Source organism: Streptomyces sp. NPDC001903 (assembly GCF_042891345.1).
In the GTDB taxonomy this organism is placed as follows: domain Bacteria; phylum Actinomycetota; class Actinomycetes; order Streptomycetales; family Streptomycetaceae; genus Streptomyces.
This window is the reverse complement of the sequence record NZ_JBIASZ010000019.1, coordinates 114,268-171,039: the sequence shown is the minus strand read 5'-3', so window position 1 is coordinate 171,039 and position 56,772 is coordinate 114,268. Positions and strand designations below refer to the sequence as shown.

47 protein-coding genes (2 of these 47 cut by a window edge) are annotated in these 56,772 nt (G+C 74.9%); 26 read left to right on the top strand and 21 right to left on the bottom strand.

The window, feature by feature from the left end; genetic code table 11:
* The 7 genes in view from ACFYZS_RS32930 to ACFYZS_RS32900 are tightly spaced (at most 39 nt apart) and all read left to right on the top strand, a layout consistent with a single transcriptional unit that may run on beyond the window.
* Window positions 1-2,191, top strand: the 3' portion of a protein-coding gene (locus ACFYZS_RS32930; protein WP_389020726.1) for a lantibiotic dehydratase. It extends 500 nt beyond the left edge of the window; 2,191 of the gene's 2,691 nt are visible here — the last part of the coding sequence; its start codon lies off the left edge, out of view; the stop codon is at window positions 2,189-2,191.
* Complete coding sequence (locus ACFYZS_RS32925) at window positions 2,188-3,363, top strand: lantibiotic dehydratase C-terminal domain-containing protein (protein ID WP_389020723.1); 1,176 nt, start codon at window positions 2,188-2,190, stop codon at window positions 3,361-3,363. Before ACFYZS_RS32930 ends, ACFYZS_RS32925 begins: the two co-directional genes overlap by 4 nt.
* Window positions 3,360-5,216 carry a hypothetical protein gene (locus ACFYZS_RS32920; protein ID WP_389020720.1) on the top strand — a complete coding sequence of 619 codons (1,857 nt, stop codon included), beginning with the start codon at window positions 3,360-3,362 and terminating at the stop codon, window positions 5,214-5,216. The genes ACFYZS_RS32925 and ACFYZS_RS32920 overlap by 4 nt, the downstream gene beginning before the upstream one ends.
* A complete protein-coding gene (locus tag ACFYZS_RS32915; protein ID WP_389020717.1) occupies window positions 5,213-7,162 on the top strand; it encodes a TOMM precursor leader peptide-binding protein in 1,950 nt (649 codons plus the stop codon). The genes ACFYZS_RS32920 and ACFYZS_RS32915 overlap by 4 nt, the downstream gene beginning before the upstream one ends.
* Window positions 7,163-7,172: 10 nt before the next feature.
* Window positions 7,173-8,951 carry a thiopeptide-type bacteriocin biosynthesis protein gene (locus ACFYZS_RS32910; RefSeq protein WP_389020714.1) on the top strand — a complete coding sequence of 593 codons (1,779 nt, stop codon included), beginning with the start codon at window positions 7,173-7,175 and terminating at the stop codon, window positions 8,949-8,951.
* A 39-nt stretch (window positions 8,952-8,990) separates the two neighbouring features.
* Complete coding sequence (locus tag ACFYZS_RS32905) at window positions 8,991-9,572, top strand: TetR/AcrR family transcriptional regulator (RefSeq protein WP_389020711.1); 582 nt, start codon at window positions 8,991-8,993, stop codon at window positions 9,570-9,572.
* Between the two features lie 32 nt (window positions 9,573-9,604).
* Window positions 9,605-10,405 (top strand): M15 family metallopeptidase, encoded by an 801-nt coding sequence (locus tag ACFYZS_RS32900; protein ID WP_389020708.1) that lies wholly within the window; start codon window positions 9,605-9,607, stop codon window positions 10,403-10,405.
* Between the two features lie 39 nt (window positions 10,406-10,444).
* Here ACFYZS_RS32900 and ACFYZS_RS32895 read toward each other — a convergent pair whose 3' ends face one another.
* The 6 genes from ACFYZS_RS32895 to ACFYZS_RS32870 form a co-directional block, all read right to left on the bottom strand.
* Complete coding sequence (locus tag ACFYZS_RS32895; RefSeq protein WP_389020706.1) at window positions 10,445-11,089, bottom strand: CatB-related O-acetyltransferase; 645 nt, start codon at window positions 11,087-11,089, stop codon at window positions 10,445-10,447.
* Window positions 11,090-11,206: 117 nt separating this feature from the next.
* Window positions 11,207-11,716 (bottom strand): nuclear transport factor 2 family protein, encoded by a 510-nt coding sequence (locus ACFYZS_RS32890; protein ID WP_389020703.1) that lies wholly within the window; start codon window positions 11,714-11,716, stop codon window positions 11,207-11,209.
* Between the two features lie 272 nt (window positions 11,717-11,988).
* Window positions 11,989-14,544, bottom strand: coding sequence for a serine hydrolase (locus ACFYZS_RS32885; RefSeq protein WP_389020700.1), 2,556 nt, complete (start codon window positions 14,542-14,544; stop codon window positions 11,989-11,991).
* A gap of 190 nt (window positions 14,545-14,734) precedes the next feature.
* A complete protein-coding gene (locus ACFYZS_RS32880; RefSeq protein ID WP_389020698.1) occupies window positions 14,735-15,844 on the bottom strand; it encodes an aromatic acid exporter family protein in 1,110 nt (369 codons plus the stop codon).
* Window positions 15,845-15,956: 112 nt separating this feature from the next.
* Window positions 15,957-17,180: an FAD-dependent monooxygenase gene (locus tag ACFYZS_RS32875; RefSeq protein ID WP_389020696.1), complete on the bottom strand. Its 1,224-nt coding sequence runs from the start codon at window positions 17,178-17,180 to the stop codon at window positions 15,957-15,959.
* Window positions 17,177-17,545 (bottom strand): hypothetical protein, encoded by a 369-nt coding sequence (locus ACFYZS_RS32870; protein ID WP_389020693.1) that lies wholly within the window; start codon window positions 17,543-17,545, stop codon window positions 17,177-17,179. The genes ACFYZS_RS32875 and ACFYZS_RS32870 overlap by 4 nt, the downstream gene beginning before the upstream one ends.
* Window positions 17,546-17,677: 132 nt before the next feature.
* On the opposite strand from ACFYZS_RS32870, the gene ACFYZS_RS32865 reads away from it, so the two are divergent.
* On the top strand, window positions 17,678-18,370 hold the full coding sequence (locus ACFYZS_RS32865; RefSeq protein ID WP_389020690.1) for a hypothetical protein: 693 nt from the start codon (window positions 17,678-17,680) through the stop codon (window positions 18,368-18,370).
* A 172-nt stretch (window positions 18,371-18,542) separates the two neighbouring features.
* Here ACFYZS_RS32865 and ACFYZS_RS32860 read toward each other — a convergent pair whose 3' ends face one another.
* On the bottom strand, window positions 18,543-19,136 hold the full coding sequence (locus ACFYZS_RS32860; protein ID WP_389020688.1) for an MBL fold metallo-hydrolase: 594 nt from the start codon (window positions 19,134-19,136) through the stop codon (window positions 18,543-18,545).
* 93 nt (window positions 19,137-19,229) lie between these two features.
* Here ACFYZS_RS32860 and ACFYZS_RS32855 point away from each other — a divergent pair, with 93 nt between their 5' ends.
* Window positions 19,230-20,186 (top strand): GlxA family transcriptional regulator, encoded by a 957-nt coding sequence (locus tag ACFYZS_RS32855; protein ID WP_389020685.1) that lies wholly within the window; start codon window positions 19,230-19,232, stop codon window positions 20,184-20,186.
* Between the two features lie 46 nt (window positions 20,187-20,232).
* Here the strand turns inward: ACFYZS_RS32855 and ACFYZS_RS32850 are convergent, their stop codons facing one another.
* Window positions 20,233-20,682, bottom strand: coding sequence for a nuclear transport factor 2 family protein (locus ACFYZS_RS32850; protein ID WP_389020682.1), 450 nt, complete (start codon window positions 20,680-20,682; stop codon window positions 20,233-20,235).
* A gap of 126 nt (window positions 20,683-20,808) precedes the next feature.
* Here ACFYZS_RS32850 and ACFYZS_RS32845 point away from each other — a divergent pair, with 126 nt between their 5' ends.
* Window positions 20,809-21,381: a TetR/AcrR family transcriptional regulator gene (locus ACFYZS_RS32845; protein WP_389020679.1), complete on the top strand. Its 573-nt coding sequence runs from the start codon at window positions 20,809-20,811 to the stop codon at window positions 21,379-21,381.
* A 36-nt stretch (window positions 21,382-21,417) separates the two neighbouring features.
* Here the strand turns inward: ACFYZS_RS32845 and ACFYZS_RS32840 are convergent, their stop codons facing one another.
* Both ACFYZS_RS32840 and ACFYZS_RS32835 read right to left on the bottom strand, forming a co-directional pair.
* On the bottom strand, window positions 21,418-22,548 hold the full coding sequence (locus ACFYZS_RS32840; protein WP_389020676.1) for a serine hydrolase domain-containing protein: 1,131 nt from the start codon (window positions 22,546-22,548) through the stop codon (window positions 21,418-21,420).
* A 31-nt stretch (window positions 22,549-22,579) separates the two neighbouring features.
* A complete protein-coding gene (locus ACFYZS_RS32835; RefSeq protein ID WP_389020673.1) occupies window positions 22,580-23,248 on the bottom strand; it encodes a DUF4097 family beta strand repeat-containing protein in 669 nt (222 codons plus the stop codon).
* 231 nt (window positions 23,249-23,479) lie between these two features.
* On the opposite strand from ACFYZS_RS32835, the gene ACFYZS_RS32830 reads away from it, so the two are divergent.
* Window positions 23,480-24,238: a helix-turn-helix domain-containing protein gene (locus ACFYZS_RS32830; protein WP_389020740.1), complete on the top strand. Its 759-nt coding sequence runs from the start codon at window positions 23,480-23,482 to the stop codon at window positions 24,236-24,238.
* 145 nt (window positions 24,239-24,383) lie between these two features.
* Entirely contained in the window at window positions 24,384-25,601 is a 1,218-nt protein-coding gene (locus ACFYZS_RS32825) for a DUF4157 domain-containing protein (RefSeq protein ID WP_389020663.1), read from the top strand.
* A gap of 44 nt (window positions 25,602-25,645) precedes the next feature.
* Here ACFYZS_RS32825 and ACFYZS_RS32820 read toward each other — a convergent pair whose 3' ends face one another.
* The 8 genes from ACFYZS_RS32820 to ACFYZS_RS32785 all read right to left on the bottom strand — a co-directional run bounded on the left by ACFYZS_RS32820 (window position 25,646) and on the right by ACFYZS_RS32785 (window position 34,121).
* Complete coding sequence (locus ACFYZS_RS32820) at window positions 25,646-26,470, bottom strand: alpha/beta fold hydrolase (RefSeq protein ID WP_389020660.1); 825 nt, start codon at window positions 26,468-26,470, stop codon at window positions 25,646-25,648.
* A gap of 35 nt (window positions 26,471-26,505) precedes the next feature.
* Window positions 26,506-27,177, bottom strand: coding sequence for a DUF4097 family beta strand repeat-containing protein (locus tag ACFYZS_RS32815; protein ID WP_389020657.1), 672 nt, complete (start codon window positions 27,175-27,177; stop codon window positions 26,506-26,508).
* Between the two features lie 198 nt (window positions 27,178-27,375).
* Complete coding sequence (locus ACFYZS_RS32810; protein ID WP_389020655.1) at window positions 27,376-28,758, bottom strand: YcaO-like family protein; 1,383 nt, start codon at window positions 28,756-28,758, stop codon at window positions 27,376-27,378.
* Window positions 28,759-28,762: 4 nt separating this feature from the next.
* Window positions 28,763-28,900, bottom strand: coding sequence for a hypothetical protein (locus tag ACFYZS_RS32805; RefSeq protein WP_389020653.1), 138 nt, complete (start codon window positions 28,898-28,900; stop codon window positions 28,763-28,765).
* Complete coding sequence (locus ACFYZS_RS32800; RefSeq protein WP_389020650.1) at window positions 28,897-30,225, bottom strand: MDR family MFS transporter; 1,329 nt, start codon at window positions 30,223-30,225, stop codon at window positions 28,897-28,899. The genes ACFYZS_RS32805 and ACFYZS_RS32800 overlap by 4 nt, the downstream gene beginning before the upstream one ends.
* On the bottom strand, window positions 30,222-31,211 hold the full coding sequence (locus ACFYZS_RS32795) for a cupin domain-containing protein (RefSeq protein ID WP_389020648.1): 990 nt from the start codon (window positions 31,209-31,211) through the stop codon (window positions 30,222-30,224). The genes ACFYZS_RS32800 and ACFYZS_RS32795 overlap by 4 nt, the downstream gene beginning before the upstream one ends.
* Before the next feature lie 55 nt (window positions 31,212-31,266).
* The gene (locus ACFYZS_RS32790) at window positions 31,267-32,100 is read right to left on the bottom strand and encodes a thioesterase II family protein (protein WP_389020645.1); all 834 of its coding nucleotides are present in this window, start codon (window positions 32,098-32,100) and stop codon (window positions 31,267-31,269) included.
* Window positions 32,097-34,121 carry an amino acid adenylation domain-containing protein gene (locus ACFYZS_RS32785; RefSeq protein WP_389020643.1) on the bottom strand — a complete coding sequence of 675 codons (2,025 nt, stop codon included), beginning with the start codon at window positions 34,119-34,121 and terminating at the stop codon, window positions 32,097-32,099. The genes ACFYZS_RS32790 and ACFYZS_RS32785 overlap by 4 nt, the downstream gene beginning before the upstream one ends.
* Window positions 34,122-34,282: 161 nt before the next feature.
* Between ACFYZS_RS32785 and ACFYZS_RS32780 the strand changes: the two genes are divergently transcribed.
* Both ACFYZS_RS32780 and ACFYZS_RS32775 read left to right on the top strand, forming a co-directional pair.
* Window positions 34,283-35,179, top strand: coding sequence for a TauD/TfdA dioxygenase family protein (locus tag ACFYZS_RS32780; protein ID WP_389020640.1), 897 nt, complete (start codon window positions 34,283-34,285; stop codon window positions 35,177-35,179).
* Window positions 35,180-35,222: 43 nt separating this feature from the next.
* Window positions 35,223-37,211 (top strand): alpha/beta hydrolase family protein, encoded by a 1,989-nt coding sequence (locus ACFYZS_RS32775; protein ID WP_389020637.1) that lies wholly within the window; start codon window positions 35,223-35,225, stop codon window positions 37,209-37,211.
* Window positions 37,212-37,288: 77 nt separating this feature from the next.
* Here the strand turns inward: ACFYZS_RS32775 and ACFYZS_RS32770 are convergent, their stop codons facing one another.
* Window positions 37,289-40,264, bottom strand: coding sequence for a type I polyketide synthase (locus ACFYZS_RS32770; protein WP_389020634.1), 2,976 nt, complete (start codon window positions 40,262-40,264; stop codon window positions 37,289-37,291).
* A gap of 182 nt (window positions 40,265-40,446) precedes the next feature.
* Here ACFYZS_RS32770 and ACFYZS_RS32765 point away from each other — a divergent pair, with 182 nt between their 5' ends.
* The 4 genes from ACFYZS_RS32765 (at window position 40,447) to ACFYZS_RS32750 (ending at window position 46,286) form a co-directional block, all read left to right on the top strand.
* Window positions 40,447-43,596, top strand: coding sequence for an amino acid adenylation domain-containing protein (locus tag ACFYZS_RS32765; protein WP_389020631.1), 3,150 nt, complete (start codon window positions 40,447-40,449; stop codon window positions 43,594-43,596).
* Window positions 43,593-44,768, top strand: coding sequence for a cytochrome P450 (locus ACFYZS_RS32760; RefSeq protein WP_389020628.1), 1,176 nt, complete (start codon window positions 43,593-43,595; stop codon window positions 44,766-44,768). Before ACFYZS_RS32765 ends, ACFYZS_RS32760 begins: the two co-directional genes overlap by 4 nt.
* Before the next feature lie 79 nt (window positions 44,769-44,847).
* Window positions 44,848-45,267, top strand: a complete 420-nt coding sequence (locus ACFYZS_RS32755; RefSeq protein ID WP_389020625.1) for a RidA family protein — start codon at window positions 44,848-44,850, stop codon at window positions 45,265-45,267.
* Between the two features lie 8 nt (window positions 45,268-45,275).
* Window positions 45,276-46,286 (top strand): alpha/beta hydrolase, encoded by a 1,011-nt coding sequence (locus ACFYZS_RS32750; protein WP_389020622.1) that lies wholly within the window; start codon window positions 45,276-45,278, stop codon window positions 46,284-46,286.
* 139 nt (window positions 46,287-46,425) lie between these two features.
* Here the strand turns inward: ACFYZS_RS32750 and ACFYZS_RS32745 are convergent, their stop codons facing one another.
* Window positions 46,426-47,676, bottom strand: a complete 1,251-nt coding sequence (locus ACFYZS_RS32745) for a helix-turn-helix domain-containing protein (protein WP_389020619.1) — start codon at window positions 47,674-47,676, stop codon at window positions 46,426-46,428.
* Between the two features lie 247 nt (window positions 47,677-47,923).
* Here ACFYZS_RS32745 and ACFYZS_RS32740 point away from each other — a divergent pair, with 247 nt between their 5' ends.
* Window positions 47,924-48,139 (top strand): hypothetical protein, encoded by a 216-nt coding sequence (locus tag ACFYZS_RS32740; protein ID WP_389020617.1) that lies wholly within the window; start codon window positions 47,924-47,926, stop codon window positions 48,137-48,139.
* A gap of 18 nt (window positions 48,140-48,157) precedes the next feature.
* On the top strand, window positions 48,158-49,036 hold the full coding sequence (locus ACFYZS_RS32735; protein WP_389020614.1) for an aminoglycoside phosphotransferase family protein: 879 nt from the start codon (window positions 48,158-48,160) through the stop codon (window positions 49,034-49,036).
* Window positions 49,037-49,103: 67 nt separating this feature from the next.
* On the opposite strand, the gene ACFYZS_RS32730 is transcribed toward ACFYZS_RS32735, so the two are convergent.
* Window positions 49,104-50,354, bottom strand: coding sequence for an ATP-grasp domain-containing protein (locus ACFYZS_RS32730; RefSeq protein WP_389020611.1), 1,251 nt, complete (start codon window positions 50,352-50,354; stop codon window positions 49,104-49,106).
* Between the two features lie 204 nt (window positions 50,355-50,558).
* Between ACFYZS_RS32730 and ACFYZS_RS32725 the strand changes: the two genes are divergently transcribed.
* From ACFYZS_RS32725 to ACFYZS_RS32700, 6 genes are all read left to right on the top strand, one after another.
* On the top strand, window positions 50,559-51,368 hold the full coding sequence (locus ACFYZS_RS32725) for a phytanoyl-CoA dioxygenase family protein (protein ID WP_389020609.1): 810 nt from the start codon (window positions 50,559-50,561) through the stop codon (window positions 51,366-51,368).
* A gap of 11 nt (window positions 51,369-51,379) precedes the next feature.
* The gene (locus ACFYZS_RS32720) at window positions 51,380-52,429 is read left to right on the top strand and encodes a polysaccharide deacetylase family protein (RefSeq protein ID WP_389020606.1); all 1,050 of its coding nucleotides are present in this window, start codon (window positions 51,380-51,382) and stop codon (window positions 52,427-52,429) included.
* Window positions 52,426-53,667, top strand: a complete 1,242-nt coding sequence (locus ACFYZS_RS32715) for an FAD-binding protein (protein WP_389020604.1) — start codon at window positions 52,426-52,428, stop codon at window positions 53,665-53,667. The genes ACFYZS_RS32720 and ACFYZS_RS32715 overlap by 4 nt, the downstream gene beginning before the upstream one ends.
* 73 nt (window positions 53,668-53,740) lie before the next feature.
* Entirely contained in the window at window positions 53,741-54,733 is a 993-nt protein-coding gene (locus ACFYZS_RS32710) for an aldo/keto reductase (RefSeq protein WP_389020601.1), read from the top strand.
* A gap of 44 nt (window positions 54,734-54,777) precedes the next feature.
* Complete coding sequence (locus tag ACFYZS_RS32705) at window positions 54,778-55,569, top strand: SDR family NAD(P)-dependent oxidoreductase (RefSeq protein WP_389020599.1); 792 nt, start codon at window positions 54,778-54,780, stop codon at window positions 55,567-55,569.
* A gap of 49 nt (window positions 55,570-55,618) precedes the next feature.
* Window positions 55,619-56,772: the 5' portion of an ATP-grasp domain-containing protein gene (locus ACFYZS_RS32700; RefSeq protein ID WP_389020596.1), read on the top strand. It continues 73 nt past the right edge of the window; the window shows 1,154 of its 1,227 coding nt (coding positions 1-1,154); the start codon lies at window positions 55,619-55,621; its stop codon lies off the right edge, out of view.

Genomic DNA, 56,772 nt, shown 5'->3' with positions numbered 1-56,772 from the left:
GCGCGCGGTGTCGCGGGCCGCGCGGGACGAAGGCGGGCGCAGGGCCCGCAAGGAGGAGCCCTCGGTACTGCGGCACGCCCTGCGCGCCAGTACGAAGACCAGTCCGCTGTCCTGGTTCACCGCCGTGGGGTGGTCCGGCGGCGAACCGCCGCGGACCCCGCCCGCAGGCGCGCCGGCGCCGCTGCGCTCCGTGGTGCGGGAGCACCGCACGCTCGTCGAGGCGCTCGTCGCCGCGCTGCTGGACGAACCGCGCCGCCGGCTCGCGCTCCCCCACCGCATGACCAGCAGTGCGCGGCACACCGCCGACGGGCGGGCCCTGTACACGCGGGACCACACGCTCTTCGCGGGCGGCCGGTACCTCGTCACCCACGAGGAGGCGGTCGAGCTCCCCGCCCGCCCCGCCCTGACCGCGCTCGACGCGCTCGCGGCCGCCCCCGCGACCCTCGACGAGCTGGCGGCCTGGCTCGGTCCGGCCCTCGGCCGCCCCGGCACGGACCCCGCCGTCGGCCGGTTCCTCGGTCGGCTCGTCGAGGGCGGGCTGCTGGTGCCGGTGGCGCCCGTCGATCCTCAGCACCCGTACCCCTTGCGCGCGCTGGCCGACTGGCTGCGCCGGTGGCCCGAGGACGCGGCCCTGGCCGGCCGGATCGAACGACTCGCCGCCGACACCGGCGCCTTCGCGAAGGCGCCGGCGCAGGAACGGCCGGCCCTCCTCGCCGGCCTGGCCGACCGCTGGCGCCGCCTGCTGGCCGACGCCGGCCGGCCCGTGCCCGCCGACGCCGCCCCGCTGAACGTGCTCTCCGAGGACGTACTGGCCGCCGCGGACGCGGCCGCCCCCGCCGCGGGGTCGGGCCGGCTTTCCGAAGCGGACCGCGAAGTGCTCGGCGAACTCACCGCCCTGGCCGAGCTGTTCGACCTGGGGCACCTGATGCGGCGCGCCGCACTGGAGCGCTTCACCGCGCGCTACGGGCGCGGCGGGACCTGTCCGGCCCCCTGGGAGTTCGGCGCCGACACCGCCGCCGCGTGGGAGGAGTCCGCGCGCCTGGCCGTCCTGCCGTCCGGCGACCCGGGGCTCTCCCCCGAGCTGGCCGAACTGGCCATACTGCGGGAGGAGTTCGTCCGGCTCGTACGCGACGCCGCGGCGGCCGCGCCCGACGGCCGGGCCGAGGAGGTCGTCCTGCCCGCCGAGGAGGTCCGCGGGCTCGCCGCCCGCCTGCCCGGCTGGACCGCAGCCCGCCCCCTCAGCTACGCGTGGTTCGTCCAGCGCGCCCCGGGCGCCGACCGGGCCTCCGACAGCCTGCTCTGCGTCAACCACGTCTACGGCGGCTGGGGCCGCTTCACCAGCCGCTTCCTGGACGACCTGCCCCGGGGCGCCGCCGCCGAAGTGGCCCGCGAGATCCGCCGCGGTCTCGGCGACGGGGCCCGGGCCGCCCAGATCCGGCCGGTCGGCGGCTTCAACGCCAATCTCCATCCGCTGCTGGTCGGCGAGGAGATCGGACCCGACCGCCACCGGAGCGCGCTCGCCGAAGCCGATGTGGAGTTGGTCCACGAACCGGAATCCGACCAGCTCCGGCTTCGGCTGCGGGCCACCGGCGAACCCCTCGACGTCCTCTACCTCGGCTTCCTCGCCCCGGTGATGCTGCCGCAGCGCCTCGCGCCGTTCCTGTGCGACCACCCGGCCGGCGTCGTGGACTTCCGGCGGCTGCTCCCCGGCCGCACCCTGGCCGTCCCCGGCGGCGAGGTGCGGCTGACGCCCCGGCTGCGCCACGGCCACGCGGTGCTCGCCCGGCGCCGCTGGCTGCTGCCCGAAGGGGTGCTGGCCGCGCTGCGCGCCGACCTCGCGGCCGACCCCGGCGAGATCCCGGCCGCCGCGGCGGCCCGGTGGCGGGCCCTGCTGGGGCTGCCCGAGCAGGTGTTCCTGCACGCGGTGCCGGAACCCTCCGCCGGCCGGGCCGCCGAGGACTTCGTACGGAGTCTGCGCGCGCCGAAGCCGCAGGCCCTGGACCTGGGCAGCGCCCTGCACCTGCGCTGCCTCGCCGGCTGGCTGGCCCGCCATCCGCGCGGGGCGGTGCTGGAGGAGTCGCTGCCCGTCTTCGGCGGCCGCAGCGGCCCCGCGCACGCCGTGGAACTCGTCGCCGAGACCTACCGGCCCGCACGCAACCCGTCCGTCATCCGCCGAGGAGACACCCCGTGAACGCCCCCGCCTCCGGCCAGGACACCGCCCGGCCCGACCCGAGTACCGCCACCGCCCTCGACGTGGTCGTCCACCACTACGAACCGGTCAAGGCGCCCCTGTTGCGCGAAGCCGTGCTGCCGCTGGCCCGGCGGGCCGCGGCGGACGGGCTGACCGTCCACGTCGAACGCCACTGGCTGTACGGCCCGCACCTGCGGCTGCGCCTGCGCGGCCACCCCGATGCGGTGGCCGTCGCGGCCGGGCGCACCGCAGCCGCGCTGCGCGCCCACGTGGCCGCGCACCCGTCGCGGGTCGCCGCCGACGGGGAGCGGATGCTCGCGCAGGCCGCGGCGGCGGGGCGGGCGGAGCTGATCCCGCCCCCGTACGGTCCGCTCGTGCCCGACAACACCGTACGGGTGGAGCCGGCGGACCCGGCCTCCCTGAACGCGCTGATCGGCCCGGACGGGGTGCGTCTGCGCGAGGACCTGCTGGCGCTGGGCCTGCCCGCCCTCGAGGCGGGCACCGCTTTCCTCGGCGAGCGCGCGGACACCTCCGCCGCCCGGGTCGAGTTCGTGGTGGCGGCCCTCGCGGCCCATGCCGCCGCGCACCCCGAAGGACTGGTCGGCGGCCACTACTCGTACGTCTCCCACCTGGAGGACTTCCTCCTCCACGAGGACCCCGACGGGCGGGTGCGGGCGGCCTTCGACCGCCGCTGGGAGGCGGTGGGCGGGCGGATCTCCGCGCTGGTGGGCCGGATCTCGGCCGGCGGCGCGGCCGGCTGGGAGCGGGCCTGGGCCGACTGGTCCGCCGCGGCCTGGCGGACCGCCGAGGAACGGCTCGCGCAGGGCGCGGACTTCACCGGGGTGCGCACGGAGTACCTGGACCGGGCCGCGGCCCTGCGCGACCCGGCCACCGTCGAGCGCTGGGACCGGAAGGCGCGGACCCGCTACAGCGAGTTCCACCGGCTGCTGCACCGCTCGGACCCGCAGGGCGCGATGTGGAGCCGCCCCGACTACCTGGTCCACCGGGCCTGCACGAACGGGCTGTACCGGCTCCTGACCATCTGCGATGTCCGGCCGGTGGAGCGCTACCTCGCCGCCCACCTCGTCGTACGGAGCGTGCCGGAGCTCACCGGGCACCGGTGGCGGGCTCGCGTCGACGAGGTCATCGCCGCCGTGGAGGGGGCGCCGTGAGCGCCGCCGAAGGGGTGCGCCTGCGGCTGCGGCCCGGGGTGGCGGTCACCCCGCTGCGGGAGGGTCTGCACCTGCGCGGGCGGGACGGGAGCGTGACGCTCGAAGGGAGCAGGGCCCTGCCCGCCCTGTGGGAGCTGCTGTCCGAGCGGCTCGGGCACGGGACCGGGGACGGCGCCCGGGACGGGGCTTGGGACGGGGCCGGGGGCGGATCCGAAGCCGTCCCGGGCGTGGGCGGGGAGGCGGCCCGGCACCGTCTCGATCCGGACGATCCCCGGGTCGAGGGCGCGCTGGCCGCGCTGACCGCGCAGCTCCACGCGCACGACCTGCTCGCCGAGTATCCGGCCGGGGAGGCCGAACCCCCCGCCTGGCTGGGGGCCTCCACGCACCGGCCCGGACCCGCGGCCGCCGCCCTGGCCGCCGCACGCCCGGTGCTGGCGGCGGCCGATCCCCGCGGCGCGCTCGCCACCGCGCTGATCGGCGCACTGGGCCGCGCGGGGACCCCGCCGCGGGTGTACCGCGACCCGGGCCTGCCGGCCGAGCGCGTGCTGGCGGTCGCGGGCACCCCGCCGCTGGCCGTGGCCGTGTCCCGTACCGCGGACGGCGGCTTCGTCACGGCCCCGGCCGAGCCCGAACGGGCGCGTACGGACGCCGAGTCGATCGCGGCACGCCTGAGCGCGGGCACGGGCACCGGGACCGGCACCGGCTCGGCGGAGGCCGGGGCGGCCGCCGGGACCGCGGCCCCCCTCACGGCCCTGCTGGCCGGGGCCGCGGCGCAGCGGTTGCTGTGCGCCGCCGCCGGGCTGCCCGATCCGGCCGGGCGGGAGGAGGACCCGCGGCTGCTGCCGGACCGTCCCGCGGTCCTGGTCGCCGAGGCCGAGCCGCCGCACGCGTCCTACCGCCCCTGGGTCACCGGTCCGGCCGACCCCGGGTCCCCCTCCCCGGCCCCCGCCGGGGACCTGGCCGAGGCGCTGCGGCGCACCGGGGCACTGTGCGACCCCTTCCTGGGGGTGTTCGACGCACCGCTGCCGGGGGATCTCCCCCAGCTGCCCGCCGCGCTGGCGGCCTGCGCCTCGGTGGCCGGGCCGCTGGTGGCCGGGGGGCCGCGCACGGACCTGGCCCGGCTCTCCGCGCTGTGCCGCACGGCCGAACTGCACCTGGGCGAAGGGCTACCGGGCCCGGTGGCGGTCGGCGCCGGACCCGGGCACGCGCTGGGCCGCGCCCTGCGCCGGGCCGCCCTCGGCGGCGCGCTCCCCTCGGGACCCGGCCGCGCCGTGAGCGAGGAGGAATGGCGCGGACATCCGCAGGCCGCCCACTGGTGGACCGTACTGACCCGGCACCTGGGGCTCGCGATGGAGATGACGGTTCACCGGCTCCCCGGGGAGCGGGCCTGCCTGGCCGTCGTACGGGACCTCTCGGGCCGGGCCGGGACCGCGGGAGTGGCCGCCCGCGCGGTGGAGGCAACGGCCGCCGACGCCGCGGCCCTTGCCGCGCTCGGCGCGGTGACCCGGGCCATGGCCGCCGAGCACGGTCCGGCCGGGGCCGTGCACGCCGCCTTCAGCGGGGCCGAGGCACCGCTCGCCGTCGCGGGAGTCGAGCCGGCGGCCTGGACGGACGAGGGGTGGACCGACCGCTGGCTGGCCGGGATCACCGGGCGGGAGCCGGAGCTGTGCGCGGCGCTGGCCCGGCTGACCGGGCTGACCGCGCTGACCGGGCTGGGCCCCGAGCCCCGGCGGCCGGGCGGGGCGCAGGCGGAGCCCGCCGGCGGCGGAGCCGCGGGATCCGCCGGGCCGGTGCTGGCCGCCCTGCACGCATGCGGATTCACCGTTCTGGCCGGCTGGGGAGGACCGCGGTGATCGGGATCACGACGAAGGGATCCGGGACGGCCGCCGAGGCGACGGCGGTGGCCACCGCCTTCGGCTCCGTACCCGTCCTGGGTCCGGCCACGGCGCTGGAGACCACCGGCGGCGCCGCCGTCGTCCACCTCACCTCGTGGACGCTCGAGCTGGCGGAGCGGCTCAGCCGCCACGCGATGGCCCGGCCCGTACGCCTGGTACCGGTGCGCGAGGACGGTGCGCTGACCGTGGTCGGCCCCGTGCTGGAGCCCGGGGCGCGGGCGTGCCTGGCCTGTGTCGAGTACCAGCGGCTGGCCACCGCGGGCGGCCGGGTGCCCTGGCAGAGCCCCCGGCTCGCGCTCGCCGGCACCGGTACCCCGGCCATGGCCGAGGCGGCCCTGCTGCTCGCCGCGGCCCTGCTGGAGGGCGAGCCCGGCGCCGACGCGCGGACGGGCACGCCGCCGGCCACCGTCCACGTCGTCCAGGGCCACCGTGCCACCTGGTCCACCCACCGTGTCCGGCCGGTGGGCGGCTGCCCGGTGTGCCGGCCGCTGCCGGCCGACTCCCCCGCCGCGGCCGGGTTCGCCAGCACACCGCTGCCGCTGCCCGACCCCGCGGTGCTGCGCGGCCCCAACGACCGTACGGAGGCGGACCGGTTGCGGGCCGAGCTGTACGACGAGCGGTTCGGCCCGGTGCGCCGCCTGTTCCGCACCGAGGACTCCGCCTTCGCCCTCACCACGGCCTGGGTGACGGACGGCCGCCAGCTGGACGACGGCGGGTACGGACGCTCCGCCGACTTCCGCTCCAGCGAGCGGGTGGCGCTGTTCGAGGGCGTGGAGCGACTGGCCGGAATGCGCCCCCTGGGCCGCCGTACGGCCCTGCGCGCGTCCTTCGCCGAGCTGGGCCCGGAGGCCGCCGTGGACCCCGCCCGGCTCGGTCTGCCCGACCCCGCCCACCGGGACGCCCCCGCCTCCCACTCCGTCCCGTACCGCGCCGACCTGCAGCTGGACTGGGTGTACGGCTGGTCGCTCACCGAGGGCCGGGCCCGGGCGGTGCCCGAGCACGTGGCGTACTGGGACCTGCCGCGGGGGCCCGGCCGGGCCCGGGTGGTCTACGAGTCCTCGAACGGCTGCGGGCTCGGGAACAGTCCCCAGGAGGCCGCGCTCTACGGGCTGTTCGAGGTGGCGGAACGGGACGCGTTCCTGATGGCGTGGTACGCGCGGACGCCGCTGCCCGCCGTCTCCCTGCCCGCCGACGACCCGCTGGTGACCGCCCTGGCGGCGCGCGCCGCGCTGATGGGCTACCGGCTGAGCCTGCTGGACGCCACCAACGACCTCGGCATCCCGGCGGTGGTCTCGCTCTGCCGCTACGAGGGGAGCCACCCCGACGCTCCGCGCGCCTTCCTGGCCGCCGGTGCCCATCACGATCCGCTGGCCGCGATCCGTTCGGCGGTGGCGGAGGTGGTCACGAACGTCCAGGACTCCGTTCACCGGCCGTCCGGTCCGGGCGCGGCCCGCGACCCGGAGCGGCTTCGCCCCATGCTCCGCCGGCCCGAGCTGGTGGTCGGCCTCGACGACCACGTCGGACTGAACACCCTGCCGGAGGCACAGCCCCGGCTGGAGTTCCTGTTCGCCGACTCGGAGGAGGTCCCCTGGCAGGAGCGGTGGCCGGGCGCCCCCACCCCGGTGGCCGACCTCACCCGGCTGCTGACGCGGACGGTCGCGCGGCTGGCCGCCGAGGGGCTGGAGGTGGTCGTCGTCACGCAGGACGAGCCCGGGATCCGGGACCGGCTGGGGCTGCACTGCGCCAAGGTGATCGTCCCCGGCACCCTCCCGATGACGTTCGGCCACGTCAACCGCCGCACGCTCGGGCTGCCCCGGCTGCTGGAAGTGCCGCACCGGCTGGGGCGCACCGCCCGGCCGCTGCGGCACGACGAACTCCCCCTGTATCCGCACCCGTTCCCGTGAGGACGATCCGATGACCGAAGTCCCGTACGCGACCGCGTCCCCCGCCGGGGCCGGGGCGCCCACCGCCACGACGGCAGTCCTCGACCCGGACCCGGCGGGGGCCTGGCAGAGCCTGCACCTGACCCTGCACACCGACGGCGCGGACACCGACGCCTTCGTGACCGGTGTGCTCGCCCCCCTGATGGACGGCCGGTACGGGGCTGAGCCCGACGGCGGCGCCTGGTTCTTCATCCGCTACCACGAGGGCGGACCCCATCTGCGGATCAGGTTCCGCGGCGCCGCGGGCTCCGCCGCGGACGCGGCCGCCGACGCGGCCGGACTCGCCGCGGAACTGGCCCTGTCGGCCGCCGCGACCACCGCCGCCCCCGGCCCCTGGCCCGGCCGGCACGGGGAGGTGCGCGCGGTGCGGTACGAGCCGGAGACCGAGCGCTACGGCGGCCCGGCCGCGCTCCCGGTGGCCGAGGAGGTGTTCGCGCACTCGACGCGCGCGGCCGTCGCCGCCCTGCGCGCCGTGCCCGCGCGGGCCGACCGGCTGCGGCTCGCCCTGGACCTCGCCCACGCCACGGCGTACGCCCTGGGCCTGGACGAACTGGAGTCGGCGGGCTGGCTGCGCCGGCACGCCGCTTCCTGGCGCTGGGCCGCCGAGGTGCGGCCGCTGCCCGGGGCCGCCGTCCACACCCGGGTCAACTCGGTGTTCGCGGCCCAGCGCACGAGCCTGGCGCGGCGCGCCCGGGCCGTCCGTGCCGGGCTGGACGACGGCTCCGCCGATCCCTGGCTCGCGCAGTGGTCCCGGCAGGTGCGGGCGGCCGACGCCCGGCTGCGTACCGCCGCAGCGCCCGCGGACCGGCCGGACGCGCCGGTGCGGGCGCAGCGCCGGCTGTGGGTGTGGGCCTCGCAGCTCCACATGCTGTTCAACCGGCTGGGGGTCTCCCCGGACGAGGAGCGGGCCGTCTGCCGGCTCGCGGGGCGCGCCCTGCTGGAGACCGGCGACGGGGGCGGCTTCTTCGGCGCCGGCCCGCGCGCGGCCGACTACCAGTACCTGGAGCAGAGCAAGTTCCAGATCGGCCGCGCGCAGGACACCGCCGTACGGAGCGTCGCGCGGCCCGGCGCACCGTCCGGGGAGCGGCCCGAGGCCGAACGGGTGCTCCCTGCGGCCCCGTTGCCGGCACTGTCCCTCGCCGAGGCGCTGCGCGGCCGCAGTTCGGCGCGCGGGGCGCTGCGGGGGCCGCTCACCGCCGAGGAGCTGGGCGGGGTGCTGTGGCACGCGCACGCGCCGAGCCACGTGTCCCGGCAGGTTCTGGCCGACGGCACGGAGCGCGCCGTGCACCACCGCCCGTACCCGAGCGCGGGCGCCCTCTACAGCGTCCGGGTGCGGCTGCTGGCCCTCTCCGTGGCGGGGCTGGCCCCCGGTACGTACCACTGCGTGCCGGAGCGGCGCTCGCTGGTCGCGCTGGGGCCGGCGCCGGACCTCGGCGGGCTCAAGGCGCTGTCCTCGTACCTGTCCCGGCCGGCCGGGGATCCGGACGCCGTCGGGATCGACGAGGCACCGGCCGTGCTGGCGGTCCACCTGGACCTCGGGCTGCTGAGGCGCCGCTACGGACTGCGGGCGCTGCGGCTGGGCCTGCTGGAGGCCGGGCACCTGGCCCAGACCCTCCAGCTGACGGCCGGTGCGTTCGGGCTGGCCACGATTCCGCTCGGCGGCCTGCAGGACGACCTGGCGCACGAGCTGCTGGGCCTGGACGACCTCGACGAGCCGGTCCAGTACCTGCTGCCGCTCGGCCGCATATGATTCCCGGGGCCCGGACGGGCCGCAGACCGAGGAGGACCCGTGGCCCAGCGCCCGGAGCGCGCGGACGCCCAGCGCAACCGAGAGGCCGTACTGGCAGCCGCCGACGCCCTTTTCGCCGCCAGCGGCAGCCCCCGCACCGTGTCGATGGACGACATCGCGGCGGCCGCGGGGGTGGGCAAGGGCACCCTCTTCCGCCGCTTCGGCGACCGCTCCGGCCTGATCGGCGCCGTGATCGCCTCCCGCCTCGAACCCCTCCACCAGGCCGTACGGGAGACGCAGGAGGCGGTCGGATCCAGCCCGCGGGAGCGGGTACTGGCGCTCCTCGACGCCTCGCTGAGCTTCAAGATCGAGAACCGGAACCTGATGGCGGCCGCCGAGGACGCCGGGCTCAGCAGCCCCTACCAGGCCGGGCACTACGGCTGGTGGCACGGGATGCTGCGCGCCGCGCTGGAGCAGGTGCCCGGAGTCCGCGACGCCGACTTCACCGCCCACGCGCTGCTCGCCGCCATCCGCGCCGATCTCGTGGCACATCTCGTCGACGAGCAGAAGATGACCCCCGAGGCCCTGCGGTCCTCACTCGCGGCCTATGTGGACAACGTCCTGGGTACCTGTCCCGCGTAGGTCGACACGGACAGCGAACCGGAACGGAAGCCATGAAGCAGCGAACACCCCTGCTCGTCAGCGCCGGTGCGGCACTGGCCTTGGGGTCCCTGGCCCCTCTCGCCCCCGTCGCCCGCGCCGCCCCGGCGGGAGGGGCTCCGGAGGACTTCGTGGCACTGTCCTCCGTCGACGCCTCGATCCTCCAGGACATGCGCTACGCCACGAAGGTCAACTTCATCGGACGGCGCATCGACGGCTACCGGCAGCCCCTGTGCATCCTGACCAGGCCGGCCGCCGAGGCGCTGCACCGGGCGCAGCAGAAGCTGCTCGCGCAGGGCCGTTCGCTGAAGGTGTACGACTGCTACCGGCCCCAGCGGGCCGTCGACCACTTCGTGCGGTGGGCGAAGGACCTCGACGACGAGCGGATGAAGGCGGAGTTCTACCCCCGGGTCGCCAAGGACCGGCTGTTCGCCGACGGCTACATCGCGGAGAAGTCGGGCCACAGCAGGGGCAGCACGGTGGATCTGACGATCGTCGCGCTGGGCTCGCCGGCGGCCCCGGTCGGGCCGGCGCGGCCCGTCGCGCCCTGTTTCGCGCCGCAGGGCGAGAGGCGGCCCGACGACTCCGTGGACATGGGGACCGGGTTCGACTGCTTCGACACCCTGGCACACACCGACGATCCGCGGATCCAGGGCGCCCAGCGGGCGAACCGGCAGTTCCTGAAGGGCACTTTGGCGGCCGAGGGCTTCGTCAACCTGCCCGAGGAGTGGTGGCACTTCACGTACAAGCCGGAGGCGTATCCCGACACGTACTTCGACTTCCCCGTGGCGTACCGCTCGGTGCACGGGCACTGACCTGCACTGACCTGCACTGACCTGCACCGGCCGTCCGGTTCAGGTGCGCGGTGCGACCGCTTCGAGGTCCCCGATCGTGCCGGACATGACGGTCCGGATGTGTGCGGTGAGGTGTTCCGCGGGCCAGTCCCACCAGGCGACGGCGAGCAGGCGGGCGATGTCCGCGTCGCCGTAGCGGGTGCGGATGAGTGCGGCCGGGTTGCCGCCGACGATCCCGTAGTCCGGGACGTCGTCGACGACGACGGAACCGGCGGCGACGACCGCGCCGTGTCCGATGCGCACTCCGGGCATGACCGTGGCGCCGTGGCCGAACCAGACGTCGTTGCCGACGACGGTGTCGCCCTTGGCCGGCAGACCGGTGAGCAGGTCGAAGTGCTCGGACCAGGAGCCGCCCATGATGGGGAAGGGGAAGGTGGAGGGGCCGTCCATGCGGTGGTTGGCGCCGTTCATGATGAACCGCACGCCGGTGCCCAGCGCGCAGAACTTCCCGATGACCAGCTTCTCCGGCCCGTAGTGGTGGAGGACGTTGCGGGTCTCGAACGCGGTCGCGTCGTCGGGGTCGTCGTAGTACGAGTACTCCCCGGCCTCGATCAGCGGCGAGGTCACCAGCGGCTTCAGCAGCACCACGCGCGGCTGGTCCGGGATCGGGTGGAGGACGGTCGGGTCTGCGGGAAGGCGCTCCATGGCAGCCACTCTCGCAGCTCGGCCCCGGCTCCCGGGGGACCGCGGAGCCGGGGCCGAGCCCCGCGGCGGGGGCGGCCGCGGGTCGTGGCGCGGCGGCCGCGGGGGCCGCCGGCCGCGTCAGGTGGTGGGCGGGGTCCAGTCGGCGGGCAGGCCGGACTGGGCGAGCACGGCGGCCAGGCTGTAGTGGTCCAGGTCGGAGGCGATCCGGCAGTGGTACTCGTCGAGGTCGAGGACGGTGGTCATCGGCACGGCGAACGGCTTGGGCGCGCCCTTGAGGTGGCCGGAGTAGACGGACCGGACCGTGATGCGGTCACCGTCGACGCGGGTGGCGCGGACGGTGACGTGGACGCCCTCGATCAAGGTGTCGGCGCGGGCCTTCCATCCCGCGATCTCCTCTCGGCCGCTGAAGGTGATGCCCACGGCTTCGTCGGTGTAGGTGCCGTCGGCGGTGAACAGGGCGCCGAGCGCCGAAGCTTCGGTGCCGTTCCAGGCCCGGGCCCACGCGGCGACGATCCCCGGCGACGCGTGCCGGCCGGTGTCCTGGGCGGCGTAGGCGCCGGCGGCGGTGGCGGAGAGGGCTACTGCGGCGGTCAGGACGATCAGGGCGCGGACGACGCGGTACGCCATGGCGGATGCTCCTTCGGGTACGGGGCCGGATGCGGATGCGGATGCGGGGACGGGGACGGGGACGGGGACGCCGGTCGGCGGTGTCCATGGCCCACAGACTCGTACCGGGCGGTGTCCACTCTCCAGGCCCTGCGAGGCCGTCGGCTGTCCAGCACTGCCCGCTGCTGTCCACCGAAAACCGGCACCGGGCCGGCGGCCGGGCGCCCGGAACGGCATGTCCGTACCGGGCACCGGCGTGGTCTGCGCCGAGACGCTCCCGCCGAGACGCCCCCCTAGCGGATGCGGGTGACCCTGGTGGTGAAGGAGGGCTCGGCGAGCGCGGTCCCGAGGGCCACGGGGACGCTCTTCGCGCCCTCCCCGGCGCCGACCGTGAGGACTCCGACCTCCGTTCCCGCCTTCGCCGCGTGCGGGGTCCCGGAGGCCCCCGGCCGGAGGGTGAGCGTCAGCTGCTGGCCCGGTACGCCGATCACGTTCAGGTCCTTCGTGGCCACCACCGGGGTACGGCCGCCGAGGCCGTCGTCCACGTGGCCGACGGTCTGGCCCTTGCGGACGACCGGCTCCGAGTCGAGCGCCTGCCGCACCGCCTCGATGATCTTCTTGCTGTTGGCCAGGACGAGCTTCAGGCTGTTCTCCGCGTTGTAGTCCGGGCCGTCCGCGTGCTGGTCCATGAGCGTGCCGAGGATCAGCGGGGTCTCGTCGCCGACCGACTTGTACGCCGCCCACATCAGCGTGCCGCCCGCGGGGGTGCTGGACCCGGTCTTGATGCCGCGGACGCTCAGGCCGTTGACCGAGAGCAGGGTGTTGTTGTTGGTGAGCGTCTTGGACAGCCCCCTGATCTCGGCGCTCGGCAGGGCGACCACCGCGCGGAACGCCTCGTCCTTCATCACGGCCTCGGCCAGCTTCAGCTGGTCGGCGGCGGTGCTGACGGTTGCGGCGTCCAGACCGCTGGGGTCGGTGTACGTGGTGTTCTGCATGCCGAGTTCCTTCGCGGCGGCGTTCATCTTCTCGACGAAGGCCGCCTCGGAGTCGGTGCCGGTGTCCCAGCGCGCCAGCAGCCGGGCCACGTTGTTGCCCGACGGGATCATGAGCATCTTCAGCATGTCCTGCTGGCTGAACTTCGTACCTGCGACGAGGCCCTCGATCCGGGATTCGTTCTCGGAGGTGCCGTCCGCGACGGCCTTCGCGTCGATCTCGATCTGGGGGCCGGCCTCGGCCTTGCGGAGCGGGTGGTTCTTGAGGATGACGTAGGCCGTCATGACCTTGGCGACGCTGGCGGTGGGGACGGGCTTCTGCTCGCCGAAGGCGCCGATGTCGCCGGAGCCGGGGACGCGTACGGCGCCCTGGCCCTTGGCGGGCCACGGTACGGAGAACTGCCCTTCGAGGGTGTGCGTCTGCTCGGCCGCGACCATCCGGGGGGCGGGCAGCGGGCGCAGCAGCTGCCCGCCGATCGCGGCGCCGGCGAGGAGCAGGAGTATCGGGGTCCAGATCTTCACGCGCCGGACGGCGGTGCGGCGCGGGGTCTCGGGCGGGGGCGGGTTGTTGGTGAGCTCGGCCAGCAGATCCAGCGGGGGCCGCGGCGGGAGGGGCACCTCGCGGGTGGGCTCGACCACGACGGGGGGTGCGGCGACGGCCGGGGCGGGGGCCGCTGCGCGGGTCGGGGCCGCTGCCCGGGTCGGGGCCGCTGCCCGGGTCGGGGCCGCTGCCGGGGGCACGGCTCGGCCCGGGGTCCGGTCCCGCGGTACGGCTCCCGGCCAAGGGGCCTTCGGAGCCGGGGCGTCCGGGTCCTTGAGCGCCACGAACTGGCTGGTCCGCTCGGCATCGGTCTCGTCGTCCCGAGCCCAGGACGGCACCGGCCGGTCCTCCGCACCCGCGTCGTCCTGCGGACCGGTCTCCGCGTCCTCGTCCGCCTCGACCGCCGCGCCGTCGTTGGCGGGCGCGTCCTCGTCCCGGGCCTCGCCGTCGGCCTCCGCCTCGGGCTCGGCAGCGGCCTCGTCGGTGGCCTCCGAGTCGGCCTCGGGAGCGGCTTCGCTGTCAGCCTCCGCCTCGGACTCGGCAGCGGCCTCGCTGTCGACCTCCGCCTCGGACTCGGGTGCGGCCTCGTCGTTGGCCTCCGCCTCGGACTCGGGTGCGGCCTCGTCGTTGGCCTCCGCCTCGGACTCGGGTGCGGCCTCGTCGGTGGCCTCCGAGTCGGCCTCGGGAGCGGCTTCGCTGTCGACCTCCGCCTCGGACTCGGGTGCGGCCTCGCTGTCCGCCTCCGCCTCAGGCTCGGCAGCGGCTTCGCCGGTGGCCTGCGCTTCGGGCTCCGGCTCCGGCTCGGCTTCCGGCCGCGCCTCGGCTTCGGTCGGCGCGGCTTCCGCGGGGCCGGTCTCCTTGACGCCGTCGCCGTCGGCCTCGTCTTCGGCCTCGTCTTCGGCGTCGTCTCCAGTCCCGGACTCCGGTACGGCCGCGCCGTCGGCCCCCGCCTCAGGCTCGGGTACGGCGGCGGCGCCGGTGGCCTCCGTGTCGGGCTCGGCCTCGGCCTCGGGAGCGGGCCCTTCGGCCTCCGGCCCGGGCTCGGAGTCGTCCTGGGGCGCCGCGCCGGAGGGGCGTCCGGCTTCGGCCTCCGCCCCGGGCCGCGCCTCGGGTTCGGCCGGCGCGGCCTTCTGCGGGCCGGTCTCCGCCGCGCGCTCGGCACCGGCCGTCGCGCGCTCCGGGGTGTCCGGGCCACCGGTGCCGGGATCCGTGCCCGCAGCCTGGGCCCCTTCCGTCTCCGGAGTCTCGGGAGTCTCCGGGATGTCCGGGTTTTCCGGGGTGTCCGGGGAACCGCCCGCCACCGCTACCGCCTTCATTCCTGCCCCGCCTTGCCACTCACCCCCGGCCGCTGCCGGCCGGTTCTTGCCGAAACCGTCGAGCGCGGTCCCCTCGGGGACCTCGCCGACCGGCTAGATGTACGCCGCCGCCCGTCCGTTCCTGGAACCCGATCCTGTGACAGTCCGGTCATACTCCGGCCCCGGACAGGCCGGTGGCGCCCCGTCCGGTTCACCCCGACGGCGGTGTCCCGCCGGCGCCGTGCGGCCCCGGGAGGTGGTCGGCGAGGGCCTCGTGGGTCAGGTGGAGCCCGGCGCGCAGTACGGCGTCGTGCCGGCCGGGGTGGGCTTCGCGGTGGGCGAGGTCGAGCGCGCGGGCCCGGTCGAGGTCCGCCGTGAAGTCCTCGCCGAGCAGGGCCGAGTCCAGGGCTGCGGCGGTCGCCCGGACGAGCGGCGCGAGCTCGCGCAGGGCCGGGTCGGGGGCGGGGGCGGAGGCGGGGGTGACGGGCGCGCCGGACGCGGGCGGCCCCGGGGCGTCGGCGCGGGACCGTTCGCCCAGTTCCCGGTTGAAGAACTGGAGAGTGAGCGAGGTGCGGACCCCGAGCGCCAGCCGTCCGTCGAGCCCGTCCGGCGCCGTCCTGCCCGCCCGGCGGCCCGGCACCAGCCGGCCCGCGGCCGCCCGCTCGAACGCGTCCCGCGCGGCCTGCGGCCGCAGCCACACCCGCCCTTGCCCGGGCAGCGCCGTCGCCTCCTGCTCCGTCGGTCCCGGCTCCGCCAGGCCCCGCTCCAGCCGGCCGGCGATCCCGCCGAGCAGCCCCCGTACGTCGGCCCGGTAGCCGTCCAGCCCCGCCGCGGCCGACCGGTACGGGTCCGGCGGCCACAGCAGCGGCCCGAGCAGCACGACCACGGCGATGCCGACCAGGCTCTCCTCCAGCCGCGCCAGCGGGTATCCGGGAACGGCGGTCGCGTAGACCATGAGCGCCGTGATGAGCACCTGCTGGTTGGGCTCGCCCGGCCGTCCCATCAGGTACATGCCGGCGCAGCCGCAGACCAGCACGGCGGGGAAGGACCACGCCGGGTCCGGCAGCCAGTGCAGGACGAACGTGCTCAGCAGCACGCCCACGACCACCCCGGCCAGCCGCTGCCATCCCAGGCGCGGCCAGGCGTACACGTCCTCACGCAGGATCAGCACCGCCGGGAGGGCGGCGGGCACCGGCGCCGTGCTCGTACCCCACCACAGGCACAGGTACCAGGACACCGCGGCGCACAGGGCCAGTCGCGCGGCGGAGCGCAGCCGCACGCCGGGGCGGGCAGCGTACGCGACGGCAACCGGACCGGACATGTCGGACATCGTAAGCGGTCCGCCCGACGCCCCCGACGCCATGACACCAGGCGGCCGCGGCCTCCCCGCCGGGCGGCGCCGCGGATCGGATCGGCGCCGCCCGGGCGGGGGCTCAGGAGACGGGTACCGGCGCGGGGCGCAGGCGGCCCGCGCCGCCGTAGGCGCGGGCGAAGGCCTCGCCCTCCGGCCCCGGGGCCGCCAGGAGGGCGACCCGTTCGCGGCGCAGCCGCAGGCCGAACGCGGACTGCGCGGCGTCCGCGGACGGCAGGTGCAGCAGGTCGAGCAGCCGGTCGGAGAACTCCTGCGTCGTCCAGGCGGCTTGGCGGCGACGCCGGTCGTAGCCCGCCAGAGCCTCCTCGTCGCCGTCGCGGTCGCCGTCCCCGTCGCGCAGGCGGCTCAGCAGGGTGTCGGCGAGGTCGGCGACATCGGCCACCGCCAGGTTGAGCCCCTTCGCCCCCGAGGGCGTCAGCACGTGCGCCGCGTCCCCGGCCAGCAGCAGCCGGCCGGCCCGTACGTGCTCCCGGACCCGGCCGCGCAGCCGGAGCATGCCGGCCTCGGTCACCGCGCCCGGCGCGGGGTCCCCCGCCTCCAACCGCAGCCGCAGCCGCAACTGCTCGCGGATGCGCGACCCGGTCCAGTCCGCGGGGTCCGCCTCCGGCGGGACCTGGAGGTAGAAGCGCGCCAGCCGGGGCGTGCGGGGCATCATCCCGGCGAAACCCGCCTCGTGGAGGGCGTACCGGATGCCGTCCACGGGACGGTCCACCTCGGCGAGCACCGTGAGCCAGTCGTACGGGTAGCGCCGTTCGACGGCTCCGTCCGCGTCGGCGGGGAACGCCTGGGCGACCGTACTGCGCGGGCCGTCGCAGCCCACGACGTACTCGGCCTCCAGGACGCCGTCCGGGCAGCGGACGAGCGGGCGGGGTCCCGAGGTGTCCACTTCGAGGACGGGGCAGTCGAACTTCACCGCGCCGCCGCTCCGTTCGAACGAGGCGATCAGGTCGCGCACCAGGAACTGCTGCGGGTACACCCAGTGCCCGGCTCCGCCGGACAGGTCCCCGTACGGGATGCGGATGCGCTCGCCGAGGCACACGAACTCGCACCAGTCGTGCCGGCCGCCCTCGGCCAGCAGCCGGTCGGCGAGCCCGTGTTCGCGCAGGTACTCGGCGACCCGGTGCTCGATCAGGCCCGCCCGGGCCTGCTGCTCGACCTCCGCCCGGCCCGCCCGTTCCCGGACCTCCACCGAGACGCCCGCCCGGTGGAGCACGTTGGCCAGGACCAGTCCGGCGGGGCCGGCGCCGGCGATCGCCACCTGTACGTGGCGCCGGGGCGCGCTCACGCCTGCCTGCGGCGCCGGCGGACGGTGAGGACGACCGCGACGACGACGGCGATCAGGAGCAGGACGACGAGCACGGTGCCGATCAGAGCGGCGGTGCCCAGCTTCTTGAAGAAGCCCTTCTTCTTGCTCTTCTTGCTCTTCTTGTCCTTGCCCTTGTCCTTCTTCTTGTCGCTGTGGGCGAGGGCGGCGGAGTCGGCGGCGGAGTGCCGCGGCTGCGCGGCCGGGGCATGGGCCGGCGCGCTCCGGGGCGCGAGCTGCACCACGGCCGCCGGTGCGGCCTGGGCCTGGGCCTGGGCCTGCGGACTCAACAGCAGCCCCGCCAGAACGAGTGCGGGTACGGCACGGACGATCCAGCGACTGATCACTTGTTTCTTCTCCTCTGGCACCTGTGTTGCCTCCACGACGAGCATCGCGCCGCGCCACGCCCACGTCCATGCCGGTGCGGTCACGGATAGTGTCCGTGGCGGGATGCGAGGACCGGGGAGTGTGGAGTGGGCATGGCGATGCATCGTCCGGGGCGGCCGGAGGACCTTCCGCAGGCGGGTCTGTTGTGGGCGCGCTGGTCCGCGCTCGCCGCGGCGACCTGGAACGCCGAGGAGGAGAAGGAGCGCTTCCGGTACGGGTACTGGCTCGGCGAGGGCGGCGGCGTGCTGCGCTACGACGACGGCTCGTGCAGCCGGTGGTTCCTGGTCCGGGCCGACGGCGGGCGCGCCGTCCTGTTCGGGCAGGACGACTCCGGCAAGGTCACACGGTACGAGCCGCCGATCGACCTCCTCGCCGGGGCGCCCGGGTGGGTGCGTGAGGACGTCCGGCACGACCTCCTGGAACAGGGCAGGATCGAGTGCGTCTACTGGTTCGAGGACGGCTCCTGGCACCGGGCGCCGTACCCCGACGACCTCCAGGACGACGGGCTCGACTGCGGGATGGGCCACCTGGCCTCGCGGGACGGCGCCGCCGGGGCGATCTGTGAACGGTTCGAGTTCGACGGCGACTGCGCGGGCGCGGTGGAGGCCTGCGAGCGGTTCGTCGAGCACGCGGAGCGGGGCACGGCCACCGCCGAGACCGTGCGCGCCTTCGCCGACGAGGTCGTGCGGATCCAGACCGCGTACGAACTGCTCTGGCCCGAGGTCCCGGTCCCCAGGTCGGAGGCGGACCTCGCCTCGATGACCGCACTGGTGCGCCGCCGCTAGGGGGTGTCCGCAAAGTAGCGCCGTGCGCCCGAAGGGCGCTCCCGCGGCGTCCGGTGCGTGCTCTCGGTGTGCCGGGCGGAAGCCCGTGTACTGGACGTACTCGGGATTTCGCCCGGTGCGCCGAGAGCGCGTGCCGGGCGCCGCGGGGCAGGCGGGACTTTGCGGACACCCCCTAGCGGGGGGTGGTGTCGTCGGCCTGGAACGGGGCGCCGTGGCCGGGCACGATCAGGTCGGCCGCGGCGATCACCCGCAGGCGGGAGGCGCGGTGCACCTCGCGGTCCGGGGCCACCGGGTCCTGCTCGGGGCCTTCCGCGTGCCACCACAGGTCGCCGGCGAAGGCCACCACGCCCGCGGCCGTGCCCGCGAGCAGCGTGATGTCCTCGTGGCTGTGGCCCGGGGTGCGGATCAGCCGCAGCGACGGGGTGAGTTCGTAACCCTCCGCGTCGCGGTTCTTCCACTGGTCGCCCCGGTACTCCACCTTGTGGTCGTGTACCCGGGCGTGGCCGAAGAGGCCCACGTTCATGGTGTTGTCCGGGTGGTGGTGGCTGAGCACCACGTCCGTGATGTCCTCGGGCCCGAGCCCCAGTTCGGCGAGCGGGACGAGGATGTCGTCATGGCTCGCCACCATGCCGGGATCGAAGATCACGTGCCGTCCCGCGTCGTGTACGTACGAGACGGTCGCGGCCACTCCGGGGCCGGTGGAGCCGACGTAACCGGTGGTCAGGACCTTGTATGCGGCGCTGCGGCCGAGCGGTGCGTCTGTCATGCCCCCATCCTCGGGGCCACGGGGGCCGGTTCACGAGTGGCACCGATGCCTCTGATCGCAGGATTCGTGCCAACCGTGTGCCAGACTGCGCCCGTGCCGCCTTTCAAGACCGTTGCCGCGTACGCCCCTCCCGGAGTCGGCGTGCTCGCCGTCGGCATCGTCACCGAGGTGTTCGGTCCGCACGGAGCCGGGCTGCCCGGTTTCGACTTCGCCCTGTGCGCCGATGAGCCCGGAGCGGTGCCCACGGACTGCGGCGTGCCGCTCTCCATCGCGCACGGCCTGGACCGGTTCGCCGAGGCCGATCTGCTGATCGCCCTGCCGGGGGCGGATTTCCGCACCCCGCCCGGCCCCGCCGTGCTCGACGCGCTCAGGGCGGCGCACGGGCGCGGCGCGGTCGTGGCCGCGCACTGCGTCGGCACGTTCGCGCTCGCCGCCGCCGGACTCCTCGACGGCCGGCGGGCGACCACCCACTGGCGGTTCGCGGAACTCCTCGCCGGCCGCCACCCGCAGGTCACCGTGGAACCCGACGCCCTCTACGTCGACGAAGGGAACATCGTCACGGGCGCGGGAGCCGCGGCGGGCTTCGACCTGTGCCTGCACCTGCTGAGGCGGGAGCACGGCGCCGCGCTGGCGAACGGCATCGCCCGGGACATGGTGCTGCCCTCCCACCGCGACGGCGGGCAGGCCCAGTACCTGGCCGCGCCCGTCCCCGGGAACGGACAGGACGAGCGGCTCGCGGCCGTCCTGGGCTGGGCCCGCGAACACCTCCACGAGCCCCTGCCCGTCACGGAACTGGCCCGCCGCGCGATGATGAGCAAACGCTCCTTCGCCCGCCGCTTCACCGCCGCGACCGGCACCACCCCGCACGCCTGGCTGCGGAGCCTGCGACTGGGCAGGGCCGAGGAACTCCTGGAGACGACGGACCTCCCGGTCGAGGAGATCGCCCGCCTGGTCGGCTACGGGAGCGCCGCGGTGCTGCGCGAGCAGTTCGTACGCCGCCGCGGAGTCCCGCCCCGCGCGTACCGCCGGGCCTTCACCCGCACGGCATAGGAAGGGAAGCAGGCGGGCCACCGCCCGCGCCGGGGCGGCGGCGGCCCTACCCGTGCCGCTCGGCCTCCAACGCCTGCACCAGCTGCGGCAGGTTGTCGCCGGCCATGACGAGGGCCAGGTGGTCGTGGAAGTCCCGGCTCGTGACGATCAGGCCGTCGCGGACGCGCAGGACCTGGATGTTGGCCGTCTCGAAGGTCCGGCCCGTCACCCGGTGGCGGACCAGGTAGTCCCACTCGGCGACGACCACCTCCGGGTCGTCGGTCTCCCGTATCACGACGTTGGCCGGGGTCAGTTCCACGGGCGAGGCCGCGGCGACGTGCGCGAGGCGCTCCTCGAGCACCGCGCGGCCCTCGAACCGGCGCGGTCCGACCGGTTCGAAGACGGTCTCCACGACGGCGTCCCGCGCGTAGAGCTCGGCCAACTCCGTGTACCTCCCCGCACCGATGCGCTCCAGCAGCTCTCGGGAGACCTCTCGCGGCGACAGCGTTCCGGGCATGATCAACCTCCGGCGGGATCAGCCACTAGAATCGGACTAGCGGCTCCGTTTTCAACGATACGGACTGGAGACTCCGGTTGTCCAGGGGAGTGATGCCGTCGCCGGCGCGAGGAAGGCGGAAGAGGGATGAGCGGCACTCAGGAGCGCCCGCTGCGGGCGGACGCGGCCCGGAACCGGGCCAGGCTGCTCGACGTCGCCACGGAGGTGTTCACCGGCCGCGGCGTCGGCGTGCCGACCGAGGAGATCGCCCGGGCCGCCGGGGTCGGGGTCGGCACGCTCTTCCGGCACTTCCCCACCAAGGAGGCGCTGCTGGAGGCGGTGATGGTGCGCAGGCTGGAGGAGATGGCGGCCGTGACCGCGCGGCTGGCCGCGCAGGCCGATGAGGCCGAGGCCTTCTTCGCATGCTTCCGCCTGGTGGTGGAACGGTCCGCGGGCAAGAACGAGTTCGCCCAGGCGCTCGCGGCCGCCGGTGTCGACGTGCACGCGGCGCTGCGGGCGCCGACCGAGGAGATCCAGACCCGGCTGGCCGCCCTGCTGTCCGCGGCGCAGCGGGCCGGGGCGGTCCGCCGGGAGCTGCGCCTGCCGGAGCTGCTCGCCCTGCTCGTCGGCGCCGGCGCGATGCTGGAGCAGCTCGGCCCGGACCCCGAGCCCCGGGAGCGCATCTTCGAGGTGGTCTTCGACGGCCTCCGGCCCCGCTGATCGCACCGGCCGCGCGCTGTCCCGTACCGGGCGGCGTCAGGCCGCGGCCGGGTCGGCGGCGAAGACCTGCTTGACGAGGGCGTCCAGCGCCCCGGGGAAGGCCTGGGCCGGGTCCACCGGGGCGTCGCCGGTGGTCAGGCCCGCGGTCAGGGTCTTGGCGCCGTCGGGCGTGCTGTACATCAGGGCTCCGTAGCCGCCGGGGGCGCCGCCGTTGTGGTGGTGGACGGTGCCCCCGTGCTCCGGTCCGAGGTCCTGGACGAACAGGCCGAGGCCGTAGCCCAGTTCCCCGTACGGCGTGCGCATCTCGGCCAGCAGGGGGGCCGGCAGGAGCTTGCCGCCGTTCAGCGCGGAGAAGAAGGTGTGCAGGTCCCGGGTGGTCGTCATCGCGTCACCGGCGCCGAACAGCATGGACGGGTTCTGCCGGGACACGTCGGCCACCTTCCACTCGCCGGCGTCCTGGTAGCGGCAGTAGCCGTGGGCGTACGGCTCCGGGAGCTCGGAGCCGCTGCCGCCGAGCACCGTGTCGCGCAGGGCCAGCGGCCGCAGGATCCGGCGGCCCATCTCCTCGGCGTACGGGCGGCCGGCGACCCGCTCGATCAGCAGGGCAGCGAGGGTGTAGTTGGTGTTGGAGTAGCCGAAGCGCGCCCCCGGCTCGAACCGGGCCGGCTTGGACAGGGCCAGGGCCACCAGCTCCTGCGGGCGGTAGGTGTGCAGCCGGTGGTCCACCCACTCCTTGCCCGTGGCCGGGATCCCCGCATCGAGGGTGCCGTCCTCGCCGTACTCTCCGGTGTAGTTGAACAGCCCGCTGGTGTGCCCGAGCAGCATCCGCACGGTGATCCGCCGGTCCAGCCCGAGCTCGGGCAGGTGGTCGGCGACCGGGGCGTCCAGCCCGGTGCTCCCCTCGGCCACCAGCTGCAGCACCGCGGTCGCGGTGAAGGGCTTGGCGACGCTGCCCGCCCAGAAGTGGCCGTCCGTCGGCGGCTTGGCGCCCTCGCCCGGCCTGCCCACCCCGGCGCTGCCGACCCACTCACCGCGCTCGTCGTGCACGCGCATCTGTATTCCGGCGAAGCCGGCGTCGACGAACGCCTCGATGGCCTTCTGCAGTTCCGGTCGGTCGCTTGCGTTGGCCCGGTCGGCGGCGTTGGCACGGTCGGTCGCGTTGGTCATGGTGGTGCGCTCCTTCGGGGGTCGTCGGATGTCAGAGGCTGCGGGCGGTGATGTCGCCGTAGGCGGTGGTCGCCTTGATGTTCAGGGCGGCGGCGCCTTCGGTGTTGTGGAGCGAGTTGGCGATCCGGCCGTACGAGGTGCCGGCGTCCAGCGAGGCCGGGACCCCGCGGGCGGCGCCGACCGAGATGTCGCCGGAGCGGGTGGTCAGTACGACCGCGCCGCGCACAGCCTCGTCGACGCGGAGGTCGCCCTTCTGCGTGCTGATCTCCGCCGGGCCGCCCAGGCGGCCGACCGAGATGTCGCCGGCCTGGAGGGTGAGGCGGGCGCCGGCGGTCTCGTCGAGCCTGACCAGGCCCTGCGCGCCCTCGAAGGCGACGTCCCCGAGCCGTCCGACGCCCCGGAACTCGGCCGCGGCCGCCTTCGCCTCGACGCGGGAGCCGACGGGCAGTTGGACGCTGACCTCGACCTCCCCCGAGGCGCCGAGCATCTGGTGCTTCGCCGAGGGGGTCTCGATCCGCAGGACCCCGTCGGCGTAGGCGACCGTGGTCCCGTCCGCCGCCTTCACGTCGCGCTCCTTCGAGGGATCGGCGGCTCGGACCTCGACCACGGTGTCGGCCCGGTCGGCGGCGATCAGCTGGATGCGTCCCGCGGCGACGTCGAGGACGACGGCGATCGGGGCGGTGGTGTCGAACTTCTGCACGGCAGTCTCCTGTTGGACTCGCTTGTTGTTTCTGATGACGGAAAAGCTACGTAGCGTTCAGCAATTGCGCAACGACTTCGTTGCGCACGATCCGCATTACAGCTGGTCAAGTGCCTAATATCGTTGCAACAGTTCTGGTTTTAACGCAACGTCAGCCTCCGTGATCGTTGCATTGGATGGAGAGTGAACGCTATGCTGGAGACACATGAGGGAACGTGGAAGGAGATCGCGATGCCGGGAGGCAGGCTCACCCAACAGGAGCGCCAGCAGATCGCGCTGGGGGTGGCCGACGGGCTCGCCTACGCGGAGATCGCCAGACGTCTCGACCGCCCCACCTCGACGGTCACGCGCGAGGTGATGCGCAACGGCGGCCCCGCCGCCTACCGCGCCGACCTGGCCCACCGCGCCACCGAGCGCCGCACCCACCGGCGCCGCAAGGCCGCACCCCGGGGGTCGGAGGCGTCCGCGCACGCCCACGGCCGCGACGCCGAGGCGGTACGCGAGTACGAGGAGGTGTTCGCCACGGTCTTCATGCAGTCGGGGCTGCCCAGGATGACGGCCCGGGTGCTGGCCGGCCTCTACACCACCGACGCCGGCAGCCTCACCGCCGCCGAACTCTCCGCGAGCCTGCAGGTCAGCCCGGCGTCCATCTCCAAGGCGATCACGTTCCTCGAAAGCCAGGGCCTCATCCGCCGCGAACGCGACGAACGGCGCCGCGAGCGCTACGTCGTCGACGACGACGTCCTGTACCAGTCGACGATGGCCAGCGCCCGCGCCACCGCCCACCTCGGCGAGGTCGCCCGGCAGGGGGTCACCGTCCTCGGCCCCGACTCCCCCGCCGCCGCCCGCCTGGAGAACATCGCCCGCTTCATCGACTTCGTCTCCGAGAGCATCGCCCGCGCCGCCGACCAGGCACGCGAGATCCTCCACACGAAGCCCGAAGCGGCGTCCGGGACGGCGTCCGAAGCGGTCTCCGACGGCGCCACCTGAGGCGCCTTCCGACCGAAGGAGCCACGGGCATCCGGTGCCCGCGGAAGTCTTACGCCGTATTTCGCCCGTCCGTTCCCCTTCGGACACCTCGGTCTGCCCTCGCGTACCTGGCCCCGGGCCGCGGGCCGCGTACAGGGTGGGCCCCATGCACGCTGCCGACCGAGACCGAGACAAGAACGCCGACACCGGGCACGGCGGTGCCAGGAACCGGGGTCCCGCCGCGGCCGGGGGCGGAAATCCGCTCCACGCGCTCCGAGGACTGCAGGGCAGCGCGGGGAACGCCGCCGTCGTCCAGTTCCTGCGCCGGGCCGGACACTCCGGGGAGCAGGAGCAGGAGCAGCACCGGCACGGCGCCGGATGCGGTCACGGGACGGAGCAGCCGCGGGTCCAGCGCGCCGCCGTCCAGCGCTCCGCCGTCCACGACGTCCTGCGCGAGGGCGGCCGCCCGCTGGACGATGCCACGCGTACGGACATGGAGGCGCGGCTCGGCGCCGACTTCTCCGACGTACGCATCCACACCGGCGGAGCCGCGAAGGCCTCCGCGGCGGATCTCGGCGCCCGCGCCTACACCTCGGGCAGCCACGTGGTCATCGGGGAGGGCGGCGCGGACAAGCACACCCTCGCCCACGAACTGACCCACGTCATCCAGCAGCGCAAGGGGCCGGTGGCCGGTACCGACCACGGCAACGGCCTGCGGGTCAGCGATCCTTCCGACCGCTTCGAGCGCGAGGCCGAGGCGAACGCCACCCGCGCGCTGTCCGGGAGCGTTCCGGTGAGCCGTGCGGTGCAGCGGGCCGGGGCCGCGGCCGCGCCGGGCCCGGCCGGCGACGCACGCACCGGCGACGCACGCACCGGCGGGGTGCCGCAGGTGCAGCGCATGGAGGCGATCAAGAAGCAGCTCAGCGCGGCGGCGAGCATCTTCGGGCTGCGCCAGGACGAGGTGTCCCCCGGTGCTCCGCGCCAGACGGCGGCCAAGCACATCCGCGACGAGCTCAAGGCGCGCGGCCTCGAAGGGCAGGACACGGTGGGTGCGCGCGTCGCCGATGCCATCGACGGGATCAAGACGGTGGCGGGCGAGCACGGGGCCCGGGACATCCACTCGGTGTTCACGCGGGCCGAGCTGGCGGAGCTCTACGCGATCCCCAGCAACGACCCGCGGGCGAAGGAGGCGCACGAGCGGATCGCCGCGGTGGAGTACGCCTACTGGACGGCCCAGCACCAGGCGAACCCCACGCGGGGCACGCAGATCGCGATCGGTGTGGACGTGCAGACCCGGGTCGGCCTCCAGCAGACGGTCGGCGGCACCACCGCGTACATGCGCCAGTTCCAGGAGGCCTTCCGCAGGGACATGGAGAACAGGTAGCGGACGGCGCGAGGGCTTCAGGGACTTGCGGGACTTCAGCGGCTTCAGCGGCTTCCGCCTTCGAAGGCGGCGACCTCGCGCACGGAATCGGCGATGGCCCGGAAGTCCTTCTTCAGGATGGCGCCGTGGTTGCTGTCGACCTTCGCGCCGAGCCGGATGTTCGGGTTGCGCGCGAAGACCGGCTCGAGGCCCGCGCGGATCTTCTCCTGCTCGTCCCCCTTGCTCCCGAAGGAGGTGCCCGAGGCGAGCACGTACCGCACCGGGACGGTGATGCCGTCCAGGACCGGGCCCAGTTCGCGCTCGCGCGAGAGCCTGCCCAGCTCGATGTTGCTCTCCGCCTGCTCCGCGGCGCTCATCCGCGGGGTCAGGCCCGTCGGGCGCAGCAGCGGCGTGAGCCAGCCGATGCGCCGGAACAGCTTCCGGATCCGCAGCTCCATGGCCTCGTCGAGCCAGTCGTACGGGGCCGCGCCGTCGACCAGGACCGCGCCGAGGGCACGCTCCGGATTCCGTTCGGCCCAGTGCGCGCCGACGACCGCCCCGTAGGACCAGCCGACCACCAGCGCCCGGTCGACGCCCCTGGCCGCGAGTACGGCGTCGACGTCCCGGACGGCGGCCTCGAAGGAGTAGTCCGCCGAACGCCCGGACTTCTTGCCGCGGGCCCGCTCGTCGTACGTGATGTGCCGCCAGTCCGGGCCCAGTTCGTCGATCACCCGCCGCCAGTACCCCTGGGTGGCGAACTGGCCGTTGAGGTAGACCACGGGGATGCCGGGGCCCCCGGAGTCGGTGACGGCCAGGGCCGTGTCGTCGACCGGCACCATACCGGTCCATGCCCGGACGGCATCGGTCGGGGAAGTGTGGTTGTTCTTCATGGTGATGGTGTTCCTCTTCTGAAGGTCGTCGGGGGTCAGAGGCTGCGGGCGGTGATGTCGCCGTGGGCGGTGGTCGCGCGGATGTTCAGGCCGGCATCGGCGCCGACGGCGTTGTGGAGCGAGTTGGCGATCCGGCCGTACGAGGTGCCGGCGTCCAGCGAGGCCGAGACTCCGCGGGCGGCGCCGACGCAGATGTCGCCGGACTCGGTGCGCAGCACGACCGCTCCGCGCACCGCCTCGTTGACGTCGAGGTCGCCCTTGCGGGTGCTGAGCTCGGCGGGACCGCCGAGGCGGCCGACCGCGATGTCACCGGCCTGGAGCGTGAGGCGGGCGCCGGCGGTCTCGTCGAGCTTGACGCTGCCCTGCGCCCCCTGGAACGTGACCTCGCCGAGCCGGCCGACCCCGCGGAACTCGGCCGCGGCCGCCTTCGCCTCGACGCGGGAGCCGGCGGGCAGCCGGACGGTCACCTCGACGGATCCGCAGGGGCCGAGCGTCCGGCGCCCGGCCTCCGGGCTCTCGATCCGCAGCACCCCGTCGGCGTACTCGACGGTGGTCTCCTGCGCCGCCTTCGCGTCGCGGCTCTTCGAGGCGTTCACGGGCCGGACCTCGACCACGGTGTCGGCCCGGTCGGCGGCGATGAACTGGATGCGTCCCGCGGCGATGTCCAGGACGGCGGTGATCGGGGCGGCGGTGTCGAACTTCTGCACGGCAGTCTCCTGTGGGGCTCGCTTGCTGTTTCCGATGAGGGAAAAGCTACGTAGCGTTCACAGATCACGCAACGTATTCGTTGCGCGCGATTGCTATTAATGCAGGTCAGACCCCAAATATCGTTGCAACGGGAGTAGGAGTAACGCAACGTCAGCCATGAAATCGTTGCATTGGATGAAGAGTGAACGCTCCGCGCGTCAGGAGTGCGGCATGGGGAAGGTGTTGAGTTCGGGCTCGGGCAGGGGCGATCGGGTCCAGCCCAGCCGGGTTCCGGCCTCCTGGATGCGGTGGGCGCCGAGGGCCGGGTAGGCGGCCGGGGCGGCGCCGACCGTGCCCGGGACGATGACGCGCACCGCGTGCATGCCCGCGGCCGCGGCCCGCGGGGCGGTGATGTCCACGGTGATGACCTCGTACCCCTTCGCGCGGACCCGGTGGAGCAGGCCGCCGCCGGCGTCCCCGCGCGGCACGTCCGTCCAGCTGCCGGTCTGCCGGTTCCACGCCCAGGGCGCGACCCGGTCGGCCGCTCTGCGGTCCAAGTAGAGCTGCTGCTGGCACAGTTGCTCGACGACGTCCGACGCGTCGTCGCGGTAGGAATCCAGATAGCGGCGGTCGGCGCGCCAGGGTTTGAGCGGGGAAGGCCGGCCCGGAGTCCGGACGTTCGCGGCGGGGTTGTCCAGAGTGCGGCAGGTGAGGTGCAGGGTGTACGCCTCGGCCAGCGCCTTGGCCGCGGCCTCGACGGGGTCGCAGCGGACGGCGAATCCGTACGTCAGCCAGCCCTCGTCCCGGCTGCGCACGCCGGCGGCGAGCACCGGGGCCTCGAACTCGTTCTCCAGGTACGTCAGCCGGATGTCGAAGTCCCGGGCGGCTCCGCGGGTCAGGCCGCGCAGGTACGGGGTCGGCTCCAGGGCGGGCAGCGGCCGGGCGTGGGCCCACCACACGGCGGCCGCGTCGCGCTCGACCACCTCCTCCAGCCCGGCGCGCACCGCGTCCGCGGGAGTGGGGCCCGCGGCGGTGCCGCCGAGGGCGGGGAAGGCGTAGAGCGGCTCCGGCCGCTCGTGCGGCATCCGCCGCCAGGCCGTGTACACGAGGAACGCGGGCACGTGGACGGGCTCGTCGCGATCGGCGAAGCGGCCTTCGATCCAGTGGGCCGGGGAGTCCCGCAGGAAGGGGCGGAACGGGAAGCCGGGGGTCGCGTACTGGCGGGGCGAGTACAGGACGAGCCGGCGGGGGTCCAGCGCGGGGACGCCCCGGCGGGTCAACTCCTCGTGGCTCGCGTAGCGCACCCGCTCCGGGGCCGGGGGTACGGAGCCGCAGAACCGCTCGACGGCTTCCCCCTCGGCGGAGCGGAGGGCCTGACCGGGGCCGGCCCAGGAAGTGCCGAACGCCTGCCGGTCGGCCTGCCACGGCCGGGCCGGGCCGGGGTCGGGCAGATCGCTCACGGCGAGGTGGAGGGCGGGCGGGGTGCCGGCGGGGCCGGTGAGGACCCGCGTGCGGGAGGTCAGGGCCGGGTGCGGGCCGGTGCCCGGCCCCGGACGGCTGTCGCCGTCCGGGCCGGGCTCCGGGCTACGGACGGGTGTCATCGGCTCACACGTACGCCGCGACGCAGTTGTCGACGATGAACTGCTCCGCTTCGACGTAGGCGGCGACGCAGTTGTTGACGACGAACTCCTCGGTGTCGACGTAGGCGGCGACGCAGTTGTCGACGACGAGCTGCTCGTTCATGACGCGTTCCCTTCGGTCGGGCTTCCTCGTCCGGGTCCGGACGAGGCGGGTGGAAGCGGCGTGCCGCTCCCGTCCCGTACGCGGCTCCGGGAGCCCGTACGGAAACCTGTGTGGCGGGCGGTGACCAGTGCGCAGCCGACGCCGGAGGTGACGGCGAGGACCGCGCACAGGGTCCACAGCGCGGTGGCGCCCCAGTGGTCGAGGACCCAGCCGCCGCCCGCGGGGGCCAGGAAGGCGGCGGTCGACCAGGCGCCCCCGTACATCCCCTGGTAGCGGCCGCGCCGGTGGGCGGGGGCGCGGTCGGCCGTGACGGCGATGCCGGCCGGGGCCTGCAGGATCTCGCCCAGTGTCCAGACGAGGACGGTGCAGGCGAAGGCCGCGACGCTGTCCGCGAGCATCGTCAGGCCGAAGCCCCAGCCGAGGAGCAGGCCCGCGGCGAGCAGGACCATGGCGCGCGAGCGTCCGCCGACCAGCCGGGTCAGGGGGATCTGCAGGGCGACGACCATCAGCCCGTTCGCGGCGCTGACCAGGCTGTACATCTCGGGCGAGTGCCCTTCGCGGGTCATGACGACGGGCAGGGTGGAGGACCCCTGTTTGAAGACGAGGGCGAAGAGGGTGGTCATCAGGACGAAGAGCATGAAGGAGCCGTCGCGGTGTACCGGCGCCGGCTTCGTGCCGGACTCCGTCGCGGCCGTGGCCTCGGGGCGGGCGGGACGGGCGGGGTGGGAGGGACGGGTTTCGGGGACCTTCGCCAGCACCAGGATCCCGCAGAGCAGCGTCGCGGCCGCGTCGGCCAGGAAGATCAGGGTGTAGCCGTGGCTGACCATGAGGCCAGCCAGTACCGCCGCGATCGCTCCTCCCGCGTTCAGCGCCCAGTAGTTCAGGGCGAAGGCCCGCTGGCGGTCCTCGGGCCGGACGAGGTCCGTGAGCGACGCCTGCATGGCCGGCCGGACCGCGGTGGCGCCGAGCCCCACGGCCAGGGCCGAGGCGGCCACGGCCCACGCCGCGCCGCTCACGCCGAGCAGGGCCATGCTCGCCGCCGTCCAGAGGTGTGCGGCGAACATGGTCGTACGGCGCCCGATCCGGTCGGCGAGCGCTCCGCCCAGGAAGGTGCCGGCGATCCCGCCGAGCCCGACGAGGGACAGGACGAGCCCCGCGTACGAAGCCGAGTAGCCGCGTCCGGCGGTCAGCGACAGGGCCAGCATGGGACCGGCGAAGCCGCCGATCCAGTTCACCAGGACGCTCAGCCAGATCCACCAGAACGCCGGCGGCAGGCCGCGGACGGCGGCCGGGGCCCGCAGCCGCGCCCCTGCCGGGCGGGTCACCGGCTGCCGGCCGGGTCCGTGGCCGGCCGGCGGTGCGGGAGGGCGAACCGCGGCCGGACCGGGGCCCCGCCGTCGGCCTGCCCGGCCAGCTCTTCCAGGAGTCCGGGCTCGCGGGCGGCGGTGACCAGGACCTCGCGCAGCGCCTCGTACCAGTCCCGCGCGCCCTCCTCGGTGGTGAACCTCGGCAGGCCCTGGCGTACGAGGGGGTGGCTGCGGGCCAGGTGGCCGAGCAGCCGGCGCAGCAGGTCGCCGGCGGAGGGCAGCCGGGTGCCGAGGGTCAGGTGGGCCGAGGGCCGGCCCTCGACCGCCTTGACGGTGTGCCACCAGCCGCGCGGCAGGTAGAGCACGTCGCCCTCGGTCAGCTCCCCGGACCAGGTGGCGGCGCCTTCGGCCGGCGGGGGCGGGGTGCTGAGTACACCGACGGGGTATTCCTCGGTCGGCGGGTGGACGTCCCAGTGCTTGGCGCCCTCGACCTGGAGGATGAACACGTCGTGGTCGTCCCAGTGCGTGTGGAAGCCCTGTTCGGCCCCGCCGAGGTTCACGTAGAGGTTGGCCTGGACGAGGGAGCGCAAGGCGCCCTCGACCGCCGTGACCAGGGCGCGCAGCGGGGCGTGGAGTTCCTCGATGCCGTCGACGACGAGGGTGCTGCCGGCGCTGAGCGTCTCGTACAGCCGGTCCGGGCGCAGCCGCGCGGGGCGCCCGCGCGGGGACAGCTGGGGGACGGGCTCTGCGCAGGAGGCCAGGGGCACGCCGTCGGCGGACCGCACCAGGTGGATGCGGGACGCGTCGGTGCGGGCCGCCGCGAGCACCTCGTTCAGCTGGGACCAGCCGAAGAGATCGCGGAAGCGGCCTTCGCGCCCTCTGATCACGACGGGCGCGGTCGCCAGCCGGTGGCGGAGGAACTCCGTCTCGGCGAGCGGCGACAGCAGGCCGGCGAGCCCGTCGGCGGGGGCGCAGCGCTCTGCGCCCGCCTCGAGAGTTTCCACAGCTGCTCCGGGTTCCTCGGTGGGGGGTCGGGTGGGCGGGGAGAGGTGCGGCGGATCAGCCGGCCGACGGGACGGGGGCCCCTGCTGCCAGGGTGTCCCGGATCAGGGCGTGGGGAGGCTGGGCCACCAGGTAGAAGTGGTCGCCCTCTACGGCCTGTTCACGGACCCCGCCCGTGGTCAGCTCGCTCCAGGGCCGGCAGTCGGCGTCCGCGTCGGCGTCGCCGGTGATGGTGGTGACCGGGCAGCGCAGGCTCGGGCCGGAGCCGGGGGCGGGGGCGTAGGTGTGGAACATGCGCGCGTCCGCCCGTACGTACGGCAGGACCAGCTCCTGGAACTCGGGGTCCGCGGCCAGTTCGGGGTCGGTGCCGCCCAGGGTGAGGAGCCGTTCGACCACGGCCGGATCGTCCTCCTCGTCCGGATCGGCCCAGTCCTCGGGGGACGGGTACGGGGCGTCGCGGGAGCCCGACGCGAACAGGTGGACGGGGTTGATCCCGCGGGCCTCCAGTGCCGCGGCGGCCTCCAGGGCGATCGGCGCGCCCATGCTGTGGCCGAACAGGGCGAGGGGGCGGTCGGCCAGGGGGGCCACGGCGTCGGCGACGGCACGGGCGAGCTCGCGCAGGTCGCTCGCCGGGGGCTCGGCGAGGCGTTCGGCGCGGCCGGGGTAGCGGACCGCGTACACCTCGACCCCGGGGATCCGGTGGCCCCAGTCCCGGAAGAAGGAGGCGGATCCCCCTGCGTGGGGGAAGCAGACCAGGCGGGCGACAGGGTCGGTGACGGGAGCGGCGCGGTGCAGCCAGAGGGCGGTGTCGGCGGTCATGGCGTCGGCGGCGTTGTGGGAGGTCGCATTGTCGAGGGTCGCGTTGTCGAGGATCGCGTTGTCGGTGGTCACTTGGCGGCCTCCTGAGCCGGATCCTGCCGCCGGGCGCGCAGGACGCGGGCGCGTCGTGCGGCGGCGCGGCGCTCGGCCTGGTCGGTGCCGTCGGGGCCTTCGGTGCCACCGTCGCCCTCGCGCAACATCGCGGCCTGCGCGGCGACGGTGGTGTGCTTGAACAGCGCGATCACCGGCGGCCGTTTGCCGGTATGCCGCTCCAGGGCCTCGCGGAGCTGGAACATCGCGAGGGAGTGGCCGCCGAGGTCGAAGAAGTTGACGTCCAGCGGCACGTGCGGGGTCTTCAGCACCTCGGACCAGGCGGCGGCGACCATCGCGGTCAGGTCGCCCGGGGACACCGGCGCAGGGGCCGCGGGGGCGGCAGGGGCACCGGGCGCGGGGGCGGGCTGTTCGACGGCCCGGGCCTGCAGAGCCGCCCGGTCGGCCTTGCCGTTGACGGTGCGGGGGAAGGCGTCGAGGACGACGATCCGGGCGGGGACCATGACGGCGGGCAGCCGGGTGGCGAGCAGCTCGCGCAGGACGTCGGGGGCCGGAACCGGATCGGAGGGGGCCAGGACGAAGCCGGTCAGCGAGGTGCCGGCGGCGTCCGGCACGACGACCGCCTCCCGCACTCCGCGCAGGACCGACAACTCCGCCTCGATCATGGGGAGTTCCACCCGGTGGCCGCGGATCTTGACCTGGTGGTCGCGGCGGCCGTGGAAGGCGAGCGTGCCGTCCGCGTTCCAGCGGGCGCGGTCGCCCGTACGGTACATGCGGGCCCCGGGCGCGTCCGCGAAGGGGTCGTCGAGGAAGGCGCGGGCGGTGGCGTCCGGCCGGCCGTGGTAGCCGCGGGCCACCCCGGCGCCGCCGATGAACAGCTCGCCCTCGGTGCCGGCCGGCACCGGGCGCAGCGCGTCGTCGAGCAGGTAGAGCCGTACGCCGGGCACGGCCCGGCCGATGGACACGGGGCCGGGGGCGTCGAAGCGCCGGTAACTGGCCCAGACGGTCGCCTCGGTGGGGCCGTACTCGTTGACCAGGGCGGCGGTGCCGGTGCGCAGGGCGAAGTGGCGCTCGACGAGTTCGGGCGGCAGGGGTTCGCCGGCCACGATGACGGTGTCGAGGGAGCTCAGGCGGTCGCCGCCGAGGGAGCGCGCGGCGTCGAGCAGGACGCCGTAGAGGGACGGCACGCACAGCAGCCGGGTGACCCGGTGGCGTTCGACGAGCTCGACCAGCCGCTCCGGGTCGCGGACTTCGTCCGGGGTGGCGACGACCAGGTGGCCGCCCGCCGTGAGGGTGCCCCAGAGTCCGGCCACGGAGGAGTCGAAGGCCAGCGGGGAGACGAGGAGGAAGACGGGCTGCCCGGGGTAGACCGTGCGCCGGGCAAGGGTGGAGGCGGCCAGCTGGCCGTGCTCGACGACGACGCCCTTGGGCTCGCCGGTGCTGCCCGAGGTGTAGATGAGGTACGCGGCGTCTTCGGCCGCCACCGGGACACCGGGCGCCACCGGGACACCGGGCGACTCCGGTTCGCGTGCACCGCCCCGGCCGGCGGCGGGGCCGGCTGCCGACCGCCGGCCCTCGGGCCCGGCGTCGACCAGGGGCACGCCGAGCCCGGTGAGGCGCCGGCCTGAGGCGCCGGTGACGAGGACGGCGTCGACCTGGGCGTCCGTCAGGATGTCGATGACGCGCGAATCGGGGTGCGAGACGTCCACGGGTACGTACGCGGCTCCGCAGCGCATCGCGCCGAGCACGGCGGCGACCATCGCGAGGGAGGGCTCGACGAGCACGCCGACGCGTCCGCCGCGGCGGACGCCCGCCTCGGCGAGCGAGGCCGCGACGCTCGCGGCCCAGGCGTCGAGGTCCCCGTACGTGATGCTGCTCGCGCCACTGCTGACGGCGGTGCGGGCGGGGCCGGTCCGGGCGAATCCCGCGACGAGTTCGTGGACCGGCGGGCGCGGGCCGACGGGCAGCGGAGCGCCGCCTGCGGCGGGGCGGAGCACGTCGGCCGGGGGGCTCTGAGGGGTGGTCAGGGTCGGCGTGGCCATCAGGAGTCCTCCGCTGTTCGTCGGGTCGGCGGAGAGCCGGCCCGCGTCTTCAGGAGCTTCATGGCACACACATTGCCAGACGAGTCACAATTGTGGCAACCTCTTGCCAGGCTTGGAAAGTCAATCCGGTGAACCGGAATCCCCAAGGAAGGGCAAGAGCCATGACGGAAACCCTGCAGGCACGGACCGGTGTGACGGTCACCCCCCTGACCGGCAACATCGGCGCCGTGATCGGCGGCGTGGACGCGGGCGGCGCGCTGAGCGACGAGACGGTCGCCCGGATCCGCGCGGCACTGCTCCAGTACAAGGTGATCTTCTTCCGCGACCAGGACCTGGACTACGCCGAGCAGACGGCCTTCGCCTCGCGCTTCGGCAAGCTGACGCTGGGACACCCGATCTACGACGCCCCCGAAGGCCGTCCGAACCTGCGGGAGATGGACTCCAAGCAGGGCACGCGCGCCAATCACTGGCACACGGACCTCACCTTCATCGAGCGCCCGCCGGCCTTCGCGTTCCTGCACAGCAAGGTGATCCCGCCGGTGGGCGGGGACACCGTGTGGGCCAACGCCGCGACCGCGTACGCCGCCATGCCCGCGGAGCTGCGCCGCTTCGCCGACCAGCTGCGGATCGTCCACAGCAACGACTGCGACTTCACCGACGACACCGTCATCGAGCGCGGGGCCTACATCTCGACCCCGTACGAGGCGGAGCACCCCGCGGTCCGGGTCCACCCCGAGACGGGCGAACGGTCCCTGCTGCTCGGCGGATTCGCCCGCCGGGTGGTCGGGTACGCCCCGCAGGCCTCCCGCGACCTGATCAGGGTCATGCAGGAGTACCTGACCAAGCCGGAGCACACCGTGCGCTGGCAGTGGCGCGTCGGCGACATCGCCATCTGGGACAACCAGTCGACGGCGCACTACGCGATCTACGACTACGGCAACCAGTACCGCCGCGGCGAGCGCGTCACGGTCGTGGCCCCCACCCCGGTCGGTGTCGACGGCCGGCCCAGCGTGGCGCTGCGCGGCGACACCGACGCCTACAGCACGGGCCTGAGCTGAGCGGGCGGGCGCCGCTCGGACACGGAAGACCACGACCTCGGACATGACGGAGACACAGGTGCGCACATCTCCTTACGGAACCTGGACCTCACCGATCGGCGCCGCCGCGGCGGCCGCCGGTCAGAAGAAGGTCGAGTGGGCCGCTTTCATCGGCGAGGAGGTGTGGTGGACCGAGTGGCGCCCCGGCGAGTCGGGACGCGTGGCGCTGGTGCGCCGGGCTCCCGACGGCTCGGTCGGCGACGCGCTGGGGCCCGGGTGGAACGTGCGCACCCGGGTCATCGAGTACGGCGGGCGGCCGTGGCTGCCGCTGGGCGCGGATCCCGCCGCCGGGTTCGTGTTCACCCACTGGGACGACCAGCGGGTGTACCGGGCGGTGCCCGGCGGCACTCCGGAACCGATCAGTCCGGAGCCCGTTCTGCCCGGCGGAGCACACTACGCCGACTTCTCCCTCGTCGGGGACGAGGTCTGGTGCCTGCGCGAGGTGGCCCTCACCCCGGACCGCGCCGAGGTCCGCCGGGACCTCGTCGCACTGCCGCTGGACGGCGGCGCGGCCTCGGATCCGGCGGCCGTACGGGTCCTGGCCGCGAGCCACCACCTGATGACCGGCCCCAAGGTCTCCCCGGACGGCCGGTACGCGTGCTGGCTCGGGTGGGACCACCCGCGGATGCCCTGGGACGGCACGGAGCTGATGTGCGCGCCGGTCGGCCCGGACGGCACGCTGGGGCCCGCCCGCGTGCTGGCGGGCGGACCGGGCGTGGCCGTCAGCCAGGCCGAGTGGGCCCCGGACCGGCCGGGTGTGCTGTACGTGCTGAGCGACACCAGCGGCTGGTGGAACCTCCACGAGCTGGGCCTGGACGGCTCCTCCCGTCCGCTGTGCGCGCGGGAGGAGGAGTTCGGCGAGGCGCTGTGGCGCATCGGGGCGCAGTGGTTCCTCCCCGTGGGCGGCGGCCGGATGTTCGTCACGCACGGGGTGGGCGCCCGGCGGCTCGCCCTGCTGGGGGCGGACGGTTCGCTGCGGGACCTGGACTGCCGGGCGGAGCTCACGGAGTGGGCGGCGCTGGCCACCGACGGCCGCCGGGTGGTGGCCGCGGCCGCCGGCCCGCGCAACCGGGGCACGCTGCTGCTGATGGGGCAGGACGGCGGGGAGCCGGAGGTGCTGCGCGCGGCGGACACCGCCCACGCGGACCACCTGCCCCCGGGCTACCACGAGGTGTTCCGCGGCCCCGGGGGCGAGGAGGTGCACGCGTACGTGTACCCGCCGCACAACCCCGGCTTCACCGCCCCGGAGGGGGAACTGCCCCCGTACGTCGTGCAGGCGCACGGCGGTCCCACCACCCGCAGCCAGCTGGTGGCGGACCTCTCCACCGCCTTCTTCACCAGCCGGGGCATCGGCGTGGTGGACGTCCAGTACGGCGGATCCACGGGCTTCGGGCGCGACTACCGCGAACGGCTGCGGGAGGGCTGGGGCGTGGTCGACGTACGCGACTGCGCGACCGCGATCCGCGGGCTGGTCGCGCAGGGGAAGGCCGATCCGGAGCGGATCGGCATCCGCGGCGGCAGTGCGGGCGGCTGGACCGCCGCCGCCTCGCTGGCCGCCGAACCGGAGCTGTACCGGGTCGCGGGGATCTACTTCCCGCTCCTGGATCCGGAGGAGTGGCGGGCGCAGGGCACGCACGACTTCGAGTCGCGCTACCTGGAGAGCCTCATCGGCCCCTGGCCGCAGGCCGCCGCGCGCTACGCGCAGGTGTCGCCGCTGCGCCGGGCCGGCCGGGTGCGCGCGCCGTTCGTCCTGCTGCAGGGCCTCGAGGACACGGTCTGTCCCCCGGTCCAGGCCGAGAGCTTCCTGGAGCGGATGCGGGAGAACGGCGTGCCGCACGCGTACCTCGCGTTCGCGGACGAGCAGCACGGCTTCCGCAAGGCGGAGACCTTCGTCGCCTGCTTCCACGCCGAACTCTCCGCCTACGGGCAGGTGTTCGGCTTCGAGGCGCCGGGCGTGCCCCGGGTGGACCTGTCGGTGGCGCGGCGGACCTGACCCGCCCGCCCGGTACGAGGAAGCCGCCCCCCGGATGATCCGGGGGGCGGCTTCCTCGTACCGGCGGGCGGGTGCGCTCAGCCGGCCTCGGCCGCGGCGGGGTCCGGTGCCCGGGAGGCGAGGGCGGTGACGACCTCGGTCTGGCGGTCGAGGGTACGGGCGAGGAGCAGTTCGCGGATCGGTACCCGCACCCCCAGGTCCGCGCTGAGCCTGCGCGCGAGGCGGGTGACGAGCAGTGAGTCCCCGCCGAGCGCGAAGAAGTCGGCGGTGGCGGCGATGTCCTGGTGGCCGAGCAGCTCGGACCAGAGCCCCGCGACCCGCGCGGGCACGTCGAGGGGGGCCGGCGCCGCCGACTGCTCGGCGGGGGCGGCGGACTCCGGCCGCGGGGCCGCCGGGTCGGGGGCTCCCGCGACACGACGGGGCGCGTCGGGCCGCGGCGCGGCCTCGGGGGCGGTCCGGCGCGGCCCGGCGAAGGGGTAGCCGGGCAGGCGGACGGGGCGGCCCCGGTCGCAGAGGCGGGCGACGGCGAGCGGCTGGCCCATGGTCCAGAGCGTGCCCAGCGCGGCGAGCACGTCCTGCGCCTCGGCGGCGCGGCCGGCCGCCAGCGGGACGGCGGCCAGATCCGCGGCCTCCGCCAGGGCCGACAGGGTCCGGCCGGGACCGGCCTCCACCACCAGCGCGCCGGGCAGGTGCCGGGCGAGGGCGTCGAGTGCCCGGGTGAAGTGCACGGGGTTGCGGGCCGCGGCGGCGAAGGAGTCCGCGGCGACCTCGGTGCCGGGCAGGACGAGCCGGCCGTCGTTGGCGGCCCACGGCAGGGCCGGCGGGTGCACGGCGGTCCGGGCCAGCTCCGCGGCGAGCAGCGGGACGGCCGGCTCGATGAGGGACGAGTGGAAGGCCCGGCCGGTGCGCAGCCGGTGCGTGGCGACGCGTCCGGCGAGCCAGGTGTCGAACTCCTCGACCGCCCGGGGGGTGCCGGCCACGACGCTGGCGTCCGGGGAGTTGACCGCCGCGAGCTCCACCGGCAGGCCGCAGGCGGCCAGCAGCTCGCGGGCCGCGTCCTCGCCGCAGCCCAGGGCGAGCATGGCGCCCTCCGGGCAGTCCTGCATGGCGCGTCCGCGCAGGGTCACGAACCGGGCGGCGTCGGGCAGTTCCAGCACACCCGCCACGCAGGCCGCGGTGATCTCGCCGAGGCTGTGGCCGATCACGGCGCGGGGGACCAGTCCGAGGCCGCGCAGCGCGGCGGCGACGGCGTACTCGACCGCGAACAGCGCGGGCTGGGCCAGCCGGGTCCGCGCGAGCTCCTCCTCGGGGAACGCGGGGTCGTGCAGGGCGCGCCCGAGTTCCGCGGCCAGGCCGGGCTCGAAGGCGGCGAGGCAGTCGGCGAGGGCCTCGGAGAAGCCGGGCAGGGCTTGGGCGAACGGCAGGGCCATGCCGGGGCGCTGGGCTCCCTGGCCTGGGAAGGCCAGCACGAGGGGGGCGGGTCCGGCCTCCGGGGAGCGGCCGCGCACCACGCCGGCGCCGGTGGTGAGGCGGTCGGCGAGGTCGGCGGTGGTGCGGACCGCCACGGCGAGCCGTTCGGGCAGGGCGCTGCGGCCGGTGGCGAGGGTGCGGGTGACGTCGGCCGGGTCGGCGGCGTGGGCGGCGAGGTGGCGGCCGAGGCGGTCGGCGGAGCGCGCGAGGGCCTCGCCGTCCGCGGCGGAGAGCAGGGCGAGGTGTCCGGCCCGCGGCCGGTCCTCCTCCTCGGGCCGGGCGGCGGGGGCGGGCGGCGCCTCGACCACGGCGTGCGCGTTGGTGCCGCCCACGCCGAAGGAGCTGACCCCGGCGCGCCTCGGCTCGGGGCCCGACCACGGCGCGGCGGCGGTGGGGACGTACAGCGGCGAATCCTCGGTGTCCAGGAGGGGGTTGAGCCGGGTGAATCCCGCGACCGGCGGGATCACGCCCTCGCGCAGCACGAACAGGGCCTTGATCAGTCCGGCGAGTCCCGCGGCGTTGTCGAGGTGTCCGGTGTTCGACTTGAGCGCCCCGACGGCGACCTGCCCCGGGGCGGCGCCCGCCGTGCGCAGGGCCGAGGAGGCGGCGGACCACTCGATGGGGTCGCCGACCCGGGTGCCGGTCCCGTGCGTCTCCAGGTAGCCGATGCTCGCGCCGTCGACGTCCGCCGCCTCCAGGGCGGCCCGGATGACGGATTCCTGTCCGTCGGCGGAGGGGGCGTAGTAGCCGGCCTTGGCCGAGCCGTCGTTGTTGACGGCCGTGCCGAGGACGACCCCGTACGGCTCCAGGCCGTCCGCGAGCGCGTCCTCCAGGCGCCGCAGGACGACGCAGGCCACCCCGGAGCCCGCCACCACGCCGTCGGCGCTCTCGTCGAAGGGCCGGCACTCCCCCGCGGCGCTGTGGATGCCGCCGGGTACGTGCAGGTGCCCGGCCTGGGGGTAGGCGACGCCGGCGCCCACGACGAGGGCCTGGTCGCACTCGCCGTTCAGCAGCGCCTGGACGGCCGTGTGGAGGGCGACCAGGGAGGAGGAGCAGGCGGTCTGGACGGCGATCGCGGGCCCGGTCAGGTTGAGCTTGTAGGAGATGAGGCTCGCCATGAAGTCCGGCTCGTTGCCGTGGATGGCGTCTTCGAGGGTCATGGGGTCGAGCCCGCCGCCGGCCAGCATGGCGCGCAGGTAGCCGCTGCCGGCGGCGGAGGCGTACACGCCGGTGGTGAGCGTGGTGTCGAGGGGGCCGGCTCCCGCGTCCTCCAGGGCCGCCCACGCGCACTCCAGCATCAGCCGGTGCTGCGGGTCCATCATCTCGGCCTCGCGCGGGCTCACCCGGAACAGGGCGTTCTCGAAGCGGTCGGCGTCGGGGAGGTGCCCGTGCACCGGTACGAAGTCGGGGTCGTCCAGCAGCCTTCGGGACACCCCGGCCCCGCTCAGCCGCTGCGTGTCGTACCGCGTGGTGAGGACCCGTCCCTCCACCAGGGCCTCCCACCATCCGGCCAGGTCGGACGAGCCGGGAAACCGGCCGGAAACCCCGGTCACGGCTATGTCGAGGGAACGGTCGCGCGTCATGTAGCCACCTTCGGTCAACCTGTGCGGCGCCCTCCTGGGCCGGAGGGCGGTGGTCCCGGCCGCCGCCGGAAGTTCGCCAGGACCGATCAACAAGGTTGCCAGATCAGGCAACTCGATGGCAATCTTCTTGCCATCGTCTTGTCCGACAGATGGGTAACCGGAACAGAGGGGAGAGGGACGGCGTGCGACCAGATCCGAAGTGGACTGCCGGCCCGCGGAACACCGCGCCCGGCGGGGGGCTGCACGAGGCGTTCGCCCGCAGGGCGGCGATGCGCCCCGAGGCCGTCGCCCTCGTCGAGGGGGACCGCGCCACCACGTACGCGGAACTCGACGCGACGGCCGACGCCTGGGCCGCACTGCTCGCCGCCGCGGGGGTCGCGCGCGGCTCGCTCGTGCCGGTGCTGCTGCCCAGGAGCACGGAGCTGGTCACCGCGCTCCTCGCCGTCCTCAAGACGGGGGCGGCCTACGCCCTGTTGGCCCCCGACTGGCCCGCGGACCGGGTCCGGGACGTCCTGCGCGACCTGGACCCGCCCCTCCTCATCGCCCCGGGCGCCGCCGCGGCGCCCGAGGGCCACGCGCCGCCCGTGTGGTCACCGCCGTCCGGGAAGGCGGCGGCGCCCGCCGGCTTCTCGCCCGCGGCCGTCGACGGCGCGGACGCGTGCTGCGTCTTCTTCACCTCCGGAACCACGGGCCGGCCCAAGGGCGTGCTCAGCCCGCACCGGGCGACCGCGCGCCTCTTCCAGCCGGGGTCCTTCGCCGAGTTCACCGCCGAGACGGTGATGCCGCTGGCCGCCGCCACCCCCTGGGACGCCTTCTCGCTCGAGCTGTGGTCCGTCCTGCTCAACGGCGGCACGTCGCTGATCGTGACGGACCCCTACCTCTCCCCCTCGGCCCTGGGCGAGGCCGTGTCCCGGCACCGCACGGACACCGTCTGGCTGACCGCCAGCCTCTTCAACATGATCGTGGACGAGGCTCCGGAGGCCTTCCGCGGACTGCGCCAGGTCGCCATCGGCGGGGAGCGCCTCTCGCCCGGCCACGTCCGCCGGTTCCTGCACCGCCACCCCGAGACCGTGCTCCTCAACGGCTACGGGCCGGTCGAGTCCACGGTGTTCGCCACCACGCACCGCGTCACCGCGCCCGACTGCGACCTCCCCGGCGGCATTCCCCTCGGGCGTCCGGTGCCCGGCACGCAGGTCCACGTCCTGGACGGGGACCGGCCGTGCGCGGTGGGCGAGACCGGGGAGATCTGCCTCGCGGGCGACGGGCTCGCACTCGGCTACCTGGGCGACGCCGTACTCACCGCGCGGAAGTTCACCCGGGTGCGGATCGACGGGGTGGACGTCCGCGTCTACCGCACCGGCGACCTCGGCCGCTGGGACCGGGACGGTCTGCTGCACTACCGGGGCCGCTCCGACCGTCAGCTGAAGATCCGCGGCCACCGGGTCGAGCCGGCGGAGGTCGAGCGCCAGGTGGAGCGGCTCCTGCCCGCCGTACGCCACTGCCGGGTGCTCGCCCGCGCGGACGCCGCCCACGGCGAGCGCGAACTGGTCGCCTTCTGCGTGCCGGTGCGGCCGCGGGACCCGCTGGACGGGGCGCTCGCCGTGCTGCACGAGGGGCTGGTCGCCTACCAGCGGCCCGCCGCGGTGATCGGCGTCGAGGCCTTCCCCGTCACCGCGCAGGGCAAGCTGGACGAACGGGCCCTGCTGGCGCTGGCCGCCGGAGCCTCGCCGGACGGGTCCGGCGAGGCTGCGGCGACGCGTCCGGCGCCGCCCGGCGTACGGCCCGAGGAGCTCGGGGACCCGGTGGTCCGGGCCGTCGCGGAGTCCTTCGCGTCCGTGCTGGAACTCGACGCGGTCCCCCTCGACGTGCCCTTCGTGCGGCTCGGCGGGACCTCGCTCGGCGCGGGCCGGCTCTGCGCACGGCTCGCGGCCCGGCTCTCCCGGCCGGTCCCGGTCTCCTGGCTGTACCAGGATCCGACGGCCGCCGGGCTCGCGCGCCGGCTGGCCGCCGCACCGGCGCCGGCCCCCGTCCCGGTCCCGGTCCGTGCCGACTCCGCGCGGACGCCGCTGTCGGCCATGCAGCTGACGTACCTCACCCCGCAGCTGCTGGATCCGGCGGACCGCACCGGGCACTGCCTGCTGACCTGGGCGATCGAGGGCGGGTTGGACCGGGACGCCCTGGAGGCGGCGATCGCCGAGGTGCACCGGCGGCACGAGTCCCTGCGCGCCGCCTACGTGCTCGACCCGCGGCCCGCGGCGGCGCTCGTGGACATCCCCCCGCCGCCGCTGGAGGTGCTGTCCCCCCGGGAGTCCGTCGCCGCGGCGGCCCGCTCGGCGCGCGCCGAACTCGCCGGGGAACTGGCCCCGGACGTCGGGGAGGTGTGGCGCACCGTGCTGGTGCCCGTCGAGGGCGGGGCGCCGGGCGAGGACACCGCGGTGTTCGGCTGCGTGGTCCACCACGTGGCCTTCGACGGCTGGTCGGAGGGGGTCCTCGCCGAGGACCTGAGCACCGCCTACCGCACGGCGGTGGCCTGCGGCACCGCCGAACTGGGCCCCCGTCCGACGCTCGCGGCCGTGCACCGGGAGCGCGAGGCGCGCCGCCTGGAGGCCGCGGCCGAGAGCCACCACGCCTACGTGCGGGCCGAGTTGGCGGCCGTACCGGCGATGAGCTGGCCGGTCGGCCCCGAGCCGCTGGAGGCGGGGGCGCCGGGCCTGGTGGAGGCGGCGCTGGACGCCGACTCCCTCGCCGGGGTCGATGCCGCGGCCGCCGCGGCGGGGGTCACCCGCTTCGTCGTCCTGCTCTCCCTGTGGGCGGCGAGCCTGTCGGAGGCGACCGGGCAACGGGACTTCGCCGTCGGCGTCCCCGTCGCCCAGCGCGACGGCCCGGAGCTGGAGCAGGCCGTCGGATGCCACATCAACATGCTGTGCCTGCGGCTGCGCGGGGCGGCGCTGGACGGGGACGGGGCCGCCGTCGAGCGGGTCGCCGCGACCGCGGCGCGGGCCTTCGCGGCGCAGGACGTGCCGTTCGCGGACGTCCTGTCGCTGGTGGACCCGCCGAGGAACGGCCGGCCCCCGCTGTACCAGACGCTCTTCGCCTGTCAGGACAACGCCGCGCCCCGGCTCGACCTCGTGGGCGCGAACACCGCCCTGCTGCGCCAGCCCTACCTGGGCCTGCCGCTGGAACTGCACACCGAGCTGTGGCCCGCGGGCGACGACGGGCTGCTCGTGCACACCGCCTTCCGGCCGGACTCCGTCGCGGAAAGCACCGCGCGGGAGGTATCCAAGCGCTTCGCGGAGCGGGTGCGCACCCTTTTCCCAGGAGTCACGCCATGACGACGACCCTCGTATCCCCCGACCTGCTGACCGACCCCGACCTGCACGCCTGCGGTGATCCGCACGCGGTGTGGCGGTGGATGCGGTCCAACGCCCCGGTACACCGCCACGAGGCGTCACGGCAGCTGCCCGCGTTCTGGTCGCTGACCCGCCACGAGGACATCCGGTCCGTGTACCGGGACGCGGCGGCCTTCAGCTCGGCGCGCGGCGTACTGCTGCGCCAGGGCGACGACCCCGGCGGCGGCATGACGCTCGCGCTGACCGACGCACCGCGGCACAAGCAGCTGCGCGGCCTGATGGCGGACTGGTTCAACACGCGCTCCGTGCGCGGCCTGGAGGGCTACGTCCGGGCGGCGACCCGCAGCGTCCTGGGACGGGCCGTGGAGCTCGGCTCGTGCGACTTCGCACACGACGTGGCGGGGCGGCTGTCGCTGTCGGTGATCTGCCACATCCTGGGCATCCCCGAGCGGGACCACGAGGACCTGTACCGGTGGACGAACGAGGCGTTCGAGGCCCATGCGTCGCTGGTCTCGCACCCGATGCTCGTCGAGTACTTCATGGAGCTGCTCTACCGGCGGATGGAGGAGCCGACCGACGACCTGCTGAGCTCCCTCGTCAACGGCACGGTGGACGGCGAGCTGCTGACCGAGGAGGAGGCGCTCTTCAACTGCGAGAACCTCATCGGGGCCACCGAGAACGGGCGGCTGGCCCTGATCGGGGGCATGCAGGCCTTCCTGGAGCACCCGGAGCAGTGGCGGCGGCTGGCCGCCGACCGGAGCCTGATGCCCGGCGCCGTCGAGGAGGTCCTGCGCTGGACCTCCAGCGCGACGCACAGCATGCGCGTCGCCACCCGCTCGGCGGAGATCCGGGGTACGCGGATCGAGGCCGGCGACCGCGTCGTCCTGTGGCTGCCCTCGGCCAACCGCGACGAGGACGTCTTCACCGATCCGTACCGGTTCGACATCGCCCGCAGCCCCAACCGGCACATCGCCCTGGCCGCCGGAGAGCACTTCTGCATCGGCAGCACGCTGGCGCGGGCCGAGATGCGCGTCCTGTTCACGGAGCTGCTGGACGGCGTGGGCGCGATCGAGCAGAGCGGCCCCGCGCGCCGGCTGCGGTCCCTCGAGGTGGGCGGCCCGGAGAGCCTGCCGGTCCGCCTCACCGCGAAGTGACGGCCGTACGGGACCGTCGGGCCGGTCGGGCCCCCCTTTCCCAGACCCACATCACCACGACCCGTCCAGGAGTGAAGACATGACGGACAAGAAGGAACGGCCCGCCCTCGTGCACCTGTCGCACCCCGCCGGGGTCGCCCCCAGCTCCGGGTACACCCACGTGGTCACGGGGCCGGGACGGGTGGCCGCCATCGCCGGCCAGATGCCGTTCGACGCCGACGGCGAACTGGTCGGCCCCGGCGACCCCGCCGCCCAGGCCCGGCAGGTGTTCGCCAACATGGCGGGCTGCCTCGCCGCCGCCGGAGCCACGTTCGACCACGTCGTCAAGCTGACCTACTTCGTGACCGACATCGCCTTCGTCCCGCAGATCCTGGCCGCGCGGGACGAGTTCATCGACACCGAGCGCCCGCCGGCGAGCACCGTGGTCCAGATCGTGGCGCTCTACCGCCCCGACCTGCTCCTCGAGGTGGACGCCCTGGCCCTGCTGCCCATCGAATGAGGAGCACCATGACCGTCACCGACTCCCTTCCCCCGCTGCGGGCCGGCCTGCAGGCGCCCCCGCCGCCCTTCGACGCCGAGCTGGCCGGGCCGATCGGCTGGATCCTCGGCGAACTCCCCATGCCCCTGACCCCCGAGCTGGTCCCGGACCGGCGCCGCCGTTCCGCCGCGGGGCGGCTGAGCGACGAGGCGATCCGCCGCGGCGGGGCCTTCGAGATCGAGGAGCGGCAGGTGCCCGGCCCGGCCGGCGCCCCCGCGACCACGCTGCTGATCTGCCGGCCGGCCGCGGCCGAGGGTCCCGTACCCGTCATCTACCACACGCACGGCGGCGGCATGGTGGCCGGCAGCCACCGCAGCACCGAACTGGTCGGCGAGCTGGACCGGGCCCAGGAGCTGGGGGCGGCCGTGGTCTCCGTGGAGTACCGGCTGGCGCCGGAGCACCCGGACCCGGCGCCGGTGGAGGACTGCTACGCCGGACTGTGCTGGCTGGCGGAGCACGCCGAGGCCCTCGGTCTGGACCCGGACCGCGTCTTCCTCAGCGGCAACAGCGCCGGCGGGGCGCTCGCCGCGGGCCTCGCGCTGCTGGCGCGGGACCGGTCCGGTCCGCGGCCGGTCGGCCAGGTACTGCAGTTCCCGATGCTCGACGACCGCTGCGACACGTTCTCCGCCGGTCAGATGGCGCGCGTGGGCCTGTGGGACGGGGAGTCCAACCGGGCCGGCTGGACGGCCCTGCTGGGCGAGCGGCGCGGCGCGCCGGACGTCTCCTGCTACGCCGCCCCGGGCCGGGCGCAGGACCTGTCGGGGCTCCCGCCCGCCTTCATCGAGGTCGGTTCGGTGGAGGCGCTGCGCGACGAGGGCATCGCCTACGCGTCACGCATCTGGCAGACCGGTGGCGAGGCCGAACTCCACGTGTGGTCGGGGGCGTTCCACAGCTTCGACGAGTGGGTCCCGGACGCGGCCGTCTCACGGTCCGCGCACCGGGCGCGGGTGGCCTGGATGCGCCGCGTACTGGCCGCGTGAACGTTGCGGCCCGATCGGCACCGTGCCCCGAGGGCCCTGGCTCAGGTCAGGGCCCCCGGGGCACGTGCGGTCGTACGCCGCCCGGTCGCGGACGCGCCGAAGCCGGCCGACGCGAGGTCGACCGGCCGTCCTGCCTGCTTCAGCGCCGGGAGGCGCCGCCCGCCTGCTCGGCGTTCTCCAGCGTCTCGGCCAGGACCCGCCAGATCTCGGCGGCCAGGTCCATGTTCGAGGCGCGGCGGGCTTCCTCGCCCAGCTTCTTGAGCCGTGCGCGGCCCTGCTGCTGGTGGCCTTCCACGATCAGCAGCAGGCTGTCGAGGGTCTGCAACCGGATCCGGTCGCGGTAGGTCAGCCGCAGGTTGTCGAAGTCGAGCTTGTCGTGGGCGGCGCGGGCGTCCTCGTAACGGCCCTCCTCGAAGGCGAGGTGGGCCTGGAGCACCAGCAGCTCCTGCTGCTGGACGGGCGTGCCGATGAGCGACAGCGCCGTCTCGGCCTGCGCCAGGCACGTCCGGGCCTTCTCGGTCAGGGCGGGTCTGGACTGCAGGTACAGCGAGGCGGCGGCGAGTCTCAGCCGCGCCCACAGGATGGGGTCGACGCGGCTGTCGAGCGCCTGCATGGCCTGCCCCAGGTACGCGTGGACCGCCTCGTCGTCCCCTTGGCGGGAGCAGACGGTGGCCGCCGACCAGAGGGCCTCGGCGCGCAGCGCGTCCGACCGGCCCTCCACGAGCGCGACGAGTTCCTCGGCGTGCACCCGGGCGTCCGTGACCCGGCCGGCCTCCGCCTCGGCCGAGACGAGCGCCAGCAGGGCGGTCCCGGTGTCGGAGACGGAGAGGCCGGCCTCCTTGGCCACGCGGTACGCGGTCTCGGCGAGTTCGAGTGCCCGGGCGACCTCGCCCACCGAGCGCAGGCACCGGGCGAGCTGGGTGCCCGACCGGCACTGCAGCGCGGGGAGTGCGAGCTCGTCGGCCAGCTCGGCCAGCTCTTCCAGGCACGCCCGCTCCGCCGCGCGCTCGCCGTGCCGGGACCGGTACCCGGCGATCACCCACAGGGCCTGCCAGCGCAGCAGCGGATCCTCGGCGCCGGCGGTCGCGAGCACGTCGATGAGTTCCTCGACGGACTCGTCACAGTCGGAGGAGGCCGCGATGCTCAACGCCTGCGTCAGCGAGCTGCCGCCGGCGGTGGCCGCGACGGGCAGTGCGTCGAAGGCCATGCGGTCCACGCCCAGCTGTTTGGCAAGGTAGGCGATCACTCGCTCGGTGGGCTGGCGCGCACCGGATTCGAGGCGTGACAAATACCCCGTGGAGATCTCCTCGCCGGCCAATGAGGCCTGGGAGAGCCCGCGTTGCAGCCTCAAAGCCTTGAGGCGCGCGCCGAAAGATGACTCGTCTGTCATATGGGTCCTGCAATCAATTCTCGAAATACAACCCTGATCGCGCCCCCAACGCTTTGTACGTCATCGTAGCGCCTCCCGGGCGCCTTGGCAAATAATTTGCCGCTTGGCAACTTCTGGCAAATCATCTTGCCAGGGCGGGGTCGGGCGCTCTAGGTTGATCGAGGCCGAGCCGCTCCAAGCAGGCTTCGAGCCACCACCTCCCACTCTTCGATCCCTCGCCATGGGATCTTCCGTTCGGAGTCGTTTCATGCGTATTCGCATCCTCGTCACGTCCGCCGTCCTGCTCTCGGTCGCCGCGGTCGCCACCGCCGCCGCCCCCGGGATCGACTGGCCGGTGGCGTCCACCACCCGGATCGCCGGCACGGGCCAGGCCGGTGGCTCGGGCGACGGCATCGACTGGCCGGCAGCGCCCGCCGCCCCCGCCGGCACGGTCGGCGAGTCCCGCGTCATCGACCTGCCCTGACCCGACACCATGGCCAAGATGCACGCAGACGAAGCGCACACCGACGAGGACCTGGTCCTGCGGCTGCTCCGCGGACAGTTCCCCCAGTGGGCGGACCTGCCGGTACGGCGCCTGGAGTCCGGCGGGACCGTCAACGCGATCTACCGGGTCGGCACCGAGCTGACCGTACGGCTGCCGCTCACCGCGGGCGGCGCCGGAACGCTGGAGCGGGAGGCCCACTGGCTGCCGCGGCTGGCTCCCCTGGTGCCCGTTCCCGTCCCGGAGGTCGTCGGGCTGGGCGAGGCCGCCGAGGGCTACCCCTGGGGGTGGGCCGTCCACCGGTGGATCGACGGCGAGGTGCTGGTCGAGGGCCGGGCGCAGGAGCCCGAGCGGCTGGCCCGCGACCTCGCGGCCTTCGTCACCGCGATGAGCGCGGCGGAGCTCGGTGCGGGGCCCCGGGCCCACCGGGGCAGACCGCTGGGCGCCGCCGACGCCGAGACCCGTGCCGCGATCGAGGAACTGCGGCACACGGACGAGCCGTTCGACGCCGACGCGGCCCTCGCCGCGTGGGAGGAGGCGCTCGCCGCCCCCGGGTGGTCCGGGGAGCCGCGGTGGATCCACTCCGACCTCATGCCGAGCAACCTGCTGGGCACCGGCGGCCGGCTGGCCGCGGTGATCGACTTCGGGACCGCGGGCCTGGGAGACCCCGCTGTCGACCTCATTCCCGCGTGGAACCTGCTGCCGTCGGCCGCGCGGCGGGTCTTCCGCGAGGAGGTGGACGCGGACGACGCCGCGTGGGCCCGCGGCCGCGGGTGGGCCCTGTCCATGGCGGTCGTCCAGCTGCCTTATTACCGTAGGACGAATCCGGTGATCTCCGCCAACGCCCGCTACGTGATCCGTCAGGTGCTCGCGGGCTGAGGCTCCGTCACGAGGAGGGGGCGGGCGCGATACTTCGCGCCCGCCCCCTCCTTTCGCGTCCCGCCCGCTACGCGAGCCGGAACACCTCCTTGGACAGGTCCTGGACCCGGGCCTGGTCGCGGGCCAGGGCGGACGCGTCGGCGTGGGCCATGTGCACGGTCAGCGGGCTGGACGGCAGGTCGACGGTGGGCCGGATCCGGTCGCCCGGGCCGGTCTTCAGCGTGAGCGCCCGCACCGACTCGACCTCCTCGATCCGCTGCAGGACCGTCGCGTCGACGGACGCCACGACGCCCGCGAGGTCCGTGGCCGCGTGGTACACCAACGCCTCCCTGAGCCGGCGGTAGGTACGGCCGGCGAACTCCTCGGCGAACTCCTCCGGGCGCAGCCAGGCGAGCGCGCTCGCCCGCGCCTGGTCCGCGCCGAAGCACCCGGCGTCGAAATCCGGGTTCATCGTGCCGCCCATGCGGGCTCCGATCTCGACCAGCGCGGGCCCGTCGGCCGTCATCATGACCTCGGCGTGCGCGGCGCCGAACTCGATGCCGAGGGCCTCCAGCACGTCGTGGGTGTAGGAGGTCAGTTCGGCGACCACCGGGTCGTCCGGCGGGACGAGCAGGTTGCGGTGGGGGACGTTGTGGGCGCCGCGGCGCCGTTTGTCGTAGCGCCACACGCCGGCGTTGTAGCGCTCTCCCCGGCAGGAGACGGTGTCCACGATGTACTCGGTGCCCTCGAGGTAGGACTGCGCCAGGACCTCGACGTTGGTCTCGCCGTACATGGTGACGGTGCCGAGGATCTCCTCGGCGGCGGCGCGCACCCGGGCCGGGTCGGTGCAGATGGACACGCCCTGGGAGCCGGAGGCCGCCAGCGGCTTGACCACGACCGGCCGGCCGCCCTCCTCCCGCGCCCAGGCCTCGACGGCGTCGACGTCGTCGGACCTGAACTGGCGGGCACAGCGCACACCGGCCTTCCGGACGGCTTCGATCATCCGGTACTTGTCCCGGCGCGCCGCCGACAGGGCGGAGCCGTTGGTCGGCAGGCCCAGCATTTCGGACAGGACGTCGGCGAGCGGTACGCCGGGCTCCTGGCCGGCCACCACGGCGGCCGGGCGCAGCGCGGCCAGCCGCCCGGCGGTCTCGACCGGGTCGGCGGCGACCAGGGCCTTCGTGTAACCGCTCAAGTCGGGTGCCTTCAGGGACTTCAGGGGCTCGGGCGTGCTGGACAGGTGCACGACCTCCGCGCCGAGTCCGGCGAAGGCCGCCCGGAGGTGTCTGCCCGTCCCGTACGCGTCGACGAGGACGACCAAGGGGTGATCAGCTCGCATGCTGCCTCCGCGGAGCACTCAGTTGCCATGCTAGGCAATGTTGGTTGCCAAGATTATTGACCATCTAGGCAACTTCTGTCACTCTTTCCGGACAGAGCCGCTCGATTGAGCCGAAGCATCCGGTCGCCGAAGACGCCTGACACCTCGCCGTGTCCCCGGGCGCGCGACCGGCCAGTTCATCAATGAAGAACGGAGCTCTCACCCATGTCCGTGCAGACGTTGCACACCCCTACCCGGCTGCCCGAACTCGACGACGCCCAGAGGGCCCGGTTCGACCGGTCCGGATTCCTCGTACTGCCAGGCTTCCTCCCGAACGACCTGGTGACCCGGGTCAAACAGGAGGTCGACACCTGGGTCGACACCGGACTGCGGGCCCGGTCCATCGCCTCCGTGATCGACTACGCCACCCACGGGGTGCCGGACGTCCTGGAGCTCGACCTCCCCGGCCACGGCGAACTCCTCGCCCACGAACCGCTGCTGGACGTGATCGGGCAGCTGCTGGGCCCCGGGTTCGGCTTCCACCACATGCACAGCGACCGGCACGCCCCCGACCTCCCCGGCAAGGGGTGGCACCACGACTACGAGCAGCGCTTCCCGTCGCACCGGACGCACACGATGGTCCACGCGCTGCACTATCTCGACGGCATCGACCCGGACATGGCCGGACTGGCCGTACTGCCCGGATCGCACCGCGAGGTGGCGGCGAAGACGGCCCGCGCGCACCTGGGCACCGGCGTGCTGCCCGGCGAGGTGTACCTCGAGGAGCTGCCGGCCGGATCGACCGTGCTGCTGCACTCCGCCCTCTTCCACGCCCGCCGGGCGAAGCCGCAGTTCCCGGGCCGCCCGCGCTATTTCGTCGACGCCTCCTACTGCGAGGCCGGGGTGCTGTGGCCGCCGGTCAAGCCGTACTGGCGGGAGATGTTGCAGCGGGCGCGCCTGCTCGGGCTCGGCGGCGCGCAGTGGCCGGGCCTCTTCGCCGAGCACCACTTCAGCGCATACGCCCGGCCCGAGTGAGGGAGGACCAGATGCTGCACGCGGGAATCTCATGGCACGCGGGCGGGTACCGCCTGGCGGTGGTCGGCCCCGACGGCCGCCGCGTCCCCGTCCCCGGCGACTACGCCTCGCACCGCGCGGACGAGCTGATCGCGCAGCTGCGCGGGCTCGGCGACCGGCTCGGCATCGTCGTGGAGAGCACCAACGGCACGCTGGACGGCCGCATGATGGCGGCCGGCCTGCGCGTGCACCGCGCCGATCCGTGGCTGCTGCCGGACCGGCCGCTGCTGGGCTCGGTCCCGGCCGAGGAACTGGCCCTCGCGAGCCTGCGCGGCGGGCGCGGCCTGGTGCGGCTGGAGGCCCGGCGGGGCACCCAGACGGGCCGCGAGGAGGAGCTGGCCGCTCAGATCGCCTCATCGGCCGGCGCGGACCGGGAACTGGGCCTGGCGGGCCGCTTCTTCAGCCACGGCGGCCGCGGGCGCCGCGAGGTCGCGCTCACCTTCGACGACGGACCGCTGCCGCCCTACACGGGACAGATCCTCGACGTCCTGGAGCGCTACGGCGTCCCGGCGACCTTCTTCTGCGTCGGCATCAACGCGGGCGGGTTCTCCGAGGACCTGACGCGGATGCGCGAACAGGGCCACGCCATCGGCAACCACACCTGGTCGCACCCGTTCCTGCCCGAGCTGTCGCGGCCCCAGCTGGCCGAGCAGATCGACCGCACCGCCGAGGCGATAGCCGACGCGAGCGGAGGCGAGGCGCCCCGGCTGTTCCGGCCGCCGTACGGAGCGCGGACACCGCAGGTCATGGACTGGCTCAAGGACTTCGACGCCACCACCGTGCTGTGGGACGTCGCGCCGGACGACTGGGCCTTGCGGCAGGCCGACGCCATCGCGCGCGACGTACTGGCCGAGGTCCGTCCCGGCTCCGTGATCCTGCTCCACGACGGCGGCGGCGACCGTTCGCCCACCGTGGCCTCGCTCCCGCCCATCATCGAGGGCCTGCTGGAGCGCGGGTACGAGTTCGTACGCGTCGACGACATGATCGAGCGGACCCGCTCCGGGCTGGTGGCGGCCTCATGAGGAACTGGGCCGGCAACATCGACTTCGGTACGGCCCGGACCGCTCGGCCCGGGTCGGTCGACGAGCTGCGCCGCATCGTCGCGCGCAGCGAACGGGTCCGCGCGCTCGGCGCCGGCCACTCCTTCAGCGGGATCCTGGAGACGGCGGGCGGGTTCGTCCGGATCGACGGGCTGCCGCCGGCCGTCGACATCGACGCGGAGGCGGGCACCGCCACGGTGACCGCCGGAATGCGGTACGCCGACGTCGCCGCCGCACTGCACCGGGCGGGCCACGCGCTGGCGAACCTGGCGTCCCTGCCCGACCTGTCCGTCGCCGGGGCGACCGCCACCGGCACCCACGGGTCCGGCGACACGCAGCGGAGCCTGGCGGCCGCCGTGGCCGGGCTGGAACTCGTCGGCCCCGAGGGCGACCTGGTCGAGCTGCGCCGCGACGTGGACCGGGACACCTTCGCCGGGTCGGTGGTCTCCCTCGGGGCGCTGGGCGTGGCCACCCGGGTGACCCTCGAGATCGAGCCGGCGTTCGAGGTGGCCCAGTCGGTGCGGACGGCGGTGCCGCTCGACGAGATCCGGGACCGCTTCGACGAGGTGTCCGGCGCCGCGTACAGCGTCAGCGTGTTCACCACGTGGGGCGACGAGGCGTCCGTGTGGCTCAAGCGCCGCACCGACCGGCCCGTGACCGGGCCGGACCTCGGGACCCCCGCGCCCGGTCCGCTGCACCCGGTGCCCGGGGCCGACCCGGCGCCGTGCACGGCCCAGCTGGGCGAGCCCGGCCCGTGGCACCTGCGGCTGCCGCACTTCCGTCCGGGCGCCACCCCGGACGCGGGTGACGAGCTGCAGTCCGAGTACTTCCTGCCGCGCGCCGCGGCCCCGGCCGCGTTCGAGGCGCTGCGCGGGATCGGCGGGATCCTCGGTCCGGTCCTGCACGTGGCCGAGGTCCGGACCGTGCGCGGCGACGACCTGTGGCTGAGCCCGGCGTACGAACGGGACTCGGCGGCGTTCCACTTCACCTGGGTCAAGGACGCCCCGCGCGTGCTGCCGGTGATCGCCGCCGTCGAGGAACTGCTGGCGCCGCTGGGGGCGCGCCCCCACTGGGCGAAGCTGACGGCCATGACCGGCGCCGACATCCGGTCCTGCTACCGCCGCGCGTCCGATTTCGCGGAGCTGCTCGCGAAGTCCGACCCCCACGGGAAGTTCGCCAACGAGTTCGTCGACGGGCTGTTCTCCCCGGGGGCCCGGTGACCCGCCGCGGGCGGTGCGCCGCGGACCGCACCCCTCCCGACCCCTTGTCCCAGCGATCGCGGAAGGCACGCGCGTGGAAAAGCGACTTCTGACCAAGACCGAGCGGAAGGTCTCCGTCGTCGGCCTCGGCACCTGGCAGTTCGGCGACGGATGGGCCCACGTGCGCGAGCACGACGTCCGGGCCATCCTCGACGCGGCCGCCCTGGCGGGTGTCGACTTCATCGACACCGCCGACGTCTACGGCGACGGCCGCAGCGAACGGCTGATCGGCCAGTTCCTGCGGGAGTTCCGTACCTCGTGGGGCGAACGGCCCACCGTGGCGACCAAGCTGGGGCGCCGCGGCGCGCAGGAGCCCGGCGCGTTCACCCTCGACAACTTCCGCGCGTGGACCGACCGCTCCCGGGCCAACCTGGGGACCGAGACGCTCGACCTCGTGCAGCTGCACACCCCGCCGGACGCCGTCTTCGAGTCCGACGCGGTCTTCGACGCCCTGGACGTACTGGTCGACGAGGGCCGGATCAAGGCGTACGGCGTCAGCGTGGAGACCTGTGCCCAGGCCATGACGGCCCTGGCGCGGCCGAACGTCGCGTCGGTGCAGATCATCCTGAACGTGTTCCGGCGCAAGCCGCTGGAGCAGGTGCTGCCGGCCGCCCGGGCCGCCGGCGTGGGCGTCATCGCCCGGGTGCCGCTGGCCTCCGGCCTGCTGTCCGGGAAGTTCCGGCGCGACACCGTCTTCGCCGCGAGCGACCACCGCAACTACAACCGGCACGGCGAGCAGTTCGACGTCGGCGAGACCTTCTCCGGCGTCGACTACGAGACCGGCCTCGCGGCGGCGGGCGAGTTCACCGGCATGGTGCCCGCGGGTGCCACGCCCGCCCAGCTCGCCCTGCGCTGGGTCACCCAGCAGGAGGGCGTGACCACGGTGATCCCGGGTGCCACCTCGGTGGCACAGGCCCGGTCCAACGCCGCGGTCGGGTCCATGGAGCCCCTGTCCGAACAGACCCTCGAGCGGCTGAGCGAACTGTACGACCGCCGGATCCGCGCCCAGGTGCACCACCTCTGGTGACCGCGGACCGCAGAGCCGCCCTCCCCCTTCCCAGGAGCCGCAGCATGAAGATCGCCGGAGAGACCGTCCTCCTCACCGGTGCGACCGGAGGCATAGGCCGGGCGCTCGCCGCCCGGCTGGCCGGGGCCGGTGCCGACCTGATCGTGACCGGCCGCGACGGCGACGCGCTGCGCGCGCTCGCCGAGCCGCTGGGCGCCCGGTGGGTGGCCGCCGACCTCGCCGACCCGTACGACGTGGAGCACCTCGCGGAGGCCTGCGCCGGCGCCGGGATCCTGGTGGCGAACGCCGCCCTCCCGGCCAGCGGCGACCTGCTGGAGTACACGCCGGAGCAGATCGACCGCGCCCTGGCGGTGAACCTGCGCTCGACAGTCGTGCTGGCGCGGCTGCTCGCGCCGGCGATGGCGGGGGCGGGCCGCGGTCACCTCGCCTTCGTGGGATCGATGTCGGGCAAGGCCGCCACCCCGTATTCCTCGCTCTACACGGCGTCGAAATCCGGGCTGCGCGGCTTCGCCCACGCCCTGCGGCTGGACCTGGGCCCGGCCGGGGTCGGGGTGTCGCTGATCCAGCCCGGTTTCGTCTCCGAGGCCGGCATGTTCGCCCGGACCGGGGCTCCGCTGCCGCGCGGCGCGCGGGCGGTCACACCGGACCAGGTGGCCTCGGCGGTGCTCCGCGCCGTCGAACACAACCGCGGCGAGATCAACATCGCGCCGCTCGGGCTGCGGCTGCGCTGCGCCCTGTCGGTGCAGTTCCCCACCGTCGCGGCCCGGCTCCAGGGGCGCGGCGCCCCGGACGACAGCGGGCGGCGCATCGTCGACGCGCAACGGGCCTCCCGGTGAGGCGCCGGGTGAACGCACGGCCCCCCACGACCTCATGAGGAGTGAGCACATGTTGGAAAGCGTCCTTGTCATCGGCTCGGGCTACCTGCACTTCCGGGAGTACGCGCTGCGCGGGCTGGCGGAGCACTACCGCGTCGTCCTCATCGGGCAGCGCCCGCTGGACTGGCAGCTGCGCTACGCGGCCGACCACCGCGAGGCCGACCTGCAGGACGAGTCGGCGGTCCTGGCGGCCGCCGAGGAACTGGCCGCGGGCAACCGCATCATCGGCGTCATCACCTGGGAGGAGATGCTGATCACGCGGGCCGCCGCGGTCGGCGCCCGGCTGGGCGTGCCGACCATGCCGCTCGAGGCGGCGCGGGCCTGCCGCGACAAGGCGGAGCAGCGCAGGCTCTTCCGGGAGGCGGGCGTCCCCTCGGCCCGGTTCCACCTCGCGGGTTCCGTGGCCGAGGCGGTCGAGGCCGCCGGCGACATCGGCTACCCCGTGGTGGTCAAGCCCCGCGGCCGGGCCGCGAGCGTCGCCGTCCAGATCGTCCGCTCCGAGGCCGAGCTGCGCGCGGCGTTCGATTTCGCCCGCAGTTCGGAGAACGCGGCCATCGGGGACGGGCTCGTCCTCATCGAGGAGTTCCTCGTCGGCCCGGAGATCAGCGTCGACAGCTGGGTGCTCGACGGCCGCGTCGAGCCGTACGCGATCGCGCTGAAGCGCACCGGCTACCCGCCGTTCTTCGAGGAGGTGGCGCACGTCGTCGGCACGGTCCTCGACAGCGGCACCGAGGCCGCGGTCCGCGACGTGGTGATCCGCTCCAACACCGCCCTGGGCATCGACCGTACGGTCACCCACACCGAGCTGATGCTGACCGCCGACGGCCCCAAGGTGGTCGAGGTCAACGGCCGCCTCGGCGGCGAGCTGATCCCGCGCCTGGCCGAGATCGCGATTCCGGGCCTGTCCGTCGGGGCGGTCCTCGGCGCGGTCGCCACCGGCCGCGAGCCCGATCCGATTCCGGAGCCGGACCGGCTGGTCGGCATCCGCTTCCTCTACCCCGCCGAGGACCTGACCTTCGAGGACATCGAGGTCCCGGCCGCGCTCCTCGACGAGCCCTGGGTGCACGCGGTGCAGCGGGTCAGCGAGCCGGGCACCGAACTGCGGCTGCCGCCCCGGCAGTTCCTCGGCCGGGCCGGATACGTCATCGCGACCGGCGCTGGCAT

Coding starts and splice junctions, on each gene's coding strand:
- ACFYZS_RS32910 (WP_389020714.1), top strand. CDS start 7,173: ATGACCGAAGTCCCGTACGCGACCGCGTCCCCCGCCGGGGCCGGGGCG.
- ACFYZS_RS32900 (WP_389020708.1), top strand. CDS start 9,605: ATGAAGCAGCGAACACCCCTGCTCGTCAGCGCCGGTGCGGCACTGGCC.
- ACFYZS_RS32895 (WP_389020706.1), bottom strand. CDS start 11,089: ATGGAGCGCCTTCCCGCAGACCCGACCGTCCTCCACCCGATCCCGGAC.
- ACFYZS_RS32890 (WP_389020703.1), bottom strand. CDS start 11,716: ATGGCGTACCGCGTCGTCCGCGCCCTGATCGTCCTGACCGCCGCAGTA.
- ACFYZS_RS32885 (WP_389020700.1), bottom strand. CDS start 14,544: ATGAAGGCGGTAGCGGTGGCGGGCGGTTCCCCGGACACCCCGGAAAAC.
- ACFYZS_RS32880 (WP_389020698.1), bottom strand. CDS start 15,844: ATGTCCGGTCCGGTTGCCGTCGCGTACGCTGCCCGCCCCGGCGTGCGG.
- ACFYZS_RS32865 (WP_389020690.1), top strand. CDS start 17,678: ATGGCGATGCATCGTCCGGGGCGGCCGGAGGACCTTCCGCAGGCGGGT.
- ACFYZS_RS32860 (WP_389020688.1), bottom strand. CDS start 19,136: ATGACAGACGCACCGCTCGGCCGCAGCGCCGCATACAAGGTCCTGACC.
- ACFYZS_RS32850 (WP_389020682.1), bottom strand. CDS start 20,682: ATGCCCGGAACGCTGTCGCCGCGAGAGGTCTCCCGAGAGCTGCTGGAG.
- ACFYZS_RS32845 (WP_389020679.1), top strand. CDS start 20,809: ATGAGCGGCACTCAGGAGCGCCCGCTGCGGGCGGACGCGGCCCGGAAC.
- ACFYZS_RS32840 (WP_389020676.1), bottom strand. CDS start 22,548: ATGACCAACGCGACCGACCGTGCCAACGCCGCCGACCGGGCCAACGCA.
- ACFYZS_RS32830 (WP_389020740.1), top strand. CDS start 23,480: ATGCCGGGAGGCAGGCTCACCCAACAGGAGCGCCAGCAGATCGCGCTG.
- ACFYZS_RS32825 (WP_389020663.1), top strand. CDS start 24,384: ATGCACGCTGCCGACCGAGACCGAGACAAGAACGCCGACACCGGGCAC.
- ACFYZS_RS32820 (WP_389020660.1), bottom strand. CDS start 26,470: ATGAAGAACAACCACACTTCCCCGACCGATGCCGTCCGGGCATGGACC.
- ACFYZS_RS32810 (WP_389020655.1), bottom strand. CDS start 28,758: ATGACACCCGTCCGTAGCCCGGAGCCCGGCCCGGACGGCGACAGCCGT.
- ACFYZS_RS32805 (WP_389020653.1), bottom strand. CDS start 28,900: ATGAACGAGCAGCTCGTCGTCGACAACTGCGTCGCCGCCTACGTCGAC.
- ACFYZS_RS32785 (WP_389020643.1), bottom strand. CDS start 34,121: ATGGCCACGCCGACCCTGACCACCCCTCAGAGCCCCCCGGCCGACGTG.
- ACFYZS_RS32780 (WP_389020640.1), top strand. CDS start 34,283: ATGACGGAAACCCTGCAGGCACGGACCGGTGTGACGGTCACCCCCCTG.
- ACFYZS_RS32775 (WP_389020637.1), top strand. CDS start 35,223: ATGACGGAGACACAGGTGCGCACATCTCCTTACGGAACCTGGACCTCA.
- ACFYZS_RS32770 (WP_389020634.1), bottom strand. CDS start 40,264: ATGACGCGCGACCGTTCCCTCGACATAGCCGTGACCGGGGTTTCCGGC.
- ACFYZS_RS32760 (WP_389020628.1), top strand. CDS start 43,593: ATGACGACGACCCTCGTATCCCCCGACCTGCTGACCGACCCCGACCTG.
- ACFYZS_RS32755 (WP_389020625.1), top strand. CDS start 44,848: ATGACGGACAAGAAGGAACGGCCCGCCCTCGTGCACCTGTCGCACCCC.
- ACFYZS_RS32750 (WP_389020622.1), top strand. CDS start 45,276: ATGACCGTCACCGACTCCCTTCCCCCGCTGCGGGCCGGCCTGCAGGCG.
- ACFYZS_RS32745 (WP_389020619.1), bottom strand. CDS start 47,676: ATGACAGACGAGTCATCTTTCGGCGCGCGCCTCAAGGCTTTGAGGCTG.
- ACFYZS_RS32740 (WP_389020617.1), top strand. CDS start 47,924: ATGCGTATTCGCATCCTCGTCACGTCCGCCGTCCTGCTCTCGGTCGCC.
- ACFYZS_RS32735 (WP_389020614.1), top strand. CDS start 48,158: ATGCACGCAGACGAAGCGCACACCGACGAGGACCTGGTCCTGCGGCTG.
- ACFYZS_RS32730 (WP_389020611.1), bottom strand. CDS start 50,354: ATGCGAGCTGATCACCCCTTGGTCGTCCTCGTCGACGCGTACGGGACG.
- ACFYZS_RS32725 (WP_389020609.1), top strand. CDS start 50,559: ATGTCCGTGCAGACGTTGCACACCCCTACCCGGCTGCCCGAACTCGAC.
- ACFYZS_RS32720 (WP_389020606.1), top strand. CDS start 51,380: ATGCTGCACGCGGGAATCTCATGGCACGCGGGCGGGTACCGCCTGGCG.
- ACFYZS_RS32715 (WP_389020604.1), top strand. CDS start 52,426: ATGAGGAACTGGGCCGGCAACATCGACTTCGGTACGGCCCGGACCGCT.
- ACFYZS_RS32705 (WP_389020599.1), top strand. CDS start 54,778: ATGAAGATCGCCGGAGAGACCGTCCTCCTCACCGGTGCGACCGGAGGC.